The organism is Sporosarcina sp. AD_1 (genome assembly GCF_057373025.1).
This window is the reverse complement of the sequence record NZ_JBPVIR010000004.1, coordinates 230,686-288,356: the sequence shown is the minus strand read 5'-3', so window position 1 is coordinate 288,356 and position 57,671 is coordinate 230,686. Positions and strand designations below refer to the sequence as shown.

Annotated in this window: 60 protein-coding genes and 1 riboswitch (2 of these 61 only partly in view); of the genes, 51 read left to right on the top strand and 9 right to left on the bottom strand. The window is 48.7% G+C overall.

Annotated features, from left to right (window positions below):
• A protein-coding gene (locus tag ACSW3C_RS09915) for an aminopeptidase (RefSeq protein ID WP_486562372.1) crosses the window boundary here: on the top strand, positions 1-251 show its 3' portion. It extends 604 nt beyond the left edge of the window; 251 of the gene's 855 nt are visible here — the last part of the coding sequence; the start codon falls outside the window, past its left edge; the stop codon is at positions 249-251.
• Positions 252-275: 24 nt separating this feature from the next.
• The gene (locus ACSW3C_RS09910) at positions 276-701 is read left to right on the top strand and encodes a GNAT family N-acetyltransferase (RefSeq protein ID WP_486562371.1); all 426 of its coding nucleotides are present in this window, start codon (positions 276-278) and stop codon (positions 699-701) included.
• 50 nt (positions 702-751) lie between these two features.
• On the opposite strand, the gene hemQ is transcribed toward ACSW3C_RS09910, so the two are convergent.
• Entirely contained in the window at positions 752-1,501 is a 750-nt protein-coding gene (gene hemQ / locus ACSW3C_RS09905; RefSeq protein ID WP_238079491.1) for a hydrogen peroxide-dependent heme synthase, read from the bottom strand.
• 178 nt (positions 1,502-1,679) lie between these two features.
• Here hemQ and pta point away from each other — a divergent pair, with 178 nt between their 5' ends.
• Together pta and lipL are read left to right on the top strand one after the other, a co-directional pair.
• Positions 1,680-2,651, top strand: a complete 972-nt coding sequence (pta, locus tag ACSW3C_RS09900; RefSeq protein WP_486562370.1) for a phosphate acetyltransferase — start codon at positions 1,680-1,682, stop codon at positions 2,649-2,651.
• 29 nt (positions 2,652-2,680) lie between these two features.
• Positions 2,681-3,523 carry an octanoyl-[GcvH]:protein N-octanoyltransferase gene (gene lipL, locus ACSW3C_RS09895; RefSeq protein WP_486562369.1) on the top strand — a complete coding sequence of 281 codons (843 nt, stop codon included), beginning with the start codon at positions 2,681-2,683 and terminating at the stop codon, positions 3,521-3,523.
• A 36-nt stretch (positions 3,524-3,559) separates the two neighbouring features.
• Here the strand turns inward: lipL and ACSW3C_RS09890 are convergent, their stop codons facing one another.
• Complete coding sequence (locus tag ACSW3C_RS09890; protein WP_486562368.1) at positions 3,560-4,195, bottom strand: RsfA family transcriptional regulator; 636 nt, start codon at positions 4,193-4,195, stop codon at positions 3,560-3,562.
• Between the two features lie 212 nt (positions 4,196-4,407).
• Between ACSW3C_RS09890 and ACSW3C_RS09885 the strand changes: the two genes are divergently transcribed.
• Complete coding sequence (locus ACSW3C_RS09885; RefSeq protein ID WP_486562367.1) at positions 4,408-5,706, top strand: HD domain-containing protein; 1,299 nt, start codon at positions 4,408-4,410, stop codon at positions 5,704-5,706.
• Positions 5,707-5,722: 16 nt separating this feature from the next.
• The gene (locus ACSW3C_RS09880; RefSeq protein WP_486562366.1) at positions 5,723-6,238 is read left to right on the top strand and encodes a YwgA family protein; all 516 of its coding nucleotides are present in this window, start codon (positions 5,723-5,725) and stop codon (positions 6,236-6,238) included.
• Between the two features lie 491 nt (positions 6,239-6,729).
• Here the strand turns inward: ACSW3C_RS09880 and ACSW3C_RS09875 are convergent, their stop codons facing one another.
• Positions 6,730-6,918, bottom strand: coding sequence for a 2-hydroxymuconate tautomerase (locus ACSW3C_RS09875; protein WP_207960143.1), 189 nt, complete (start codon positions 6,916-6,918; stop codon positions 6,730-6,732).
• A 68-nt stretch (positions 6,919-6,986) separates the two neighbouring features.
• Between ACSW3C_RS09875 and ACSW3C_RS09870 the strand changes: the two genes are divergently transcribed.
• Positions 6,987-7,517 (top strand): YwhD family protein, encoded by a 531-nt coding sequence (locus tag ACSW3C_RS09870; RefSeq protein ID WP_486562365.1) that lies wholly within the window; start codon positions 6,987-6,989, stop codon positions 7,515-7,517.
• 229 nt (positions 7,518-7,746) lie between these two features.
• On the opposite strand, the gene ACSW3C_RS09865 is transcribed toward ACSW3C_RS09870, so the two are convergent.
• A complete protein-coding gene (locus ACSW3C_RS09865; protein ID WP_486562364.1) occupies positions 7,747-9,807 on the bottom strand; it encodes a transglycosylase domain-containing protein in 2,061 nt (686 codons plus the stop codon).
• 147 nt (positions 9,808-9,954) lie between these two features.
• Between ACSW3C_RS09865 and ACSW3C_RS09860 the strand changes: the two genes are divergently transcribed.
• Positions 9,955-10,398 carry a YwiB family protein gene (locus tag ACSW3C_RS09860; protein WP_486562363.1) on the top strand — a complete coding sequence of 148 codons (444 nt, stop codon included), beginning with the start codon at positions 9,955-9,957 and terminating at the stop codon, positions 10,396-10,398.
• On the top strand, positions 10,395-12,062 hold the full coding sequence (gene argS / locus ACSW3C_RS09855; RefSeq protein WP_486562362.1) for an arginine--tRNA ligase: 1,668 nt from the start codon (positions 10,395-10,397) through the stop codon (positions 12,060-12,062). Before ACSW3C_RS09860 ends, argS begins: the two co-directional genes overlap by 4 nt.
• 256 nt (positions 12,063-12,318) lie before the next feature.
• On the opposite strand, the gene ACSW3C_RS09850 is transcribed toward argS, so the two are convergent.
• Positions 12,319-12,492, bottom strand: coding sequence for a hypothetical protein (locus ACSW3C_RS09850; protein WP_486562361.1), 174 nt, complete (start codon positions 12,490-12,492; stop codon positions 12,319-12,321).
• Complete coding sequence (locus ACSW3C_RS09845; protein ID WP_486562360.1) at positions 12,489-12,668, bottom strand: hypothetical protein; 180 nt, start codon at positions 12,666-12,668, stop codon at positions 12,489-12,491. The genes ACSW3C_RS09850 and ACSW3C_RS09845 overlap by 4 nt, the downstream gene beginning before the upstream one ends.
• A gap of 285 nt (positions 12,669-12,953) precedes the next feature.
• A riboswitch (cobalamin riboswitch) is annotated at positions 12,954-13,140 on the top strand.
• Between the two features lie 123 nt (positions 13,141-13,263).
• On the opposite strand from ACSW3C_RS09845, the gene ACSW3C_RS09840 reads away from it, so the two are divergent.
• The 25 genes from ACSW3C_RS09840 (at position 13,264) to ACSW3C_RS09720 (ending at position 38,741) form a co-directional block, all read left to right on the top strand.
• Positions 13,264-14,244, top strand: a complete 981-nt coding sequence (locus ACSW3C_RS09840; RefSeq protein WP_486562359.1) for an ABC transporter substrate-binding protein — start codon at positions 13,264-13,266, stop codon at positions 14,242-14,244.
• A complete protein-coding gene (locus tag ACSW3C_RS09835) occupies positions 14,237-15,229 on the top strand; it encodes a FecCD family ABC transporter permease (RefSeq protein WP_486562358.1) in 993 nt (330 codons plus the stop codon). Before ACSW3C_RS09840 ends, ACSW3C_RS09835 begins: the two co-directional genes overlap by 8 nt.
• Position 15,230: 1 nt before the next feature.
• Positions 15,231-16,703 (top strand): adenosylcobinamide amidohydrolase, encoded by a 1,473-nt coding sequence (locus ACSW3C_RS09830; RefSeq protein ID WP_486562357.1) that lies wholly within the window; start codon positions 15,231-15,233, stop codon positions 16,701-16,703.
• Positions 16,703-17,659: an adenosylcobinamide-phosphate synthase CbiB gene (gene cbiB, locus ACSW3C_RS09825; RefSeq protein WP_486562549.1), complete on the top strand. Its 957-nt coding sequence runs from the start codon at positions 16,703-16,705 to the stop codon at positions 17,657-17,659. Before ACSW3C_RS09830 ends, cbiB begins: the two co-directional genes overlap by 1 nt.
• Complete coding sequence (gene cobD / locus ACSW3C_RS09820; protein ID WP_486562356.1) at positions 17,646-18,725, top strand: threonine-phosphate decarboxylase CobD; 1,080 nt, start codon at positions 17,646-17,648, stop codon at positions 18,723-18,725. The genes cbiB and cobD overlap by 14 nt, the downstream gene beginning before the upstream one ends.
• A complete protein-coding gene (locus ACSW3C_RS09815; RefSeq protein ID WP_486562355.1) occupies positions 18,707-19,327 on the top strand; it encodes a bifunctional adenosylcobinamide kinase/adenosylcobinamide-phosphate guanylyltransferase in 621 nt (206 codons plus the stop codon). Before cobD ends, ACSW3C_RS09815 begins: the two co-directional genes overlap by 19 nt.
• Positions 19,293-20,123, top strand: coding sequence for a cobyric acid synthase (locus ACSW3C_RS09810; RefSeq protein WP_486562354.1), 831 nt, complete (start codon positions 19,293-19,295; stop codon positions 20,121-20,123). The genes ACSW3C_RS09815 and ACSW3C_RS09810 overlap by 35 nt, the downstream gene beginning before the upstream one ends.
• Positions 20,120-20,884, top strand: coding sequence for an adenosylcobinamide-GDP ribazoletransferase (gene cobS, locus ACSW3C_RS09805; RefSeq protein ID WP_486562353.1), 765 nt, complete (start codon positions 20,120-20,122; stop codon positions 20,882-20,884). The genes ACSW3C_RS09810 and cobS overlap by 4 nt, the downstream gene beginning before the upstream one ends.
• Positions 20,857-21,456, top strand: a complete 600-nt coding sequence (locus ACSW3C_RS09800) for a histidine phosphatase family protein (protein ID WP_486562352.1) — start codon at positions 20,857-20,859, stop codon at positions 21,454-21,456. The genes cobS and ACSW3C_RS09800 overlap by 28 nt, the downstream gene beginning before the upstream one ends.
• Positions 21,408-21,821, top strand: coding sequence for a bifunctional adenosylcobinamide kinase/adenosylcobinamide-phosphate guanylyltransferase (locus ACSW3C_RS09795; RefSeq protein ID WP_486562351.1), 414 nt, complete (start codon positions 21,408-21,410; stop codon positions 21,819-21,821). The genes ACSW3C_RS09800 and ACSW3C_RS09795 overlap by 49 nt, the downstream gene beginning before the upstream one ends.
• Positions 21,818-22,399: a cob(I)yrinic acid a,c-diamide adenosyltransferase gene (locus tag ACSW3C_RS09790; RefSeq protein ID WP_248514133.1), complete on the top strand. Its 582-nt coding sequence runs from the start codon at positions 21,818-21,820 to the stop codon at positions 22,397-22,399. The genes ACSW3C_RS09795 and ACSW3C_RS09790 overlap by 4 nt, the downstream gene beginning before the upstream one ends.
• 2 nt (positions 22,400-22,401) lie before the next feature.
• Positions 22,402-22,887 (top strand): ECF transporter S component, encoded by a 486-nt coding sequence (locus tag ACSW3C_RS09785; protein WP_486562350.1) that lies wholly within the window; start codon positions 22,402-22,404, stop codon positions 22,885-22,887.
• 101 nt (positions 22,888-22,988) lie between these two features.
• A complete protein-coding gene (locus tag ACSW3C_RS09780; protein WP_486562349.1) occupies positions 22,989-23,672 on the top strand; it encodes a hypothetical protein in 684 nt (227 codons plus the stop codon).
• Positions 23,673-23,707: 35 nt separating this feature from the next.
• A complete protein-coding gene (locus tag ACSW3C_RS09775) occupies positions 23,708-23,986 on the top strand; it encodes a hypothetical protein (RefSeq protein WP_486562348.1) in 279 nt (92 codons plus the stop codon).
• Between the two features lie 615 nt (positions 23,987-24,601).
• Positions 24,602-26,752, top strand: a complete 2,151-nt coding sequence (locus ACSW3C_RS09770; protein WP_486562347.1) for a heterodisulfide reductase-related iron-sulfur binding cluster — start codon at positions 24,602-24,604, stop codon at positions 26,750-26,752.
• Between the two features lie 187 nt (positions 26,753-26,939).
• Positions 26,940-28,136, top strand: coding sequence for an acetyl-CoA C-acetyltransferase (locus ACSW3C_RS09765; protein WP_486562346.1), 1,197 nt, complete (start codon positions 26,940-26,942; stop codon positions 28,134-28,136).
• A 341-nt stretch (positions 28,137-28,477) separates the two neighbouring features.
• Positions 28,478-29,329 carry a 3-hydroxybutyryl-CoA dehydrogenase gene (locus ACSW3C_RS09760; protein WP_486562345.1) on the top strand — a complete coding sequence of 284 codons (852 nt, stop codon included), beginning with the start codon at positions 28,478-28,480 and terminating at the stop codon, positions 29,327-29,329.
• 73 nt (positions 29,330-29,402) lie between these two features.
• A complete protein-coding gene (locus tag ACSW3C_RS09755; RefSeq protein WP_486562344.1) occupies positions 29,403-30,542 on the top strand; it encodes an acyl-CoA dehydrogenase in 1,140 nt (379 codons plus the stop codon).
• A 29-nt stretch (positions 30,543-30,571) separates the two neighbouring features.
• Positions 30,572-31,711 (top strand): acyl-CoA dehydrogenase, encoded by a 1,140-nt coding sequence (locus tag ACSW3C_RS09750; RefSeq protein WP_486562343.1) that lies wholly within the window; start codon positions 30,572-30,574, stop codon positions 31,709-31,711.
• A 12-nt stretch (positions 31,712-31,723) separates the two neighbouring features.
• Positions 31,724-32,350 carry a TetR/AcrR family transcriptional regulator gene (locus ACSW3C_RS09745; RefSeq protein ID WP_486562342.1) on the top strand — a complete coding sequence of 209 codons (627 nt, stop codon included), beginning with the start codon at positions 31,724-31,726 and terminating at the stop codon, positions 32,348-32,350.
• 25 nt (positions 32,351-32,375) lie between these two features.
• Positions 32,376-35,633 carry a fused isobutyryl-CoA mutase/GTPase IcmF gene (gene icmF / locus ACSW3C_RS09740; protein ID WP_486562341.1) on the top strand — a complete coding sequence of 1,086 codons (3,258 nt, stop codon included), beginning with the start codon at positions 32,376-32,378 and terminating at the stop codon, positions 35,631-35,633.
• Between the two features lie 277 nt (positions 35,634-35,910).
• Positions 35,911-36,075 carry a hypothetical protein gene (locus ACSW3C_RS09735; RefSeq protein ID WP_486562340.1) on the top strand — a complete coding sequence of 55 codons (165 nt, stop codon included), beginning with the start codon at positions 35,911-35,913 and terminating at the stop codon, positions 36,073-36,075.
• Between the two features lie 66 nt (positions 36,076-36,141).
• Entirely contained in the window at positions 36,142-36,729 is a 588-nt protein-coding gene (rpoE, locus tag ACSW3C_RS09730) for a DNA-directed RNA polymerase subunit delta (RefSeq protein ID WP_486562339.1), read from the top strand.
• 175 nt (positions 36,730-36,904) lie between these two features.
• On the top strand, positions 36,905-38,503 hold the full coding sequence (gene pyrG / locus ACSW3C_RS09725; RefSeq protein ID WP_486562338.1) for a CTP synthase: 1,599 nt from the start codon (positions 36,905-36,907) through the stop codon (positions 38,501-38,503).
• Between the two features lie 97 nt (positions 38,504-38,600).
• Positions 38,601-38,741, top strand: a complete 141-nt coding sequence (locus tag ACSW3C_RS09720) for a hypothetical protein (RefSeq protein ID WP_486562337.1) — start codon at positions 38,601-38,603, stop codon at positions 38,739-38,741.
• Positions 38,742-39,614: 873 nt separating this feature from the next.
• Here ACSW3C_RS09720 and ACSW3C_RS09715 read toward each other — a convergent pair.
• Complete coding sequence (locus ACSW3C_RS09715) at positions 39,615-40,190, bottom strand: DUF2529 family protein (protein ID WP_486562336.1); 576 nt, start codon at positions 40,188-40,190, stop codon at positions 39,615-39,617.
• Positions 40,191-40,341: 151 nt separating this feature from the next.
• On the opposite strand from ACSW3C_RS09715, the gene ACSW3C_RS09710 reads away from it, so the two are divergent.
• The 17 genes from ACSW3C_RS09710 (at position 40,342) to ACSW3C_RS09630 (ending at position 56,795) form a co-directional block, all read left to right on the top strand.
• A complete protein-coding gene (locus tag ACSW3C_RS09710; RefSeq protein ID WP_486562335.1) occupies positions 40,342-40,704 on the top strand; it encodes a response regulator in 363 nt (120 codons plus the stop codon).
• 170 nt (positions 40,705-40,874) lie between these two features.
• Entirely contained in the window at positions 40,875-41,732 is an 858-nt protein-coding gene (locus ACSW3C_RS09705; RefSeq protein WP_486562334.1) for a class II fructose-bisphosphate aldolase, read from the top strand.
• Positions 41,733-41,838: 106 nt separating this feature from the next.
• Complete coding sequence (fsa, locus tag ACSW3C_RS09700) at positions 41,839-42,486, top strand: fructose-6-phosphate aldolase (RefSeq protein ID WP_248514228.1); 648 nt, start codon at positions 41,839-41,841, stop codon at positions 42,484-42,486.
• Positions 42,487-42,506: 20 nt separating this feature from the next.
• Positions 42,507-43,784 carry a UDP-N-acetylglucosamine 1-carboxyvinyltransferase gene (gene murA / locus ACSW3C_RS09695; protein ID WP_486562333.1) on the top strand — a complete coding sequence of 426 codons (1,278 nt, stop codon included), beginning with the start codon at positions 42,507-42,509 and terminating at the stop codon, positions 43,782-43,784.
• A 126-nt stretch (positions 43,785-43,910) separates the two neighbouring features.
• Positions 43,911-44,870, top strand: a complete 960-nt coding sequence (gene glpX, locus ACSW3C_RS09690) for a class II fructose-bisphosphatase (protein WP_486562332.1) — start codon at positions 43,911-43,913, stop codon at positions 44,868-44,870.
• Between the two features lie 176 nt (positions 44,871-45,046).
• The gene (rho, locus tag ACSW3C_RS09685) at positions 45,047-46,327 is read left to right on the top strand and encodes a transcription termination factor Rho (protein WP_486562331.1); all 1,281 of its coding nucleotides are present in this window, start codon (positions 45,047-45,049) and stop codon (positions 46,325-46,327) included.
• A 362-nt stretch (positions 46,328-46,689) separates the two neighbouring features.
• Positions 46,690-47,874 (top strand): NupC/NupG family nucleoside CNT transporter, encoded by a 1,185-nt coding sequence (locus ACSW3C_RS09680; RefSeq protein ID WP_486562330.1) that lies wholly within the window; start codon positions 46,690-46,692, stop codon positions 47,872-47,874.
• 206 nt (positions 47,875-48,080) lie between these two features.
• The gene (rpmE, locus tag ACSW3C_RS09675; protein ID WP_184205288.1) at positions 48,081-48,293 is read left to right on the top strand and encodes a 50S ribosomal protein L31; all 213 of its coding nucleotides are present in this window, start codon (positions 48,081-48,083) and stop codon (positions 48,291-48,293) included.
• Between the two features lie 424 nt (positions 48,294-48,717).
• Positions 48,718-49,323, top strand: a complete 606-nt coding sequence (locus ACSW3C_RS09670; protein WP_486562329.1) for a thymidine kinase — start codon at positions 48,718-48,720, stop codon at positions 49,321-49,323.
• 690 nt (positions 49,324-50,013) lie between these two features.
• Entirely contained in the window at positions 50,014-51,087 is a 1,074-nt protein-coding gene (prfA, locus tag ACSW3C_RS09665; RefSeq protein ID WP_486562328.1) for a peptide chain release factor 1, read from the top strand.
• Positions 51,084-51,935, top strand: coding sequence for a peptide chain release factor N(5)-glutamine methyltransferase (prmC, locus tag ACSW3C_RS09660; protein ID WP_486562327.1), 852 nt, complete (start codon positions 51,084-51,086; stop codon positions 51,933-51,935). Before prfA ends, prmC begins: the two co-directional genes overlap by 4 nt.
• 47 nt (positions 51,936-51,982) lie before the next feature.
• Positions 51,983-52,552, top strand: coding sequence for a stage II sporulation protein R (locus tag ACSW3C_RS09655; RefSeq protein ID WP_486562326.1), 570 nt, complete (start codon positions 51,983-51,985; stop codon positions 52,550-52,552).
• 60 nt (positions 52,553-52,612) lie between these two features.
• Positions 52,613-53,641, top strand: a complete 1,029-nt coding sequence (locus ACSW3C_RS09650; RefSeq protein ID WP_486562325.1) for an L-threonylcarbamoyladenylate synthase — start codon at positions 52,613-52,615, stop codon at positions 53,639-53,641.
• A 69-nt stretch (positions 53,642-53,710) separates the two neighbouring features.
• Positions 53,711-54,214 (top strand): manganese efflux pump MntP, encoded by a 504-nt coding sequence (locus tag ACSW3C_RS09645; protein ID WP_238078745.1) that lies wholly within the window; start codon positions 53,711-53,713, stop codon positions 54,212-54,214.
• A gap of 58 nt (positions 54,215-54,272) precedes the next feature.
• Positions 54,273-54,713: a low molecular weight protein arginine phosphatase gene (locus ACSW3C_RS09640; protein ID WP_486562324.1), complete on the top strand. Its 441-nt coding sequence runs from the start codon at positions 54,273-54,275 to the stop codon at positions 54,711-54,713.
• 3 nt (positions 54,714-54,716) lie between these two features.
• Positions 54,717-56,012, top strand: coding sequence for a methyl-accepting chemotaxis protein (locus ACSW3C_RS09635; RefSeq protein ID WP_486562323.1), 1,296 nt, complete (start codon positions 54,717-54,719; stop codon positions 56,010-56,012).
• A gap of 102 nt (positions 56,013-56,114) precedes the next feature.
• A complete protein-coding gene (locus tag ACSW3C_RS09630; RefSeq protein ID WP_486562322.1) occupies positions 56,115-56,795 on the top strand; it encodes a hypothetical protein in 681 nt (226 codons plus the stop codon).
• A 360-nt stretch (positions 56,796-57,155) separates the two neighbouring features.
• Here ACSW3C_RS09630 and ACSW3C_RS09625 read toward each other — a convergent pair whose 3' ends face one another.
• Complete coding sequence (locus ACSW3C_RS09625; RefSeq protein ID WP_486562321.1) at positions 57,156-57,548, bottom strand: hypothetical protein; 393 nt, start codon at positions 57,546-57,548, stop codon at positions 57,156-57,158.
• Positions 57,500-57,671, bottom strand: the 3' portion of a protein-coding gene (locus ACSW3C_RS09620) for a hypothetical protein (RefSeq protein WP_486562320.1). It continues 38 nt past the right edge of the window; the window shows 172 of its 210 coding nt (coding positions 39-210); its start codon lies off the right edge, out of view; it ends in the stop codon at positions 57,500-57,502. Before ACSW3C_RS09620 ends, ACSW3C_RS09625 begins: the two co-directional genes overlap by 49 nt.

Sequence of the window (57,671 nt, the reverse complement as noted above, 5' to 3'; positions counted from 1 at the left end):
TCCATGAAAATAAAGCCGAAATCAAACGGCGTTTCCTCGAGGATGCCATGGCGGGATGGGATATGCCGAAGGAAAAAGAGTGGTTCCGATTGTCAGGGGGCTCCTATTTCGGTTTAAATCGCATCGGCTATTTGCTCGGAACTGCTTATGTCCAGCACCTCGTCGACCGGGTCGGTGAGGAGGACGCCTTGACCTATTGGGTCGGCCATGATGTGAAGGAAGATATATTGGAATGGCTTGGAGAGGAATGATAATGCCCAGTCTTCGAGGACACTATGATGATTAAAGAACTTCTTTCTAAGAATGAAATCCTGGAAGCTTTTCCAATTATGAAGCAGCTGCGGCCTCATTTGAATGAAAGCAGTTATGTTGAATTAGTGATGACTGCTAAAGAGAGTGACGGGTATAGGATGTTTGCTCTCTTCGACAATAATAAAATGGCTGCGGTTATCGGTTTTAAGCCGATGATTACACTTTCAAGCGGCCGGTATGTCTGGATTTGCGATTTGGTTACAGATCAAACGATACGCTCGAAAGGCAATGGAGAAAGGCTGCTGTCATTTGTGGAGGAATGGGCCAACGAAAACAAATTCGGAAGCATTTCTTTGTCTTCAGGTTTGGAACGGACGGGTGCCCATCGTTTTTATGAGGATAAAATGGACTACACCAAAGCCGGTTATGTGTATAAGAAAATTCTATAGGCATTCAGCAGAAAAAAGACCGCCCAACCGGACGGTCTTTTTGTATGAAATTAAATTTGGAAGAATGCAGCCTTTTGATCGCCATCTAAAAGAGTTCCGACGAAGAAGGAGCCGAAAACGCCATAGCGGGCACTCACTTCATCAAAACGCATTTCGTAGACAAGCTTTTTGAACTGTAGAACGTCGTCTGAGAAGAGAGTGACGCCCCATTCAAAATCATCAAATCCGACAGAGCCGGAAATGATTTGCTTCACTTTGCCTGCGTAGCCTCGGCCGATCATTCCGTGGCTGCGCATCAATTCTTTCCGCTTGTCCATGTCGAGCATATACCAGTTGTCATCGCCTTCACGCTTTTTATCCATCGGGTAGAAGCAGACGTACTGGCTGCGTGGAAGTTCTGGATACAAGCGCGAGCGAACGTATGGATTTTGATATGGATCATCGTTTGATTCGCCAGCCAAGTAGTTCGACAATTCTACAACCGATACGTAGGAATACGCCGGCACGGTGTAGTCGGCAATCGTTAGTTTATTGAATTCAGCTTCGAGCTGTTGAAGTTCATCCATCGTCGGACGCAGCATCATGAGCATGAAATCCGCTTTTTGGCCAACGACTGTGTAGAAAGCATGGCTTCCTGTCTTTTCATTGTCCGCTGTTTGCAGTTTATCTAAAAATGCCATGAATTCAGCGACCGCTTCTTGACGCTCCTCTTTCGAGATCAACTTCCAGGAAGCCCAGTCCATCGTGCGGAAATCATGTAATACATACCAACCATCGAGTGTTATTGCAGCTTCGTTCAAGTGGATTCAAACTCCTTTGCGTTTTGAATTTATTCTACCATCAGTGTAGCATATTGAACCCGTGAAAGCGGCAACAGGCGCTTCATGTCATCAATTTGACAAGAAGTAAATGACTGTTCCGAATCCCCTTGGCAGTGGTATGCTAAGAGGACAGAAGAAAAAGAAGGGTGGATGCCGGATGACAGATTTATTCAACCAGCTGCGACAACAACTGGACAACCGCGGAAAGAGGATTGTTTTGCCGGAAGGGACGGATGTCCGGGTTCTGACAGCCGCAGTGCGCTTGCAAGAGGAAGGCATTGTAAAGCCGATTCTGCTCGGAAATGAACAGCAACTACAACAAGCTGCTGCGGATGCATCTATACAGATGGACGGAATCGAGTGGATTGATCCAGAACAAGCACCATATGTCGAAGAGCTGATCGAAATGTTCGTGGAACGCCGAAAAGGAAAGGCTACCGTGGAACAGGCGAGGGAGCTGCTAAAGGACGCGAACGTCTTCGGAACGATGCTTGTCTACTCGGGCCGAGCTGACGGACTTGTCAGTGGAGCGGCGCATTCGACTGCGGATACAGTACGGCCGGCACTCCAGATCATTAAAACAAAGCCTGGCGTATCAAAGACGAGTGGTGCTTTTATTATGATAAAGGGCGAGGAGAAGCTCGTATTTGCAGATTGCGCGATCACCATTGCGCCGGCAGCTCAGGAGCTGGCGGAAATCGCTTTGGAGAGCGCGAAAACAGCGAAGGCATTCGGCATTGAGCCGAAGGTCGCGATGCTGTCATTTTCGACGAAGGGTTCCGCAGTCTCTGAAGAAACGGAGAAAGTAGTAGAGGCTGTCAAAATCGCTAAAACGCTTGATCCGCAATTAGCATTAGATGGCGAATTCCAATTTGATGCGGCTTATGTTCCGGAAGTGGCGGCGAAAAAAGCGCCGGACTCCGAGCTAAAAGGGGATGCGAACGTTTTTGTCTTCCCGTCGCTGGAGGCAGGCAATATCGGCTATAAGCTCGTTCAACGGCTGGGCGGCTATGAAGCAATTGGCCCGATTTTGCAGGGGCTGAACGCGCCGGTCAATGACTTATCCCGCGGTTGTTCTGCGGATGACGTGTACAAGCTGTCGCTGATCACAGCGGCGCAGAGCTTGTAATTTGAAAATGGAAAGAGCAGGAGACATACATGAGGTCACATGAAGAACTAACGCTTCATATGCCGAAATGGCGTTTTATGGATGAATCGTTTTCGGCGAGAGGGCGTTCGGCATTGGAATCATTCGCCGCAGATGATACGCTGTGCCACTTAGTTGGACAGCAGATGAGCAGTCCGGCCGTGCGGACGTGGGTGCATGATCATACAGTGGTTCTCGGCATCCAAGATCATCGGCTGCCTCATATCGAGGAGGCAGTCCCGTTAATTCACGAGGCGGGCTATCAGACCATCGTCCGGAATTCCGGCGGTCTTGCCGTCGTGCTGGACAGTGGGGTGCTGAACATCTCCCTTGTTTTATCGGAACAGCAAGGATCGATTGATATTCCGGAAGGCTACGAAATGATGGTAGCCTTCGTGAAAATGCTTTTCCCGGAAGCGGCAGACCGGATTGAGGCTTACGAGATCGTCGGCTCCTACTGCCCGGGCACATATGATTTAAGCATGGAAGGGCGCAAGTTCGCGGGCATCTCCCAGCGGAGATTGCGGCAAGGTGTGGCTGTTCAGGTTTATTTATGCGTGGAAGGGAGCGGTTCAAAGCGGGCCAAGCTCATCCGCACGCTGTACGAGGCTGGCCTGCAAGGGGAGGAAACAAAGTTCACCTATCCCGTTATCGAGCCGGATGTCATGGCCTCCTTATCCGAGCTTCTGGGGATAGAGCTGACTGTGAGCGATATTGTCATTCGTACGCAGCTGTTGCTGCGGGAATTGAGCGGCGATCTTCAAATGGGCGGATTCACGCCGGAGGAATTGGAGCTGTACGGATTTTATTTAAAACGAGTCGTCGAGCGCAATCAAAAAATGCTGAAGGCTTGAGATTGTCAAGCTGATAGAATAAAAAAAACCGCCGGATCAATTGTTGACCGGCGGTTCTTTTGATACGAGATTCCCGTTTTTCTCCATCGTGAAGACAGGGGCAACCCGATCTTCCGTATCTTCCAGCGTCACGAGACGGCGTGCGCGGTTCATGATTTGCACAAACTGTTCGTAGTCGTTTCGAAGGGTGGCGTTTTCACGTTGTAGCTTTTCGATTTCCTGCTCCAGCATGTGAACTTTATCATTTGCCATCTTGGCTGTATGCTTCCAACGAAGTGATTCCGAATCCCCTCCGCCGTTATGATGCAAGCGGATCAAATACGCAATGACCGTGTCCAAGGAGAGAGCCGAAAGCGGAACAGCCGCTTTTTCTTCGCCTTCCCCGTTCGTTCCTGGTGTGAAAAGCTGCTGGCTGCGTCGTTTGAAATCGGGACCGAGGACGCGCATCGCCTGTTTCCGTTCCTTTTTCGCTTCGGACAGCTCTTTCTCGTAATCTCTCCGCACGACGGCGTTCCATCTAAATCCACAAGCAGCGGCCGTTCTGTTTAGCGCATCTCCGACTTCTTCGAATGCGCTCAATTGTGTGCTGCCTTCGCGGACATGCCGCAATACCGTTTCAGCTAATAAAATATCATCTTGTTCTAACCAAGCATCTTGTCTGACCTTCACCATTTCCATGCCTCCTGCCAAATTCATAGTCTTTCTAACCTAAGGTCAGTGTGTACAACACGGAATACTTTTATTCATTCAAACTCCAACACTTCATGAAAAACATTTGATTCAACCTGTTGTCGATAGTCTGTCCCAAATCACTACATTTGCCATCTTCCGTTAGCAGGACTTTTTGATATACTTAAGAAAATGGATGGACGGAGGTGCGGGAGATGGAATACAAAAACGAAAAGCTTTTGGAAGAGAAAGTTTTCAAAGATCCGGTCCACCGGTATATCCATGTGCGGGACCAAGTGATCTGGGACGTCATCGGCACAAGAGAATTCCAGCGGCTTCGCCGTATCCGGCAGCTTGGGACAACCTATCTCGTCTTTCACGGAGCGGAGCACAGCCGTTTCCAACATTCACTCGGTGTCTACGAAATAGTAAGACGCATCATCGACGACGGATTCAGCGGCCGAGCCGAATGGAACGATGAAGAACGTCTCGTTACGCTTTGTGCTGCACTCCTTCACGATTTGGGCCATGGTCCTTTTTCGCATGCGTTCGAAAAGGTGTTCAGCTTAGATCATGAGCAATTCACGCAGCGGATTTTAGTTGGCGATACGGAAGTAAACGCCGTGCTGCGAAAAGTGTCTCCTGATTTCCCGCAAAAAGTGGCCGATGTCATCGGCAAGACATACCCGGACAAGCTTGTCGTCAGCATGATCTCCAGCCAAATCGATGCGGACCGAATGGATTACCTCCAGCGGGATGCCTACTACACCGGCGTTTCCTACGGACATTTCGATATGGAACGAATCTTGCGCGTCATGCGGCCTGCAGAAGAACAGGTCGTCATCAAGTTTAGCGGCATGCATGCGGTGGAAGATTATATAATGAGCCGATACCAAATGTATTGGCAAGTGTATTTTCACCCGGTTTCGCGTAGTGCCGAAGTCATACTGATGAAAATCTTGCATCGGGCGAGACAGCTGCACAACAGCGGATACCAATTCACCTATGACCCTGTTCATTTCCGCTCTTTTTTCAATCAAACTTTTCAACTGGAAGACTACATATCACTGGATGAAAGTGTCTTATTAGCGTATTTCCAATGGTGGCGCAAAGAGAAAGATGCCATATTGGCAGACTTATGCGACCGTTTTATTAATCGGCGGCTGTTTCAATACGCTGAATTCGATCCGGCGAAGGAATACCGGAAGATCGGCAAGCTGGAGCAACTGTTTAAAGATGCCGGCTTGGATCCGGAATATTACCTCGTTGCCGACTCTTCCTCTGATTTGCCATACGACTTTTACCGTCCTGGCGAAGAGAACGAACGCGTTCCGATCTACTTGCAGATGCCAGGCGGCGAATTGCGGGAGCTGTCCCGATCCTCGGACATCGTGGACGCCATATCAGGCAAACGCCGCACCGACCATAAAATTTATTTCCCCGAAGATTTATTGCTCGAAAAGAAAGACGAAATACCGCTTTACGCGGACATGCTCAAAATGTTGAAAGAATGAGAGAGGAGTGGGCAACTTGTTGCAAGAACATGCCAGAATTGTACAGTTCATTTCACTGGCGCAAGAAGTGAGCGGTCGAAAAAAACTGCAGAAAATGGTATACATCGCAAAAAAAATGAACTTTGCATTCGTTGAAAAATATGAGTTACATATGTATGGACCGTACTCGGAGGAATTGACGCTGCGCGTAGAAGAACTGTGCGCCATGGGATTCCTGTCCGAACAATGCACTGACAAAGGATCCTACGTCCAATATCACTACAATGTCACAGAAGAAGGGGAACGCTTCCTCGAAACAGCCGAAACGCCCCATGAAATGCTCAGCATCTGCATCGGCAAGTTGAACGGAAAAAGCTCCCGTTTTCTGGAACTCGTTTCGACCCTTCTTTACTTCGACCATCTGTCGAAAGAAGAGCAAGTGGCCAAAGTACATATCGTCAAAAGCAAACTCAACTTCACAGAAGACGAAATGTCCGCAGCCTTCGAATTCATCGAAGAACTGCAGCAATGCACAACCATCCCAGCCGGCTAATTTGCCGGCTTTTTGTATGGCTTGAAGAGGGGAGTGTAATCGTCTGAGTGTGAAGAACCAAGTTCAATGTGGCAATAAACCCGGGTTCCTCCGGCAAACTACCGTTTTTGGTGGGTACGCAAACAGCTTGAGCCTATGGTGTTCGGCTGACTATTGGTATAAGAAGAAGTAACACGACAAATCCATCTGAATTGTAGTCAATCGGTGATCAATTTGGTTTAGTCGGTGATAGAAGTGGTTTACCCGGCGATAGAATAGATTCAGGCGGTGATAGAACTCGTTTACCTGGTGATAGAATGGATTTAGGCGGTGATGAGGATTATTATTGGCTGAAGGGGCTGGAATTAGGGGAGCTAACCGATAAACTCCCTCCTGTAGGCACTCCCCTTAGAAAGTTAATATCCGCAACCACAACAACACCGACAAATACCTAAACGTCTCCGTATTTCATTCCAAATAAAAAACCGGCATAGGCCGGTGGACTGTACAACTTATTCTGCGTCGCTCAAACGCTTTCCAGCGACGGCGTAATGGTTTTTGGACATCTCTTCGATGAACACGACAACGTTTTCGACGGGAGCCCCTGTTGTTTCGGAGACAACTGCTGTCACTTTTTCGCAGAGTGCACGTTTTTGTTCTTCTGTGCGGCCTTCGATCATTTTTACGGTTACGTATGGCATACCATTTCCCCCTTCCTGCGATAATTCGGTATAGTGTATATAATAACAGAGTAGGAGAGGATATAAAAATGGCGAATGAAGAGAAACCTAAACAAAAATTGGGATTCACCATTATAAAGAATGATCCGACAGACGGCCATAAGGGCTTTGGCATCGGATCGTTGTCACTTGAAAATATTTCGCCGGTCATTGTGGATATCGAGGCGGAAGAAGCCCGCATCGAGATAGGGGCGATGCATGCCCGCAGTGAGACGGAGCGCGGCGTGAAATTTACGACGAATCGGGAAGACTCAGAGGGCGGAAAGCCGTATTGGCTCGTTTGGGTGACGATCGATTTTAAGGAAGACGGTCCATACTATGCGGGCGTGACCGCCTGTGAAATGGTCGTTAATAAGGAAAAACGGCGCGGTTACAAAATTCTGGCCGATCATGTGAATAAAATGGATAAATCGATGAAGCGGCAAATCATTGTGGATGAGATGGATGAGAAGTCGAAGCGAATCCTTGCCGATTTCCTGCAATCCCATAACCCGGAGATGTGGGAACGGAGCGAGCCGAAACTGCGGATTGACCTGGGTTCAGAGTCGCCGCATTTATGAACAAAATGTGACATTTCCTTAAGACCATTGCATCCGAGGTTGAATGTAAACGAGAAAGGAAGTACACTAAAAATACAGCTTGCCATTGTAAGCTAGGACAACCGGAATAGCGCAGTCTGAGCCTGTATGTTTACAACCCAAGCATAATACGGGCGTGATGCCTAGATCGGTAAAAAAGCTATCCATCCTCTTAGTAGGACGGATAGCTTTTTTGATGGTTCCTCGTCTTTTATTCAAAGAAGGAGAATGGGAACAGTTCGAAGGAACCTTCTTCTTCCTCGTTACCGGATAGCCGGTCCTCCCGTAAGCTGCGATCGGTACAAAGTTTTTGCGGCATATCCTTTTCCTTCACGTAAACCAGACGCTGCTTCGGACATTCATTGACCGCAATTCCGCCGGTTTCCACATCCACGATGACCCCGTTCACACCACTTGGCGGAACGAACGGTTCTTCCGTCTTCCCTTCGTGCACCTTCTCCATGAAGTCGATCCAAATCCGCTTGGAGGCAGCTTTGTCCTCAAACTCAGTCAAATTCTGCCCGACATCAAATCCCGTCCAAATCCCGGCTGTCAGCGACGGAGTAAATCCGATTAAGTATTGGTCTGAAATGGTCGTTCCGGACTTGGCCGCATAAGGTCGCGTCTGCTTCGGCCGCATCGTCAGGCCGGTGGAAATTAAATAATCATTGAACACAGGATCAAACATACCTGTCATCAAATGAGTGAGGACGAATGCATCCTGCTCTGTAATCACCCGTTTTTTTGTCGTTTTCGGCTTTTCATAAACGGTACGGCCTTGCGCATCGGTAATGGATAAAATAGTCGTCGGTTCCACTTTCAATCCGCTGGAGGCGACCCGGTTGTATGCATTGGTCATCTCTTTCAATGTGACAACGGAAGTGCCGAGTGCAACGGCAGGCGACTCTTGAAATTTCACATGCAGGCCGAGCCGCTCCGCCATATTATTGAACTTTTTATAGCCGACTTTTTCTAGCGTCTTAACGGCATAGATATTATCAGACAAAGCGATGGCCTGAGCCAGGGAGATCGGATGGCCGGCAAACTTTCCGTTAATGTTTTTCGGTTCATACGTGGAACGCCCTTCGTCGTATGTGAAAATGGTCCGCTCGGTCGACATGAAAGTCAGGGGGCTAAATCCGTCTTCCAGAGCGGCCGCGTAAAGAATCGGCTTCATGGCCGAGCCCGGCTGCCGCTTTGCCTGCGTAGCTCGGTTAAAAGGACTTACCGCATAATCGGTGCCCCCGACCATGGAGGTAATGGCCCCGGTTTCCGGTTCCATCGATATAAAGGCCACCTGCAATTCGTTCTTCGGCATCCATTTGTCCACCAACTCTTCTGCGGCCTGCTGATGGTGCAAATCGAGCGTCGTGCGAATCGTCCATCCGCCTTCCCCAGGATAGCGGCCTTTTTCGCTTAAAACCTTTTCAGCTTCACGCCACACTTCATCCAAAAAGTAAGGGGCGACCCGTTTCATTTCTGACCATTCATCTGTCTTTAACGCGATTGGCGTATTTTTCGCTCGTTCTTCCTGCGCTTCGGTAATAAACCCTTGCTCCTCCATCAAATGAAGAATCGTCAATTGCCGGTTCCGCGACCGTTCGGGATTATCGATGGGTGAATAGATCGAGGGACCCTTCGCAATGGCTGCAATGACGGCGGCTTCCTCGAGAGTCAGGTCCTTCGCCGGTTTGGCAAAATAAAACTTGCTGGCCGCTTCGACTCCGTACATCCCGTGATCGAAGTAGACCGTATTCATATAGCCTTCCAAAATCTCGTCTTTCTCATAGAAAATCTCTAAGCGATAAGCGTACAGCGCTTCCTTTATTTTGCGGTTCCACGATTTCTCGTGTGTCAAATATAGATTACGGGCATACTGCTGAGTGATCGTGCTGGCGCCTTCCGCCATTCTCATCGTTTTCACATCTTTCAGCACGGCCCCTGCGATCCTTCTGTAATCAAACCCGTTATGGTTGTAAAAATTACGATCCTCCGTTGCAATGAATGCATCCACCAGGAAAGGTGAAATATTATCTAAACCGACCCAATACCTGCGTTCAGCCGAGTATTTATCGCCGATCTGCCGTCCGTTCTTGTCGAGAAAGACAGACGCCTTGGGCACGCTCAGTGAGGGGGCACCCGCAATTTGGGCATAGATCCGAAGACATAACAGGGCTGTGAAAAAGGCGGTAACTCCGGTGATGGCAAGCATAAGGAAAGTGCGCAGCAATCTCCGCTTCTTCTGTTTTTTAATAAAATCAGACCGTTTCATCGCATCGGAACCCCCTTAAATGTTTCATTACCAACAGTATGGACACGCATCAGAGGATTAAACGGGCGGAATTGGGAAAACTTCGTTGGAAAGTTTGCAGCAGAAACGATATAATGAATAGATATTTGAGTAGGAGGATGGTTCTGAATGGAAACTGCGAATATGGAACGTGCCGTGGATGTCAAACTGCGGTCGACGATCATTCATCCAGGCCAGCCGGCAGATAAACATACACTGCAAGCAAAAGGTGTCATCATTGAAAAAGCGGGCAACCTATATTTGCGGTTTGAAGAAAAGCAGAATGGCCAAGTCATCCGGACAACTGTGAAACTTGGCGATGAGGAAGCGCTCATCATGAGGAGCGGTGCGGTGCAAATGCGTTTGCCGTTTTTCATCGGAACCCCGAGACCGGGTACGTACGGAAATGGTCCGGCCATGTTCAATCTGCTAGTAAAGACAAAAGAACTTCAAATTGATACGGATAAAGCAGGCGCAGCAGGGGACTTTCACGTCCATTACGAACTGCATGCGGATGGAGCGCTGCTCGGTACATATAAGCTTCAAATTTCTTTCATGGAGGGACAAAAATGAACGCTGTAGAAAAGATACAACAAGAAATCAAATCGGCTTTCCGGCAAGCTGTCATCGCCGCTGACCTGGTAGCAGAAACAGAGATTCCGGACATTCTACTGGAAACACCGAAAAACAAAGAGAACGGGGATTATGCGACGAATATCGCCATGCAGCTGACGAAGCTGGCGAAAAAGCCACCACGCGTCATTGCGGAAACTATTCTGGAGCACTTGAATACTGCGGATACAGCAATTAAATCAGTAGAAATTGCAGGGCCGGGCTTCATGAATATCCGGTTGAAGACCGATTTCCTTGGCGATGTAGTGAAAGCGGTACTGGCCCAAGGAACAGATTATGGACGTTCTACATTTGGACAACACGAAAAAGTGCAAGTCGAGTTCGTTTCTGCCAACCCGACGGGCGACTTGCATTTAGGACATGCGCGCGGGGCATCCCTCGGCGATTCCCTCTGCAACATTCTTGATTTCGCGGGCTTCGACGTATCCCGTGAATATTACATTAACGATGCCGGCAATCAAGTGAATAATTTGGCTCTCTCGGTGGAAGCACGCTACTTCCAGGCACTCGGCATGGACAAGGAAATGCCGGAAGACGGCTACCACGGCCAGGATATTATTGAAATTGGCAAGAAACTTGCGGAAGAGCACGGAGACCGTTACACACAGATGCCGGAAGCAGAACGTCTTGAATTTTTCCGGAAGTATGGACTTGATTACGAATTGGAAAAATTGAAGAAGGACTTGGAAGACTTCCGAGTGCGCTTCGACAATTGGTTTTCAGAGACATCTTTATATACCGACGGGAAAATCGGCATTGCGCTCGATAAACTACGTAGCAATGGCCACGTCTTTGAAGAAGACGGCGCGACATGGTTCCGTTCCACGACATTCGGCGACGATAAAGACCGCGTGTTGATCAAAAACGACGGCAGCTACACGTACTTGACACCGGATATCGCGTATCATGAAGATAAAATCCGTCGTGGTTTTGACAAGCTCATCAATATTTGGGGAGCCGACCACCACGGCTATATTCCGCGTATGAAAGCAGCCATCGAAGCGCTTGGATACGATCGTGACACGCTCGAAGTCGAAGTGGCCCAAATGGTGCAGCTATATAAAGACGGCGAGAAATTTAAAATGAGCAAACGGACAGGGAAAGCAGTCACGTTGCGCGAACTGGTGGAGGATGTCGGCTTGGATGCCGTCCGTTACTTCTTCGCCATGCGTTCCGGCGATTCCCAAATGGATTTCGACTTGGATCTTGCCATTTCCCAGTCCAACGAAAACCCGGTCTACTATGCCCAATATGCACACGCGCGTATTTCATCCATCTTGCGCCAAGCGGAAGAAAAAGGCATGGTAGCTTCAACCGACCACGTAGACTTGCTGCAGTCGGAAAAAGAAGTTGAACTGCTAAAGAAAATCGGCGACTTCCCGAAAGTCGTCGCGGACGCAGCACGCCTGCGCTCGCCACACCGCATCGCAACATACATCCAGGAGCTGGCGGCTACCTTCCACAGCTTCTACAACGCAGAAAAAGTGCTCGACCCAGACAACCGCGACCTATCCGAAGCCCGTCTGGCCCTCGTCACCGCAACACGCACAACAGTTGCCAACGCCTTGAAACTCATCGGCGTCGCAGCGCCTGAAAGAATGTAAGGAAAACCCCCGTCTTTCCCGGTTCCGCGGGAGAGGCGGGGGTTGTTTTGTTATTCATCTGAACGGGGACCTTTGAATGTAGGACGTAACTGCTTGATATTTGTGTAACCGCTCGTATTTGCTTCCGAACCTCTCGTATATTTCGTTTACCGCTCGAATCACGTTTCGAACCTCTCGTAAAACTTTGTAACCGCTCGAATCTCGTTTTGAACCTCTCGTATAATTTTTTTACCGCTCGTATCCAACTTGCAACCGCTCAAATCACGTTTTGAACCTCTCGTAATAATTTTTTATCGCTCGTATCCGACTTGCGACCGCTCGAATCTTGTCCAGCCAGCTGAGGGGAATTTTGTAACCCGACGTACCACGTTTCGAACCGCTCGTATTTGCTTCCGAACCTCTCGTATGTTTCATTTACCGCTCGAATCACGCTTCCAACCTCTCGAATAACTTTGTAACCGCTCGAATCTCGTTTTGAACCTCTCGTAAAAATTTTTTACCGCTCGTATTCGACTTGCGACCGCTCGTATTTCCTTCCGAACCTCTCCAATAAATTCGTAACCGCTCGTATCCGGTTCCATACAGCTCGTATGTTTTCCTCGCCATATGAAATCCACCCGGCCCCAAATATAAATCGCCCTCACTTCCACACCAGGCATGCTCGCAGTATCAAGTCTACAACCGAAACCCCTTAAATTGTGAAGTGCATTCAGCGCGCCATCAGCTTTCCAATTACGTAATCCTCTTCGCGTACCAGCCGCTCCGTTCTCAGAATGTAAGCCACACCACAAACACAGGAAACTCGTCATTCCTCAACACTTGCAAATCCCTCTCCAACTTTCCGTCTATCGACAAGGAAATGTTTTATAGTATAATGGTTGCGTACACAATTACATATCCGAACATGAAGGTGCCCCGCCATCAACGACGGGGTTAAAAGGGAAGCCGGTTCGAAGCCGGCGCGGTCCCGCCACTGTAAGTGCGAGCTATCCGCCTGATGCCACTGGATCTGATCCGGGAAGGCGCGGTATGCGATTGAAGTACGAGCCAGGAGACCTGCCTTTGTGAATCACCCGCAACCCTACGAGGATAGGTTTGGTGAAGAGTCGGTGCGCTTTGGCGCGGCCGAATTTTTACTAGACGTTGTCCTCCGTTCATATGACGGGGGATTTTTGTTTGGAATCAATAGGAGGAAGACAGAATGAAGAAGTTTTGGCAGCTTTGGTTGACGGCTGTATTTGCCGTATTGCTTTTGACGGCATGTGGCACGTCGGATGAGCCGAAGAAAGAGGATGCAACAGAGCAAACAAGTGGACAGACAGCTGGCGATGCCGAGCAGGCAGCTCCTGCGTTCCCGGTGACATTGACCGATGCGGTTGGCAATGAAATTACATTTGAGGAAGCACCTAAGAAAATTGTTTCCTTGCAAGCGAGCAACACAGAAATCCTTTTCGCTCTTGGTTTGAATGATGAAATTGTCGGAGTTACTGACTTCGATAACTATCCGGAAGAGGCACTGGAAAAGGAAAAAGTCGGCGGCATGCAATTCAATGTCGAGCAGATTATTGCCATGGGCCCAGACGTTGTGTTCGCGAATGAAATGGGACAAAGCTCCGGTGAAGAAGGCTGGCAGCAAATCCGCGACGCGGGCATTCCAGTGTTTGTCGTGAAAAATGCGATGAACTTCGAAGAGACATATGAAACGATCAACACGATCGGAGAAGCAACAGGTAAGACGGAAGAAGCTGAAAAAATCGTAGCGGACATGAAAGCGAAAGTGGACGAAGTCGTTGCGAAAACGAAAGACGTCGAGACAAAGAAGCGTGTCTTCGTTGAAACATCCGATGCACCTGACATTTATGCACCTGGCAAAGGGACATTCATGCAGGAAATGCTTGATATGATCGGTGCTGAAAACGTTGTGACGGCAGATGGCTGGGCATTGATCAGCCCGGAAGAAATCGTGAAGCAAAACCCTGACGTCATCATCGTCATGTACAGCTATGTGCCGGATATCGTGGAGAGCGTGAAAAACCGCGACGGCTTCAGCGATATTACAGCTGTCAAAGAAGACCGCGTCATTCAAGTTGATGAGAATATGACGAGCCGGACAGGTCCTCGCCTGGCGCTTGGCCTGGAAGAAGTGGCTAAAGCCATTTATCCAGAGGCGTTCGGTGAATAAAACAGGCATCGCCTACATCGTGAGTGCCGCCACACTGGCTGTGGCGGTATGGCTCGGTGTATCCATCGGAACCGTGAAAGTGCCACTGAGCACGTTCTGGGATTCGTCGGATACTACAGCAACGAATATCCTATGGAAAATCCGCATGCCGCGTGTCCTATTGGCTGGCCTTGTCGGTGCATCGCTTGCCATTGCGGGCGCTGCGTTCCAAGGATTGCTGAAAAATCCGCTAGCCGATCCATACACCCTCGGAGTGTCATCCGGCGCCTCGGTAGGTGCGGTTGTGACACTCTTTTTTGGCTTATCCATTCCGATGCTGGGCGCGTATACGTTGCCAATCTTTAGCATGGTCGGCGCCGCGGTAACGATGTTCCTTGTTCTCGGATTTGCGAGACTCGTCGACCGTTCCATGAAGATGGAGACGATCATCTTGACGGGCATCATTTTCGGGTCGTTCCTCGGCTCGGTTCTGTCCCTAATGATTGCGCTGACAGGGGAAGAGCTGCGGCAAATTATCGGCTGGCTGTTAGGAAGCGTGTCGATGCGCGGCTGGAAATATATCGTTATGGTGCTGCCGTTCGTTATCATTGGCTCTTTCATCCTCTGGCTCAACCGGCGAGAGCTGAACGCCATGCTGTTCGGCGAAGAGCGGGCGCATCATTTGGGCGTCAACGTTCGTCGCCGCAAATTTATGATTCTCATAGGCGGTTCCATTTTAACGGGTTCTGCTGTGGCGGTGTCCGGAACGATCGGCTTCGTCGGACTCGTTGTCCCTCATATGACAAGGCTGCTATGGGGAGCGGATCACCGTCATTTACTGACGCTTTCCTTCTTGAATGGAGCCACGTTATTAATAATTTGTGATCTAATTGCACGGACGATCATTTCACCTTCAGAACTTCCTGTCGGTGTCATCACTTCTTTCATCGGTGCACCAGTATTCGCATACATCTTTTATCGACAGAGACGGAAAGGGGCCATGTAAGATGCTCAAGGTGCAAAATCTGTCAGGGGGATACGGGAAGGAACCGGTCGTCCAGCATATCTCATTTGAAGTGAATAAAGGAGAAATTCTCGGCATCTTAGGCCCGAACGGAAGCGGGAAATCAACCTTGCTGAAAATCATCTCTGGTATTTTGCCGAAACAGGAAGGCACTGTTGAAATCGACGGGCAGGATGCGAGTGTTTATTCACAGAAACAATTCGCGCAAAAAGTCGCGGTGCTGCCGCAGCTTCATGCCCATGCTTTTTCGCATTCCGTCAAAGAAACCGTATCGCTCGGCAGATATCCGCACCAGTCCGGGCTATTCTCAACTTGGTCCAAAGAGGATGAACGAGCGGTGCAGGAAGCGATGGCGTATACCGGCGTAACCAAATACGAACATACACCGATTGAAATTTTGTCAGGCGGGGAGCAGCAGCGAGTCTTCGTGGCCCAGGCGCTGGCCCAGGAAGCACCGATTTTATTGCTGGATGAACCGACAAACCATCTCGATATTGCACACCAGCAACAACTGCTTGATACCGTGCGCAGCCATGCGGTTGAAAAAGGCGTCACGGTCGTCTCGGTTTTCCATGATATCAACCTGGCTTCTCTCTATTGCGATCGGCTTCTGCTGATGGAGAAGGGACGCATCGCCATGATCGGCAGCCCGCTTGATGTAGTTAAAGATTCTATGATCAGCAGTGTTTATGAAGCGCGGGTCAAAACCCAGCCGCATCCTGAATTGCCAAAACCGCAGATGACGCTCCTTCCTGATACAATGGATGAAATGAAGCCATTCATCGTCACGAAAGAGCAGTTTGAGGTCTCCTCAAAACATGTTTCGCTAACAGCCGATCAGCCGCTAAAAACACTATCTTCCGCTGTGCACAATGCTGGAATGGGCTGGTATCGGGCTTTCGTCAACCGCCATGTCGATGCGAATTACAATTGTGATGATGTTCAAGCGGAAAATGCGGCCTATCTGGAACGGGAAGGCTTCCATCTGACGGAAACGGTCGGCATGATGACGGCTGTCACGACGGAGCATGTAGAAATCGAAGAATTTAGTGGAGAGTTTGGTTCCATTATTATTGCTGTCACGGCCGGTGTCGGCAATGCGGTCGATGTGTCGAAGACGCTAACCCGTGATCAGGAGCAGCGCATCGGGACGATCAACACATGGGTAATCGTCAATGGACATTTACCGGATGAGGCATTTATCCAAGCGATGATTACTGCGACCGAAGCGAAGACCAAGGCACTTCAGGATGAGCAAATTTTGGATCCACTCACCGGGACAATTGCGACAGGCACGTCGACGGATAGCTTGTTAGTGGCAGCAACCCAAAGGGGAGAAAGGCTACCGTACGCGGGTCCCATTACGCCTTTAGGCAAACTGGTTGGTCACGGCGTGTATGAGTGCACAATCCGCGCCATTCGCGCGTACAAGAAAGCGAAGGGATGGACGGTATGATTCCCGCACATTTTATTGCCATCACCATCGGGTTTGTTCTCGATCGCATCATCGGGGATCCACCGAGCTGGCCCCATCCTATCAGATGGATCGGCACGTCTATTTCAAAATTGACTAGTTTGCTGAATCAAGGACGATACCGCTTGGCGAAAGGGGCAGTCCTGTTACTCGTCATGATTGTCATTGTAACAGCTGTCGTCCTAGCTATTGTCGGCATCGCGTATCAAGTCAACCTATACATAGGCATCTTGGTCGAAGCTCTTCTGATCGCCATCGGCTTAGCACAGAAAAGCTTGAAGGACGCCGCGATGGATGTTTACGAACCTCTTGCTGCGGGAGATATGGGGAAGGCGCGCGAAAAGTTGTCCTGGATTGTTGGAAGGGATACGGAGCATTTGCAAGAAGGGGAAATTGCACGCGGCGCCATCGAGACGGTTTCCGAAAATACGGCGGACGGCGTGACATCCCCCTTATTTTGGGCGTTTCTCTTCGGGGCACCCGGATTATGGCTCTATAAAACCGTGAATACGCTCGATTCCATGGTCGGCTACCGGGATGAACGGTATGAGCAATTCGGCAAATGTTCGGCGCGTGCGGATGATGTATTGAATTTCATTCCCGCACGGATCACCGGTTTCCTCATGATGCTGGTGACCCGGAATGAATCCGGTACGCCTTTCTCCAAGCGGCTTACAGGGTGGCTCCGGGATGCTGGCAGGCATCCGAGCCCGAACAGCGGGTATTTGGAAGCGGCGACTGCATGGCAGCTTGGCGTTAAACTTGGTGGAACCAATACATACAGAGGCGTTGTGTCGAACCGTCCGGAAATTGGGCCGGACACGACACCGCTTCGCGCGATGCATATTCAAAAGGCCATCCGTCAAATGCATACAGTGGCGTTTGTTTTTTGGCTTGTGATGACCGGAGTAGGAGTGTTGATTTATGCGATTGCCTGATCATGGGGCGAACCCCCGTCAGCTCTATAAGCGATTCGGACTGGAGGCGCCGGAGCAAATACTAGATTTTAGTGAGAACTGCAATCCGGAAGGTCCACCGCAAGCTGTGCTGGATGTATGGCCGGATCTGATGTGTAAGTTATCTTCCTACCCGCATCCAGACGGTGAGCCCTTTAAGCAAGCAGTGGCTGCTTTTCACGAAGTGGATGCATCGAGATTGCTCGCAGGAAATGGAGCGGCGGAATTGTTGGCGCTTTTAGCGGCACGGTATCGCGACAAACGGGCGATCGTCGTCCATCCGACGTTTTCAGAATATGAAGCGACTTTGCGGGCAAACGGAGTGAACATCCAGCCAATTGTGGCATCGGAGGAAAACGGTTTTCAATTGCCGCTTCAACCGATATTGGACGCTTTGGAGCAGGCGGATGTCATCTACCTTTGTACACCGAACAATCCGACGGGCATCCTGCCGACTCGGGAAGAATTGAAGGCTATCATCTTGCGGGCAGGAGAAGTCGGGACTGAGGTCGTTCTCGATGAAGCGTTCATTGATTTTGTGGATGAATCCTTGTCCTTCATCCCCGAACTGGATGCATTCACGCACGTGATCGTCGTACGTTCGATGACGAAAATGTATGCGATTCCCGGTATTCGCCTAGGGTATATCGCGGCGGATCCATTCATTATCGGAGAAATGAAGAAGACAGCTCCCCACTGGAACGTGAACGGCATTGCAGCTGAAATTGGCGCGATCTGCCTAGGTGAACAGGAGTACCGGGAGCGGGCGATCGGACATGCGAAAGTAGAGCGTGAAAAAATGGCCGCCTTTTTAAGGACGGAAGGATGCACGGTAACCGATTCGGTCTCCAATTTCTTGTCGTTCTCCTTGGAAGAGGGCCGGGACGCACGCAAATTGTATTCGGATATGCTCGCGCGAGGCATTGTTTTGCGCCATTCAGAGAATTTTCAAGGGATGGACGGCCGCTGGCTGCGAGTCGGCATGAAAAGCGAAACGGAGTTGAATCTGTTGAAAGAGGAGCTGTATCGATGGTTCGCAGCCAACTGACGTTCATCAGCGGCGGGGTCCGCTCGGGAAAGAGTTCGTTCGCGGAAGCGTTACTTGTGAAAGAAGCGGAAGAAGCGCACGGCCGCCTCATCTATATCGCTTCGGGAACAGCAACTGATGAGGAAATGGAGAGCCGGATCCGCAAGCACCAGTTGGACCGTGTTGGACAAAATTGGTTGACGATCGAGCAGCCGACCCGCTTGGAAGAGGCACTCAGCGAAATCCAGGAAGGTGATTTCGTCCTATGGGACTGCCTGACGACGTGGCTCGCGAATGAAATGTACGATGGATGGGAAACCGGAGCGCCTTGCATCGGACAACCGGGGTGCATGGAACGAAAAGCGGATGAAGTGATCCGGACGATTCAGGCGATTGCGAAGCGGGCGTCCCGTTTCATCATCGTGTCCAATGAAGTATTGGATGAACCGGCCTCCATCTATGAAGAAACAAGAATCTACTCCGAATGGATTGGGCGGCTGCACCAAAAAATTGTCCAGCTTTCGAGTACGGCAATCGAAATGGATCATGGCGTTGCGGTTTATTGGAAAAGGGAGGAGGCAAGCAAGGATGAACGGTCTAATGGTTATGGGAACGGCATCTGATGTCGGAAAAACGATGCTCTGCACAGCGTTTTGCAGATCGCTCGCAAATGAAGGAATCAAAGTTGCTCCCTTTAAATCACAAAATATGTCCCGGTTTGCGGCGGCTCTCCCGGATGGGAAAACGATGAGCCGGGCGCAATATTTACAGGCGGAAGCCGCCAAGACGACGCCAATGATCGAGATGAATCCGATTTTATTGCAGCCTTGCGGCAATCAAACATCGAATGTCTTCATGAACGGAGAGAAATTCGGACCTGTAGAAGGAATGGCCTATCGCGATCAATTTTTCGAACGGGGCATTGAAGCGATCCGTTCCTCTCTCGATACGCTGGCCGGCCTTTACGACACGGTCATTATCGAAGGAGCGGGCAGTCCGGCGGAAGTGAACTTGAATGATCGGGAACTGGTTAATATGCGCGTTGCAGACATGGCGGACGTTCCGGTCTTGCTCGTTGCGGACATCGAACGCGGCGGCGCGATTGCATCCATCGTGGGAACGCTTCAATTGCTGGCGCCCGAACACCGAGCCCGAGTAAAAGCGATTATTATTAATAAATTCCATGGAGACATCGGACTATTTCAGGATGGCATTGAATTCATCGAATCCTATACAGGAATCCGTGTGGCAGGCGTCATCCCTTTTAAAGCAGACCATGGCATCGAAGAAGAGGACATGGAACGCGTGGTGCAGGACGCCCCGCAAGGAATCGATCGCTATGACGAATGGGCGAAGCATATCCAGGCACATATCGATTGGCCATACATCAAATCGCTGCTCACAGGTGAAGCGGAATGACCGGACTGCTGTTGGCGTTGCAGTTTTTCACGTCTATCCCTGTGCAGAAAGAGCTGCCACTCGGCAAAAAGGAAGTGACGGACATGTACATGGCGCTCCCGTTCATCGGCGCGCTCATTGGCGCCGCCATGTTCGGCGCGGCGTGGCTCTGTACAGAAATGCTCGGTATGGGATCCTTCCTGACAGCGGTAATCGTCGTAGTGGTTGGTATCGGACTCACCGGTGGCCTGCACGTCGATGGATTTGCGGACACGGGAGATGCTTTTTTCTCCTATCGGGACCAAAAAAAACGGCTCGAAATATTAGAGGACCCGCGCATCGGCGCTTTTGGCACGATGGCAATCGTCTTATTGATTGCCGGCAAGATCGCTTTATTTCAGGAATTAATTGCCGAAGGGAAAGGAAACATAGTGCTTTATGTGGCGGTCCCTTTCCTCGCAAGGGCAGGGATGAATGTATACTTCGCATCCATCCGTACAGCGAAAGAGGAAGGGCTGGCGCACTTCTTCCAAGGGAAACTGAAGAAGGGCATCCTTTTCGGCTGGTCGATTGGGATAGGAATAGCCGTTTTGATTTTGTTGGGCTACTACTTTGGAAACATCGTGTTTCCTGTCATTTTATTTGCCGTAATAGCACTCGGCTTGCTGATTTACCAGCGATGGTCGGTCCGTAACTTCGGCGGCGTAACCGGAGATTTGGCCGGTGCGTTTGTGGAAGGGATGGAGGCGCTATTATGGTTGACGATCATCATGTGTATTTGATTCGCCATTTGCCGACTGAAGGGAATGGGAAGCGCCAATATATAGGCTGGACCGATGAATCGATTTCAAGTGGCCACGGCAGGTCCCAGCTTGATTTATTCGGTGAGGTCAAGACAGTATACGGAAGCGATTTGCTCCGAGCGAAGGAAAGTGCGGCTGTTTATTTCCCCGAAGCGGGCTACGTGGCAGATAGCAGGTGGCGGGAATGCCATTTTGGCGATTTTGAAGGGAAAACATATGCGGAGCTGGAAATGGATGAGGAGTACCGCATGTGGATAGACGATCCAAAGGGAACTGCTCCTAGAGGCGGAGAATGTTTGGCGGAGGTGGAAGCGAGAGTGCGGTCAGCGCTTTTGGATGTGCCGCCCGGAAGCGTCGTTGTCACACACGGCGGGCCGATCCGGTCGTTGCTTGCACTTTTTTCACCGGATGGTCCGGCAGATTTTTGGTCGTGGTCGGTTCCGCACGGATCGGTTTGGAAGCTGGCTTGGCGCCATTATGACGACTTGAAGGAGGGGTTGCCATGCATATCTTTATCGGAGGTGCCCATAACGGAAAGCGGGAGTTTGTAAGAAACTGGCTGGAGGAGCCGTCCCAATGGGTGTGGGTCGGTGAGGGGCATGCATGGGACTTGGACCGTTTGGCGGAAGTGGATTCGGAATTTATTGTGCTGGACCGCATCGAGGAGTGGCTGGAGCGTTCTCCAATGGACGAAGCCGATGCATGGAATCATATAATAAAAGGAATAGAAGGCAAGGAAACCGTAGTCATTCTGACAGATTTAGGCCGGGGCATCGTGCCGGTCGATCCGGAACAACGGAAACTTCGAGACCAATGCGGCCGCTTGTACCAATGGCTGATGGCGGAAGCGGATGAAGTGACCCGGATCTGGTACGGTCTTGCACAAACATTAAAGAAAAGGGGAGAGACAGGATGAAAATTTATACACGGACTGGGGATAAGGGGAAAACAAGTTTAATTGGCGGGCGCGTCGATAAGGATAGCTTGCGCGTTGAAGCATACGGAACAATTGATGAGCTGAATTCATTTATCGGAAAAGCGATGACGGAGCTGGACGCTGATAAATTCAAGGATTTATTGGAAGACCTCGAAGCCATTCAGAACGAATTGTTCGATGGCGGCGGGGACTTGGCCAATGTGATGAAGGAGCGCCATTATAAATTATCCGAGGAGCCGATTGAAGTACTCGAACAGCGGATCGATGCCTTGATGGAAGAAGCCCCGCCACTCGAGAAATTCATTTTGCCAGGAGGATCGCCTGCAGCAGCAACGCTTCACATCGCGAGAACCGTGACAAGACGGGCAGAGCGTCTGACTGTGACATTAATGAAAGCGGAAGAAGATGTACCGCCGACTGTGCAGAAATATTTAAACCGGCTTTCCGATTATTTATTCGTTGCCGCTCGTATTGTTAACGCGCGAATTGGCGTGCCGGATAATGAATATGTCCGCAGCGCCAAAGTGTTTCGGACAGGAAAAAAGAAAGAGGATTGAACATGCAACTGAAGAGACTGACGTTAACCGCGATTTTTGCAGCATTATGCGCCATCGGAGGATTTATCAAAATCCCTTCCGGCATCGGCTCGCTCGCACTGGACACGGTGCCGGCATTATTGGCGGCGGCATTTTTACCACCGGTTTTTACCGGACTCGCATCTTCGATTGGCCATTTGTCGTCTGCCATGTATTCTGGATTTCCGCTTGGGCCGTTTCATCTGCTAATCGCCATCGAAATGTTTGTCATTTTGTATGTGTTTGCGAGACTTCATAAAAGCGGCCGACATGTATGGAAATGGTTATTTTTCATTGTAGCAAACGGGCTGCTGGCCCCTTTGCCATTCTATTTCCTCGTGTCTCCGGCATTTTTCGTCGGTGCCGTTCCGGCAATTTTCCTCGCCACTGTATTAAATGCCGCAGTTGCAGGTATCGTCATGCCGGCGGTAGAGAAGGCGATGAGCCGGAGGACAGGTTTGATTCAATAAGGGTTGCAGTGAATTTGTAAGGCAGGATGAGTCAAAGAAAACGGACTGGAATGCGTTTGGTTTTATGGGAAAGTAATGGCGGTGGAAGGTGGTTGGAACGAATGAGAAATGCAGTCCAATTGGAAGGCGGTTTGATTCTTACGACCGACAATTCCGGAGGTATAGGAATGAAGGCGGCGGATGTCGTCAGCGTTCCCGATCGGACCACCGCACGCTTTGCCGCGCGGGTAGCACTGCTCGAGCAATGGGCAGCAGGAGCTGATCCGATCGCCGTGCTCATCCATAACTTCAGCGGTCCGGAAAGCTGGCAAGCCTACGAAGCCGGCGTTCGGGATATATTTGAAGAAGCCGGCATAGCACCACCGTCAATTACTGGAAGCACGGAGACAAACATGACTCTTCTGCAATCGGCAGTTGCGGTTACGATGATCGGCAAACAGAAAAGGCCCATGGAAGAAGGGGAAGTCGTCTGGTTCACTTATGGCGTTCCGCTCGTCGGAAACGCCGTACTTGAACAGGAACAGCACGTCGCCTCGCTTCGGTCCATTCGAGAAGCACTTCAATTCGGGCTGATCAAGCGACTATGGCCCGTCGGTTCAGGCGGTTTGCTGAAAGAAGTGCGGGATTTATTCGAGAATGCTGATGTCACAATCCAATCCACTCTCGATCCGGCAGCCTCCGCGGGACCGTCCACCTGCGTACTCGTCGCTGTCCCTGTAGGTGGCGTGGACGAAGCGAAATCACATTTTGGAGAAAACTTGCATGAGCTGGTTGTGGTGCGTTGAGTAGATGAACCTGTAGATCCTTTAGGGAAAGGGATTTGCAGGTTTTTTGTTTTTGGCCGTGGGAGTTTGTTGGATTATCTGGCTTTTGCTTTGTTTATCTGGCGTTCGTTTTGATTTACTGGCGTTCAGGCGGTTTATCTGGCGTTCGTTTTGATTTACTGGCGTTCAGGCGGTTTATCTGGCGTTCGTTTTGTTTTACTGGCGTTCAGGCGGTTTATCTGGCGTTCGTTTTGTTTTACTGGCGTTCGGCCGGGTTATCTGGCGTTCATTTTGATTTTCTGGCGTTCAGGCGGTTTATCTGGCGTTCGATTTGATTTACTGGCGTTCAGGTGGGTTATCTGGCGTTCGTTTTGATTTACTGGCGTTCGGCCGGGTTATCTGGCGTTCATTTTGATTTACTGGCGTTCAGGTGGGTTATCTGGCGTTCGTTTTGATTTTCTGGCGTTCAGGCGGGTTATCTCGCGTTCGTTTTGTTTTACTGGCGTTCGGGCGGGTTATCTGGCGTTCATTTTGAAATAATGGCGTTCAGCTGGAGTTAGTGGCGTTCCTACTTTAATTGGCGTTTACCTCAGTAATTTGGCGTGCTCCCAGGTTAATATGGTATTTCCCTAAAAGTTTGACGCAAGCCCCAAGTCTATTTCCCATTCCTATTACAATCGCTAGGCAATCAACCAACTAACTTTACGCACCAAATCAATCCACCAGTCATTTAAATCCCTAACCTAATCTCTGCAAATCCCCATTAACCGCCCCTCACAAAAATCAAATTCCCTACACATCAAAAAACTCCAACTTTCCTGAATGATTGAAAATAAACGTTGACTGAATGCTCATTCATATTCTAAACTAGAATCAGAATATCGACATCTGTATAATTTTCTACTACACTATTCGTAACGTTCATATGATTGGGAAAGGGGAGAACATGGATGAAACCGTTATTGATTGCCAACTTGGTTTTGTTCCTTGCGGTTACGGCGTATGCTTTGGCGTTGTTCACATATTTGATTCGCACGCGTGTTGAGTATATTAAGCTTGGCCGGAAAGAGGAGTTTGATAGCCGGGTTTCGGAGCGTTTGCGGGAAGTTTGGGTCAATGTGTTTGGCCAGAAGAAGTTATTGAAGGATAAGAAAAGTGGTTCGATCCACGTCATGTTTTTCTACGGGTTCCTGCTTGTGCAGTTTGGGGCGATTGATCTCATTTGGAAAGGGCTGAAACCGGGGTCGCATTTGCCGTTTGGCCCGATTTATGGTGCGTTCACTTTCTTCCAGGAAATCGTAGTTTTCATGATTTTAGTGGCGGTTGTATGGGCTTTCCATCGCCGTTATGTTGAAAAGCTTGTCCGTTTGAAACGCGGATGGAAGTCGGGGCTTGTTCTTATTTTTATCGGAACGCTCATGTTGTCTACATTGGTTGCGAATGGCATGAACATGATTTGGCAGGGGCATGAAACAACTTGGACGGAGCCTATGGCGTCCGCAATTGCAAGCGCTTTCGCATTTCTATCGCCAACAGCAGCGGCGGCTATTTTCTTCGTTGCCTGGTGGGTTCACTTGCTAACATTGCTGACGTTCCTCGTTTATGTGCCGCAATCGAAGCACGCGCATTTGATTGCTGGACCGGTTAATACGTATATGATGCGCTTCGACCGTCGCGGGAAATTGGCGCCTATCGATTTTGAAGCGTTGGAGGAAGCGGAAGACGAAGACGATATGCCTGCTCTTGGGGTTGGCAAAATCACCGATTTTACGCAGAAGCAAATGATCGACTTCTACGCGTGCGTGGAATGCGGCCGCTGTACGAATATGTGTCCGGCAACAGGGACGGGTAAAATGCTGTCGCCGATGGATTTGATTACAAAGCTTCGCGATAATTTGACGAATACCGGCGCGCTTGTAACAAAGAAGCAGCCATGGGTGCCGACTTTCGCCTTCAAACAGACAAAGGGGAATCAAATCGCACTTGCGGCAGGCATGGAAGGCGCGACGATTGACGATATTTACAGCCCGTCACTAATCGGAGATGTCATTACCGAAGAGGAAATTTGGGCTTGTACGACTTGCCGGAACTGTGAAGATCAATGCCCTGTTATGAATGAGCACGTGGATAAAATCATCGACTTGCGCCGTTATCTTGTTATGACGGAAGGGAAGATGGATGCGGATGCTCAGCGGGCGATGACGAATATCGAACGCCAAGGAAATCCGTGGGGCTTGAACCGGAAGGAGAAGGAGAATTGGCGGGATGCCCGTCCGGACCTTCATATTCCGACGGTTAAGGAATTGAAAAAATCGGGTGAGGAATTCGAGTATTTGTTCTGGGTCGGTGCCATGGGTGCGTTCGACAACCGTTCACAGAAAATCGCGCTTGCGTTTGCGCATCTGATGAATGAAGCAGGCGTGAAGTTCGCAATTCTTGGCAATAAAGAAAAGAACTCTGGAGACACGCCGCGGCGCCTGGGGAACGAGTTTTTATTCCAGGAACTTGCGACAGCGAACATTGAAGAATTCGAGAAAAACGGCGTTACGAAAATCGTGACAATCGATCCTCACGCTTACAATATTTTCAAAAATGAATATCCGGATTTCGGATTCAAAGCGGAAGTGATCCACCATACGGAGCTTCTCGATCAGCTTGTGAAAGCCGGCAAGCTGGAACCGAAGCATGCGATTAATGAAACAATTACGTTCCATGATTCCTGTTACCTCGGCCGTTACAATGACGTGTATGATCCACCGCGTGAAATCTTGAAAGCCATTCCGGGCGTCAATCTCGTCGAAATGAAGCGGAACCGCAATGACGCAATGTGCTGCGGAGCAGGCGGCGGTCTCATGTGGATGGAAGAAGACGCAGGGCACCGTGTCAATGTTGCTCGTACGGAACAGGCGCTTGAAGTGAGTCCGGGAATTATTTCATCGGGTTGTCCGTTCTGCTTGACGATGCTTTCCGATGGAACGAAAGCGGTCGAAGTAGAAGATAAAGTCGGCACATACGATATTGCAGAGTTGCTGGAGCGTTCCGTTTTTGGTGAAGGCTGGCAGCCGGTAACCGAGGAAGAGGAAGAACCGGTCTTGCAATAAGATGATTGCAGATAGAACTGAACAGCGATATAATTAAGAAAATATGAAATACCAAGAAGACTGGTAGTTTCCAAAACCGAAGAGGGGGTGCGCAACACTCCCTCTTTTTCTAAATGAGTACCGAGCGAGCGTTCAGTCGTCGGTGGTAATTAAAAATGTAAACGCTATCAAAACAGGAGGGGTTGGAATGGCGAAGACAGTTATTCTCGAAGGGGCACGCACACCATTTGCGAAGTTGGGAGGCGCTCTTTCCAAAAAAACGGCAAGTGATTTGGGGGGCATCGCGATCAAAGGGGCATTGGATCGCGCAGGCGTTCAGCCGGATGAAGTCGATGAGGTGATTATCGGTACTGTATTGCAGGCAGGCCAAGGCCAAATTCCATCGAGGCAAGCCGCGGCCAAAGCAGGCATTCCGTGGAACGTCAAAACAGAGACAATCAATAAAGTGTGTGCTTCGGGCATGCGAAGCGTCACACTCGCCGATCAGCTCATTCGGCTCGGTGAGGAGGAAGTGATCGTGGCGGGCGGCATGGAGTCAATGTCGAATGCACCGTATTATGCTCCTGGCGTCCGGTTCGGATTGAAGATGGGGGACGCGTCCCTTGTTGACGGCATGATCTATGATGGTTTGTCTTGTTCATTTTCACCGGAACGTGTCCATATGGGGACGTATGGCAACAGCACAGCAGAAGAGTTTTCCATTAGTCGCGCGCAGCAGGACGAATGGTCGCTGCGCAGCCATGAGCGTGCTTTGAATGCTATTGATGAAGGCTTCTTCGCGGAAGAAATCATTCCAGTCGAAATCCCTCAACGAAAAGGCGATCCGGTTTTGGTAGCGCTTGACGAAGCGCCGCGTCGCGATACTTCGCTTGAATCATTGGCGAAATTACGTCCGGCTTTCGGAAAAGACGGCACCATCACGGCAGGGAACGCTCCGGGAGTCAATGATGGGGCATGCGCGCTCGTGTTAATGAATGAGGAGCGTGCGCTGAAAGAAGGAAAGACTCCGCTTGCCACTATTATAGGGCATGCAGAAGTGGCAGTTGAACCACAAAACTTCCCGCAGACGCCTGGTTTAGTTATTAACGAGTTATTGAAAAAGACAGGAAAAACGCTGGAAGACATTGACTTGTTTGAAATAAACGAAGCATTTGCAGCTGTGGCGCTTGCCAGTTCACAAATTGCAGGACTTGATTCGGAAAAGGTGAATGTCAACGGAGGAGCGGTAGCACTTGGCCACCCGATCGGTGCAAGCGGCACGCGGATCATTTTGACACTTGCGTATGAATTGAAACGCCGCGGCGGCGGAATCGGCATCGCATCGATCTGTTCGGGTGGCGGGCAAGGCGACGCCATCATGATTGAAGTGGCTAAGGGGCAATGAATGGTTTGCTGAAGCTCGTTTGAGTCTTCTAAGACTGCAGTAATGCAATCGAATCATGCCATAAGCGGATTTATGCTCGGTATAGAGCCGTTTTTGCGCGTCTGGCCATGGGTTATGCGCGGATGAGCTCGCGTTATGCGCGCGTTCCGCGAACTTATGCGCGGCTACACGGCTTTATGCTCGGTTACATCCCATTTATGCGCGCCATGCCGCCGGTTACACGTGGGCATTCAGCGTGCAGAAGGATCCAAGAACAACACAGATTTCATCTCAAAACTTCTCGAATATAGCGCAATTAAAATAGATATGCAATTCAAGTAAGGGGAACGGAGGAAATGGACATGGAAATTAAAAAAGTGATGGTAATCGGTGCAGGACAAATGGGGGGCGGCATCGCTCAAGTATGTGCACAGGCCGGTTACGATGTGAAGTTAAACGACATTAAAGAAGAATCGTATGCTAAAGGGTTTGCCGTTATTGAAAAGAACCTATCCCGCAATGTGGAAAAAGGTCGCCTGACAGAGGAAGAAAAGGGCGAGGTGCTGGCTCGTATTACGAAGTCGCTCGATTTGCAGGATGCTTCGGATGTGGATCTTGTCATCGAAGCTGCGGTGGAGAATATGGATATTAAGAAATCCATTTTCAAGCAGCTGGATGGCATCGCTCCTGCGCATGCCATTCTTGCGACAAACACGTCGTCCTTGCCGATTACAGAAATCGCAGCGGTGACGAATCGTCCGGGCAAGGTGATTGGCATGCATTATATGAACCCGGTGCCGGTCATGAAACTCGTGGAGATCATTCGTGGATTGGCAACAGAAGATGCGGTGTACGATGCGGTGGAAGAGATGACACGCAAACTGTCCAAGACACCGGTTGAAGTGAATGACTTCCCGGGATTTGTTGCAAATCGTGTTTTGATGCCGATGATCAATGAAGCGATTTTTACGCTATATGAAGGCGTTGCGTCCAAGGAAGCGATTGATGAAGTGATGAAGCTGGGCATGAACCATCCGATGGGTCCGCTTCAGCTCGCTGATTTTATTGGCCTCGACACATGCCTATACATTATGGAAACGTTGTACGAAGGATTCGGCGACTCCAAATACCGTCCGTGTCCGCTACTTCGGAAATATGTGAATGCTGGCTGGCTCGGCAAGAAATCGGGTCGCGGCTTTTATGAATATACCTGATGAACACCACGTCAGGATCTGAAAAACCAGGTCACTATGAGACCTCAAGTAAACGGCAAAGGAGATCAATCAAATGGATTTACGATTCACCGAAGAACAGCAGATGATGCGGACCATGGTGAGGGATTTTGCTAAATCAGAAATCGAACCGTTCATTCCGAATATGGAGGCGGGGGAATTTCCACGGGAGATCCTGAAGAAAATGGGAGAGCTCGGTTTGATGGGCATTACGGTGCCTGAAAAATATGGCGGTTCGGAAATGGACTTCGTTTCCTATATCATCGCCATCCATGAGCTGTCGAAAGTGAGTGCCGTTGTCGGCGTCATTCTCTCCGTTCATACGTCTGTCGGGACGAATCCGATTCTTTATTTCGGTACTGAGAAACAGAAGGAGACGTATGTTCCGAAGATGGCATCCGGTGAATACTTGGGGGCGTTCTGCCTGACAGAGCCACAATCAGGCTCTGACGCAGGGTCATTAAAGACACGGGCCGTGCGGCAGGATGATCACTACATAGTAAACGGCTCCAAAGTATTTATTACGAACGGCGGGGAGGCGGATGTGTATATCGTATTCGCTTCCACCGAGCCGAAACTTGGAACAAAGGGCATTACCGCCTTTATTGTCGATAAAGGTACGCCGGGTCTCGTGATTGGCAAGGACGAGGAGAAGATGGGCTTGCACGGTTCCCGGACCGTCCAACTGACCTTCGAAGACATGAAAGTGCCGGCTACAAACCGGCTTGGCGAAGAAGGCGAAGGGTTCAAAATTGCCATGGCAAATCTGGACGTCGGACGGATCGGCATTGCCGCCCAGTCCCTTGGCATAGCGGAAGCGGCTTTGGAAGCGGCGTCCGGATACGCGAAGGAACGCGTTCAGTTCGGCAAGCCGATTGCCGCCAATCAAGGTGTCGGCTTCAAACTCGCTGATATGGCGACGGCAGCCGAGGCAGCAAGGCTACTTGTCTATCGGGCCGCTCAGCTGAGAGCGGAAGGGAAATCATGCGGCAAGGAAGCTTCCATGGCGAAATTATTCGCTTCGCAAGCAGCGATGGACAATGCGATCGAGGCGGTACAGGTTTTCGGCGGCTACGGCTACACGGAAGACTACCCGGTTGAACGGTATTTCCGTGATGCGAAAGTGACACAGATCTATGAAGGCACGAGCGAAATTCAGCGCCTCGTTATTACAAAAAATCTAATCAACTATTAACATAGACAGCTCAATAGGAGGAAAATGAGATGGACTTTAAATTATCAGAAGAACATGAAATGATCCGGAAAATGGTTCGTGATTTTGCAATGAAAGACGTTGCGCCAACAGCGGCGGAACGTGATGAAGAAGAGCGGTTCGATATGGATATCTTCAAGAAAATGGCGGAGCTCGGCTTAACGGGTATTCCTTGGCCGGAAGAGTACGGCGGTATCGGAAGCGATTATCTTGCGTATGTCATCGCGGTCGAAGAGCTTTCCCGCGTCTGTGCTTCCACGGGCGTTACACTTTCCGCCCATACTTCACTTGCTGGGTGGCCGGTATACAAATTCGGCACGGAGGAACAAAAACAGAAGTACCTTCGTCCGATGGCGGAAGGAACAAAAATCGGTGCATACGGTTTGACAGAGCCGGGCTCCGGGTCTGATGCGGGCGGCATGCGCACAACGGCGAAGCTGGATGGCGATCATTATGTATTGAATGGCTCGAAGATCTTCATTACTAACGGCGGCATCGCGGATATTTATATCGTCTTTGCTGTAACGGATCCGGAATCAAAGCATAAAGGAACGAGCGCTTTCATCGTTGAGAAAGATTTCGCTGGCTTCTCAGTTGGCAAGAAGGAGAAAAAGCTTGGAATTCGTTCCTCGCCTACAACTGAGATCATGTTTGATAATTGCCGGGTGCCGAAGGAGAATTTGCTTGGCGAAGAAGGAGAAGGTTTCATTATCGCCATGAAAACACTCGATGGCGGACGGAACGGAATTGCGGCTCAAGCAGTCGGCATCGCGCAAGGCGCACTCGACGCAGCGGTCGATTATGCGAAAGAGCGTGTTCAATTCGGAAAACCGATTGCGGCAAATCAAGGCGTGGGATTCAAGCTCGCTGATATGGCGACGGCGACGGAAGCGTCCCGCTTGCTTACGTACCAGGCTGCATGGCTGGAATCGAACGATCTTCCATACGGAAAAGCGTCTGCAATGGCTAAATTAATGGCTGGTGATACAGCGATGAAAGTGACGACGGAAGCGGTTCAAGTGTTTGGTGGCTACGGCTATACGAAGGATTATCCGGTGGAACGCTTCATGCGCGACGCGAAAATCACGCAAATTTATGAAGGAACGCAGGAAATCCAGCGACTTGTCATCTCCCGCATGCTGACAAAGTAACGGAGGTGCGTGATGCAATTGAAACGGGAAGTGAAATCATCTGTCAAAGATGAAGGATTGATTGAAAAAAGGCGCGAGCAGATTATTGACGGTGCGGTGAAGCTTTTCAAGGAGAAGGGGTTCCACCGCGCGACGACCCGCGAAATCGCAAAAGCGGCCGGGTTCAGCATCGGCACGTTATATGAATATATCCGGACAAAGGAAGATGTCCTTTATTTAGTCTGTGACAACATCTACCACGAAGTGCAATCCCGTCTTTCCTCCGTTATGCAGCAGGAAGGGACGCTGGAGGGACTGCGGGCTGCGATCGGCGAATACTTCAGCTTAATCGATGATATGGCGGATGAATTTGTCGTCATGTATCAGGAATCGAAGTCCTTGCCGAAGGATGCGCTGCAATATGTCCTGAAAAAAGAGCTGGAGATGGTCGGCTTATTTGAAAACTTGCTGGCATCATGTGTGGAATCAGGTGAATTGCGGTTGGCTAACAAGGAAAGCAACCTGGCTGCCCACCACATTGTCGTTCAAGGGCAAATGTGGGCATTCCGCAGATGGACCTTGCACAGCCGCTATTCAATAGATGAATTTATTGAAATGCAAACTGAGCAATTATTCAAAGGGATCACATCACGTTCGTGAAATGAAGCAGAAGGGGTGTTCACTCATGGCAACAGTAGATATTTACAAACCAAAGCATCATGTCCGCTTCGTGACGGCATCCAGCCTGTTCGACGGACACGACGCTTCTATTAACATCATGCGCCGCATTTTGCAGTCGACGGGGGCGGAAGTTATCCATCTCGGCCATAACCGTTCGGTCGAGGAAGTCGTCAATGCGGCAATTCAGGAGGATGTTCAAGGCATCGCCATTTCCTCTTATCAAGGCGGGCATGTCGAATATTTCAAGTACATGCATGATCTTCTTCAGGAAAAAGGAGCTCCGCACATCCGCATCTATGGCGGAGGCGGCGGTGTCATTTTGCCGAAGGAAATTAAAGAATTGCATGATTACGGCATCGCGTGGATTTTCTCTCCGGAAGACGGCCGCAAGCTAGGTCTCCAAGGGATGATCAACCGGATGATGGAAGAATGTGATTTTCTGACGGAGAAGGCGGATGAACTGGCGAATCTTGACCGTGTCAGCACGGAGGCGCCTGAAGTGCTTGCCAACTTGATCACGTATGCGGAAGAAATGCATGACAAAGGAAACGAGAATGCGAAAGCGTTCATCGAAAAGGCAAGAAGCATGTCGAAGCAGACGCCTGTTCTTGGAATTACAGGGACAGGGGGAGCTGGGAAAAGTTCATTGACCGACGAACTGATCCGCCGCTTCCTCCGCGAGCTGCCAGAGAAGAAAGTCGCTATCCTATCGGTCGATCCGACGAAGCAGAAGACGGGAGGCGCACTTCTCGGTGACCGAATCCGGATGAACGCCATCTTCAACAAGCGTGTCTTCATGCGCAGCTTGGCAACACGCGGTTCGAGAACTGAACTGTCCGGTGCCATCCAAGATGTGCTCGATGTCGTGAAAACGGCCGGCTACGATTTGATTATCGTCGAGACGAGTGGGATCGGGCAAGGGGATGCGGAAATTACGGAAATCTCCGATGTGTCGATGTATGTCATGACGAGCGAGTTCGGCGCTCCGACGCAGCTGGAGAAAATCGACATGATCGACTATGCGGATTTGATTGTCATTAATAAATTCGAACGGAAAGGATCCGAAGATGCGTTGAGCCAAGTGCAAAAACAGTATCAGCGGAGCCATATGCTGTTCGATAAGGACTTGGATACGATGCCGGTATACGGCACGATTGCGAGCCAATTCAACGATAAGGGAACGAATTCTCTCTTTGCAGCCCTTGTAGCGAAGCTGAATGAAAAGTGCTCCCTCGACTGGGAAACGTCCTACACGGAATTCGTCAAGACACAAAAGCAGAACGTCATCATTCCGAACGACCGGACGCATTACTTGCGTGAAATTTCCGGGGCGATCCGGGACTATCATAAAAAATCAGCCCAGCAGGTGGAGCTTGCAAGACGACTCTTCCAATTGGAAGGTGCACTTCAGGCGGTTAAAGAGTCCGCGCCTGAGGATGCGCTCATTGCCTCCCTGGAATCACTGGCAGAAGGAGTGCGTGAAGAGCTGACAGGCGAATCAAAACGGATTCTTCAAAACTGGGAAGCGTTGAAGCAGGCATATGCAGGCGATGAATTTGTCACGAAAATCCGGGATAAGGAAATCCGCACCATCCTGAGGACAACAAGCTTAGCAGGACTCAAGATTCCGAAAATCGCACTTCCGAAATATGAAGACTATGGCGAAATCCTGCGTTGGGTGTACAAAGAAAACGTACCGGGTTCCTTCCCATACACAGCGGGCGTGTTTCCGTTCAAGCGCGAAGGAGAAGATCCGAAACGTCAATTTGCAGGAGAAGGGACGCCGGAACGGACGAACCGCCGTTTCCATTACTTGTCGAAAGACGACGACGCAAAACGCTTATCGACAGCCTTCGACTCCGTAACGTTATACGGGGAAGATCCTGACGAACGGCCGGATATTTACGGGAAAGTCGGGGAGTCAGGCGTCAGCATTTGTACATTGGAAGACATGAAGAAGCTGTATGCCGGCTTCGACCTTTGTGCGCCATCGACATCCGTTTCCATGACCATCAACGGACCAGCTCCGATCATCTTGGCGATGTTCATGAATACGGCGATTGATCAGCAGGTGAGAAAGCTGGAAGAGGAGCTCGGCCGGACATTGACTGTGGAGGAATTCACGGACATCCGGGAGAAAACGCTCCAAGTCGTTCGGGGTACCGTGCAGGCGGATATTCTGAAAGAGGACCAAGGACAGAATACATGTATCTTCTCGACGGAATTTGCGCTCCGGATGATGGGGGATATCCAGCAGTATTTCATTGATCATAAGGTGAGGAACTACTACTCTGTCTCCATTTCGGGCTATCATATCGCGGAAGCCGGGGCCAACCCGATTTCCCAGCTTGCGTTTACGCTCGCAAACGGTTTTACGTATGTGGAATATTATTTGAGCCGCGGAATGAAAATCGATGATTTCGCGCCGAACTTATCGTTCTTCTTCTCAAACGGCCTTGACCCGGAATATACGGTCATCGGCCGGGTGGCGCGCCGCATTTGGGCAGTAGCTATGCGGGAGAAATACGGCGCCAACGAGCGGAGCCAAAAACTGAAATACCACGTCCAAACATCAGGCCGAAGTCTGCATGCGCAGGAAATTGATTTCAATGACATCCGGACAACGCTGCAAGCTCTAATGGCGCTGCAAGATAACTGCAACTCACTTCATACGAATGCATATGATGAAGCGATTACGACACCGACCGAAGAATCAGTGCGCCGGGCAATGGCGATCCAAATGATCATTACGAAGGAACATGGCTTGTCTAAAAACGAGAACCCGCTCCAGGGGGCTTTCATTATCGAAGAGCTGACAGACCTCGTGGAAGAAGCGGTCCTTCAGGAATTTGACCGGCTGAATGACCGGGGCGGAGTGCTGGGTTCTATGGAGACACAGTACCAGCGCGGCAAAATCCAAGAGGAATCGATGCATTATGAGATGAAGAAGCATTCGGGCGAGCTGCCGATTATCGGCGTCAATACGTACCTGAACCCGAATCCGCCGTCTGAAGAAGACATCGATAACATGGAAATCGCAAGGGCGACGAAAGAAGAAAAAGAAACGCAGATTGCCAATTTGCGTTCGTTCCAAAAGCAGCATGAAGATAAAGCCGCGCAGGCACTTCGTCATCTTCAGGAAGTGGCGACAACGGGCGGCAACATTTTTGCTGAACTGATGGAAACTGTTAAAGTGGCAAGTCTTGGCCAAATCACTAACGCGTTATACGAAGTGGGCGGCCAATATAGACGGAATATGTAAGGGAAGCTCGACAACCATTTGAAGGACGATCCACCAGCGGATCGTCCTTTCTTCCATGCCAAGTGACTAACTGATGAATAAATAGGGTACACATAACATATGTAAATACTTGGGCGTTTTTAATGCGGTTTTATAGAATGCTGAAAAACCGTAATTCCAAATCATTGGATTCATGGGACGTCAAGACTAAAACATTTTCAATTTGTTGGATTCTTAGTGGATTTTGGATGTTCATCATCCGTATAATAAGGATACAAGCGAAGGGGGATTGGCCGGCATGAAAACGTACCATCACGCAATCATCATTTTGATCATTATTGTCCTGATTTATTTCATGTACGGTGCCGGTCTGGGCGCGATCCCATTCCTGCTTGCAGCCACGTATCTTTCGTGCCTGAGCATCAAAGAGTTCAGACGATTCAAGAAGAGTAAAAGATGGTAGCATAATAGGGACAGCTTTGTATATAATGATAAGTATGCTTATGTTCAGGGAAAGGACGTGCGTCTATTGAATCTTAAAGAAATGACAAAAGAAGAACTAGCTGAAGAATCCATGATTGACATTGCGTTTGCCATTTTAACAGACCGGCGCGAGCCATTGACCCTTCAGCAGTTGATGGATGAAATCCGCGAATTGACGGGTATGAATGAAACTCAAATGCAAGACAAGCTCCTGCAATTTTATACGGATATGAACATTGACGGTAGATTCCTTGCTATCCACGATAATCGTTGGGGCCTCCGCGAGTGGTATCCAGTCGATCAAATCGAAGAGGAAACGGCTCCAGTCGTTAAAGTACGCAAGAAGAAAAAGAAGAAGGCGTATGACGATGAGGACGAGGAAGAAGAGGAAGATCTCGTAGAAGACGAGGATGAAGAATTGTTCGATGAGGAATATGATGAACTCGACGAAGAAGATGATGAAGACCTTGATGAGGAAGAAGAAGAGGAAGACATTATCGAAATCGAAGAAGATCTAATTGATGCGGACGATGAGCTGGAAATCATTCCGGACGAGGAACTCGACATTGACGAGGAAGAACTCGATGAGGAAGAAGAAGAGGAAGAGTTAGAAGAGGACGAGGAAGATCTCTAATAATTATTGCTTGACTTCGAGCTCCTGAAGAATTAAGATTTAATTGGGCTCCTTGAAAAAGGACACATGAATTCATGTATATGCGCTCCTCTTGTAGATAGACTACAACGAGGAGCTTTTTTGTTGTTTCATATGCATCCGGTCACACCCCGAAAAAAGAATGGAGGAGTTATTCATGACAAAATACGTATTTATTACCGGCGGTGTCGTATCTTCGCTAGGTAAAGGAATCAACGCAGCATCTCTCGGACGGCTTCTCAAAAACCGCGGATTACAAGTGACAATGCAAAAGTTCGATCCATACATTAACATAGACCCGACGATGATGAGCCCGTTACAGCATGGTGAAGTGTTCGTCACCCAAGACGGCGCAGAAACGGATCTCGACATCGGCCATTATGAGCGCTTCATCGATATCGATTTGAATAAGTACTCCAACATCACAATGGGGAAAGTGTACTCGAACGTTCTTCAAAAAGAGCGGAATGGTGAATATAACGGAGCGACTGTCCAAGTCATTCCGCATATCACGAATGAAATCAAAACATTGATCAAACGTGCAGGCCAGGAAATGAAAGCAGATGTTGTCATTACGGAAATCGGGGGCAGCGTCGGCGATTTCGAATCCCTTCCATACCTTGAAGCCATCCGCCAAATGAAAACAGACCTTGGCAAAGATGATGTTATGTATATCCACAACACGCTTATTCCTTATTTGAAGGCAGCAGGCGAAATGAAAACAAAGCCGACGCAGCATAGCGTTAAAGAACTTCGCAGCCTGGGCATCCAGCCAAACATGATCGTCGTGCGCAGCGAATACCCGGTACCGCAGGAAATGAAAGATAAGATCGCTCTTTTCTGTAACATCAAACCGGAAGAAGTCATCGAGGCACGTGACGCAGAAACATTGTACGAAGTGCCGCTCCGTTTGCACGAGCAGCGCATGGATGACATCGTTGTCGAGTTCCTTGGCCTTGAAACAAAAGCGCCTGAAATGGGCAGCATCGAAGAAATCGTCAGCCTCGTGAAAAACTTGAAAAACAAAGTACGCGTGGCCCTCGTAGGAAAATACGTGGAGTTGCAAGATGCTTATATCTCCCTCGTGGAAGCATTGCGTCACGCGGGCTATGCGTTTGATGCCGATATCGACATTAAATGGATTAACTCGGAAGAAGTGACAGAAGGCAATGTAGCGGAGATGCTAAAAGATGTAGAAGGCCTCATCGTTCCTGCCGGCTTCGGCGAACGTGGCGTAGATGGTATGATTCATGCAGTTGCTTATGCGCGTAAGCATAATTTGCCATTCCTCGGCATCGGCCTTGGTATGCAGTTGGCTGCAGTCGAATATGCACGCGATGTCATGGGACTTGGCAATGCGCACTCGGTTGAATTTGACGCGCATACAAAAGATCCAATTTTCGTCATCCACCCGGATTTCCGCGGCAGAGAAGACGAAAGTGCACTTCGCCTGGGCAATTATCCATGTGAAATCAAACAAGGCACAAAAACATACGAAGCATACGGCAAAGACTTCGTGGAAGAGCGTCATCGCCACCGGTACGAATTCAACACGGCATATAAAGAGCAGTTTGAAAAAGCGGGCATGGTCGTAGCCGGCATTAGCCCGGATCAGCGGCTCGTTGAAATCATGGAACTGCCAAGCCACCCATTCTTCATCGGCTGCCAATTCCATCCGGAATACGCATCACGTCCTACGCGTCCGCAGCCGCTCATTCGTGAATTCGTCAACGCTGCGCTTCAACATAATAAATAAAATGAATCCTGGCCGCACGCGGCAAACAGGTTGATAGTTTGAACGATGAAAACCACCCTCTGCAGTTGAAGATAGCTGCAAGAGGGTGGTTTTTATTTTGGAAAAGCCGCCGAGTTATTGGCGTTCATCCCGTTATATTGGCGTTCAAATTGAGTTAATGGCGTTCATCCCGTTAAATTGGCGTTCAAACGGAGTTAATGGCGTTCATCCCGTTAAATTGGCGTTCAAACGGAGTTAATGGCGTTCATCTCGTTATATTGGCGTTCAAACAAAGTTAATGGCGTTCATCTCGTTAAATTGGCGTTCAAACGGAGTTAATGGCGTTCATCTCGTTAAATTGGCGTTCAAACTGAGTTAATGGCGTTCATCCCATTATATTGGCGTTCAAACGGAGTTAATGGCGTTCATCCCGTTATATTGGCGTTCAAACTGAGTTAATGGCGTTCATGCCATTATATTGGCGTTCGAACTGAGTTAATGGCGTTCATCCCATTATATTGGCGTTCAAACTGAGTTATTGTCGTTCATCCTGTTATATTGGCGTTCAAACGGAGTTAATGGCGTTCATCTCGTTAAATTGGCGTTCGAACTGAGTTATTGTCGTTCATCCCGTTATATTGGCGTTCGAACTGAGTTAATGGCGTTCATCCAGTTATATTGCTTTTCTTGCTAGGGCTTGCATATTAAATAAGTGATGGAGCCTCGTACCCGTTGATTTCTGTTACAGGCGGACGCTTTCGCGGGACCGGCTTCAGCCTCCTCGTAGCTTCGCTCCTTTGGGGCTTCAGCTCGTGCTGTACTGGTCGCCATTCACTATAATCAACTATGTGAGTGCTTTTGCTTTTACACGGCAAACGCCTTCGATTGATGCAGATTACTATAAGGGCTTGTCTTTATACAAATGAAACTACTAAGGTGTCCTAATGTAAATGGCCTTTGTTTTTTAGCAGATAAATACTGCGTCGACCACAATTCGTTTCTCCTATGTTTCAGAACCCGTGAATCATATAAAACAGCGGAGATTGCAGGGGAATTTCCGTCTGCGGCAAGTCTTTCATTACAAAATAAAACCCCACACCGCTACATCACGATGTGGAGTCTTCTGCTATCTTTAATCCTCGTCTGATACCATTTCGTCATAGGCCATTTTCACGGCTTCATAAATGAACAACGCAGCCAAAGCATGCGGCTGGACAATCCGTTCGCCAGTCGGGCCGGGCAACAGGCCCTTTGTTACACCAGTTGAAATATACGTGTATGCCAAATCGGAAAGCTCGTTTTGCTCATCTGCTTTTTCGCCTGCCGTCACCGCAAAAGGAATGAACTGGTCTGCCAGTTGCCGGGCCAATGCCAAAGCGCGTTCATCTTGTGCGGATCTCGTCAGGATCCAAACTCGGTCGGCTGAACGGATTTCCATATTCTCCTCGTAGCGGACTGCCCCCTGGAACGGTTCTGCTCCAAATTGGGCAGAAAGCAAGACCGCTTCCATTTCGTCAAAAGCGGCGAAAATGACACGTCCTTCTCCGATGGAAGCTTGAGCGAGAAGACGTGCAGTCTCTTCAATGGATTCCTCGCTAGCTGTTCCGATGCGCTGCAATAAACCGCCGATTTGGGTCGTTAATATTTTCACAAATACCACCTCGCGTTTTATTATAAGATGTCCGCTCCAAGAACCATAGTAATACATCCCGCTGTAAGTGTTATGATGAGTGGATAGAGATGGTTCTCACACCAGATTGTCTCAAAGCCAAGATAATTTGCAAGAGAAAGAAGGATTTACTCATATCATGTCAAATAAGTACTATGGGGGAGTAATAGTATAAAAAGGGGTGCTTCATGTGAGAAGTTTGTTAATCGTCGATGACCAAACCGGAATCAGACTATTACTCGAAGAGGTCTTTAAGCGGGAGGGGTTTGATACGCGGCTTGCAGCAAACGGGCCAGAGGCACTTCAATCCGTAGAAGAGAAAAAACCGGATTGTGTATTGTTGGACATGAAAATGCCTGGCATGGACGGAATTGAAGTGTTGAAGCGGATCAAAAAGGGATGGCCGGACGTTCCGGTGATTATGATGACAGCCTATGGGGAAATTGAACTGACGGAAAATGCCATCGATATGGGGGCAGTAAAGTATTTTACAAAGCCCTTTAATATTTACGAAGTACGCGATGCCGTTCTCGGAATATTTGAGCAGGATTGATCGGCCTCAAATGGGCGTTCAGTCTTTTTATTGAAAAGGACAAATAGACATGAAACCAATGCAAACACGGACAGTAGTAAATACTGTCTGTTTTTGTTATGATTAATGAGGTAAATAACGTGAATGATACACTTTATAACAAAGTTCATTTATCCAAAGGAGGAAATTCCATGGCACTCGTTTCAATGAAGGAAATGATGATCAAAGGAAAAAAAGAAGGGTACGCAATCGGTCAGTTCAATTTGAACAACCTTGAATATGCACAGGCGATTCTTCAAGCTGCGGAAGAAGAAAAATCTCCTGTCATCCTGGGAGTTTCAGAAGGGGCCGGTCGTTACATGGGAGGCTTCACAACTGTCGTCAACATGGTGAAAGGCTTGATGCATGATTATAACATCACGGTTCCAGTCGCTATCCATCTTGACCATGGTTCCAGCTTTGAAAAATGCAAAGAGGCGATCGATGCAGGATTCACTTCCGTCATGATCGATGCTTCCTCGAAACCTTTGGAAGAAAATATAGCAATTACGAAGCAAGTTGTGGAATACGCACATGCGAAAGGCGTGTCCGTCGAAGCAGAATTGGGCGTCGTGGGCGGCCAGGAAGATGATGTGGTAGCAGACGGCGTCATCTACGCAGACCCTGCAGAATGCAAGCAGCTTGTGGACGAGACAGGCATCGACTGCCTGGCTCCGGCACTTGGTTCAGTACATGGACCGTATAAAGGCGAACCGAATCTCGGCTTCAAAGAGATGGAAGAAATTTCAGGACAATCCGATTTGCCACTTGTTTTGCACGGCGGTACAGGCATCCCGACAAAAGATATCCAGCGCGCCATTTCGCTTGGAACAGCAAAGATTAATGTCAACACGGAAAATCAGATCGAGGGTACGAAAGTGGTCCGCGAAGTGTTGAACTCGGATCAGGAAGTATATGATCCGCGTAAATATTTGGCGCCAATGCGGGATGCCATCAAAAAGACCGTTATCGGCAAAATGCGTGAATTCGGTAGCTCGCAAAAAGCATAAGCGAATCTAAAATAGGAGGAGAAGCATCATGGGGTGCATTCTCCTTCTTTACCATCGGGATTCATTTTCAGAACAATCAAGAGAATTCAACAAGGAGGATTATGGAATGAAGTTTTTTATCGATACAGCGAATTTTGAAGAGATTAAGGAAGCACACAGTTGGGGCATTCTATCGGGAGTGACGACAAACCCTTCACTCGTTGCGAAGGAGAATGTTTCATTCCATGACCGCTTACGTGAAATCACAGCGCTTGTGCCTGGGTCTGTCAGTGCGGAAGTAATCGCGCTTGATGCGGAAGGCATGATCAAGGAAGGCCGCGAACTTGCGAAAATTGCACCGAATATTACAGTGAAATTGCCAATGACGCCTGAAGGACTGAAAGCATGTTCCGTGTTCTCCCAGGAAGGCATCAAAACAAATGTCACACTTATTTTTAGTGCCAACCAAGCGCTTTTGGCTGCGCGTGCAGGAGCTACATACGTATCGCCATTCCTTGGCAGACTCGATGATATCGGCCAGGAAGGGATTCAGCTGATTAGTACGATTGCGGACATCTTCACGATCCATGACATTGATACGGAAATTATTGCAGCATCTATCCGTGGGCCTCAGCATATTACCGACGCAGCACTTGCGGGTGCACATATTGCAACGACTCCATTCAAGGTGCTGCAGCAATTATTCCATCATCCGCTGACGGATAAAGGAATCGAACAGTTTCTTAAGGATTGGGAAGCAAGAGGACATAAGTGATTCACCAAAAGGAGACAGTAATGGACGTTTACAAAATCAAAGGCGGGAAGCCTTTACGCGGTAAGATAAAGGTCAGTGGAGCTAAAAATAGCGCGGTCGCCCTGATTCCGGCTTCCATCCTGGCATCTTCTCCTGTAACGATTGAAGGACTCCCTGAAATCTCGGATGTGTTTACATTGCAGACACTCCTGGAGGATATTGGTGGACAGGTTGAATTCAGCGGCGGCAAAATGGTCATCGATCCACGGGAAATGGTGGCCATGCCGATGCCGAACGGGAACGTCAAAAAACTTCGTGCTTCCTATTATTTGATGGGCGCGATGCTTGGCCGTTTCAAGCATGCTGCCATCGGCCTGCCGGGCGGCTGCCATTTAGGCCCGCGTCCGATCGATCAGCATATAAAAGGATTTGAAGCACTCGGTGCGAAAGTGACAAATGAACACGGGGCCATCTACTTACGGGCAGATGAACTGCGCGGTGCCAAGATTTATCTGGATGTTGTCAGCGTTGGAGCCACGATCAATATCATGCTGGCAGCTGTGCTTGCAAAAGGGCGCACCGTCATTGAAAACGCGGCAAAGGAACCGGAAATCATTGATGTGGCCACACTGCTGTCCAATATGGGAGCCAAGATCAAAGGCGCGGGCACCAATGTCATCCGAATCGATGGCGTGGAAAAACTGAATGGAACGAAGCATACGATCATTCCAGACCGGATTGAGGCAGGGACGTTCATGATTATGGCAGCCGCTGCGGGTGACGGGATTACCATTGATAATGTAATTCCGCTGCATGTGGAAGCGTTGACGGCAAAATTGCGTGAAATGGGTGTCGAAGTTGAGGAAGGGGAAGAGCAGATTTTCATTCCGAAAACAGAGAAACTCCAAGCAGTAGACGTCAAAACGCTTGTCTATCCAGGTTTCCCGACGGATCTTCAGCAACCGTTTTCCGTTTTGCTCACCCAGGCGGCCGGCTCATCCGTCGTGACGGACACAATTTACTCTGCCCGCTTTAAGCAGATCGATGAATTGCGCCGCATGAATGCAGACAGCCGGGTGGAAGGACAATCGGTCATTTTGTCCGGACCGACTAAGCTGGAAGCAGCAACAGTCCGGGCGTCCGATTTGCGCGCAGGTGCTGCCCTCGTCATTGCAGGGCTTGTGGCAAACGGAGAAACCGAAATCCAGGAAATCCAGCATATTGAACGCGGTTATGGCTCGTTAATTGAAAAGCTCCAGGGCATTGGGGCGGACATTTGGAAGGAGACGGTTCCTGAAGAAGCCGTCGTGAAGGAATAAATAGCATAGCATCATGAGAAATGGTGTAACGCAATTGATTCAGGAAGACCGTATTGTGCTATACTATTAGATGACAAAACTTACGGATTGGATCAATAGACCGTAAACCCGGGAGGAACACTTACAATGGAACGCAGTTTATCGATGGAATTAGTACGTGTAACAGAGGCGGCGGCAGTATCAGCTTCCCGCTGGATGGGACGCGGGTTAAAAAATGAAGCGGATGATGCCGCAACAACCGCGATGCGCACTGTGTTCGATACGATACCGATGCAAGGAGTCGTAGTGATCGGTGAAGGGGAAATGGATGAAGCACCGATGCTTTATATCGGTGAAGAACTAGGGATGGGTCACGGACCGGCAGTGGATGTCGCAGTCGACCCGCTCGAAGGAACGAACATTGTCGCATCAGGCGGATGGAATGCCTTGGCGGTTATTGCAATTGCAGACCGAGGCAATCTATTGCATGCGCCGGATATGTATATGAATAAAATCGCAGTCGGCCCGGAATCGGTCGGCAAGATAGATATCGACGCATCTGTCACAGACAACTTGCGTGCAGTCGCAAAGGCGAAAAACAAAGATATCGAAGACGTAGTAGCTACTATTCTTCATCGGGACCGCCACTCAAAAATCGTGGAAGAAATCCGCGCTGCGGGTGCCAGAATCAAACTCATCAACGATGGGGATGTGGCAGCTGCCATTAACACGGCATTTGATGACACGGGCGTCGACATACTGTTTGGTTTAGGCGGAGCACCGGAAGGCGTTATCGCAGCAGTCGGCTTGAAGTGTCTCGGAGGAGAAATTCAAGGACGTCTCGTGCCAACGAGCGATGCAGAAGTAGAACGATGCAAGAAAATGGGCATCGACATTAACCAGGTGCTTCGCATGGAAGACCTCGTCAAAGGGGATGACGCCATTTTCGCAGCAACGGGTGTCACAGATGGCGAATTGCTTCGCGGAGTTCGCTTCACAGGCGGCTACAGTGAAACACATTCACTCGTCATGCGTTCCAAATCAGGAACGATCCGCTTCGTCGAAGGACGTCACAGCATGCAGAAGAAACCGAAACTGGTGCTTTGATTAAGCGAAAAAGACATAAGGTACGAGTTATCCACGGTAGTCTCTTAGGAATTTCCTAGATAACAACCTCAACTGCCCGGCTTCCTGGCCGGGCAAACTTCTATGAAAAGGATCACCTACCCAACTGCAACAACCTCACATAACCTATCAATTAAAAAAAGAGTGGTGCCAAACTTATGACAGTAATGACAATCGCTGAACTGGAGAATATGACGCTGAAAGAGTTGTATTCATTGGCCAGGCAGTACAAGATCACGTATTATGGCAAGCTGACGAAAAAAGAGCTCATTTTTGCTATTTTGAAAACAAGAGCCGAACAAGAAGGCTTTTTCTTCATGGAAGGGGTTCTGGAAATCATCCAATCGGAAGGATACGGATTCTTACGTCCAATCAACTATTCTCCGAGTTCGGAAGATATCTATATTTCAGCTTCCCAAATTCGTAGATTTGACCTTCGGAATGGAGATAAAGTAACAGGGAAAGTCCGTCCTCCAAAAGAAAATGAGCGGTATTATGGATTGCTCCAAGTCGAAGCGGTAAACGGGGAAGACCCGGAAGTTGCACGGGAACGCGTTCATTTCCCGGCGCTTACGCCTTTATATCCAGACCGTCATATTAAACTGGAAACAACGCCAAACAAATTATCCACACGGATTATGGATCTTGTTTCTCCTGTTGGTTTCGGCCAGCGGGGATTGATTGTGGCACCGCCAAAAGCCGGTAAGACGATGCTGTTGAAGGAGATTGCCAACGCTATCACGACCAACCACCCGGACGCGGAATTGATTGTGCTGTTAATTGATGAACGTCCGGAAGAGGTAACGGACATCGAACGTTCCGTGAAAGCGGATGTCGTCAGCTCGACGTTTGACGAAGTACCGGAAAACCACGTAAAAGTGGCGGAGCTTGTACTTGAACGGGCGATGCGACTCGTCGAACATAAACGGGACGTTGTCATTTTGATGGATTCTATTACACGTCTTGCAAGAGCGTACAACCTTGTTATTCCGCCAAGCGGACGTACACTTTCCGGGGGGATCGACCCGGCGGCATTCCACCGTCCGAAACGGTTCTTCGGGGCGGCGCGTAACTTGGAGGAAGGCGGTAGCTTGACTATTTTGGCTACAGCTTTGATTGATACAGGTTCTCGGATGGACGAAGTCATTTACGAGGAATTCAAAGGGACGGGCAACATGGAGTTGCATCTCGACAGAAGCCTTGCCGAACGCCGTATTTTCCCTGCGCTCGATATCCGCAGATCCGGAACGCGGAAAGAAGAATTGCTTATTCCTTCCGAACAGCTGGAGAAGCTATGGGCAATCCGGAAGACATTCTCCGACGCACCAGATTTTGCAGAACGCTTCATGAAGAAACTTCGCCATACAAATTCAAATGGGGAATTCTTCGACAAGCTCAACGACGAAATGAAAGCCCGAGGCGGCAAAGGACTAATATAGTTATTTACCAGAACCAGGTCTATCAGGCCTGGTTTTTTGTATTTACCGGATAAAGATGCCTATCTTGGGCACTATACTCTTTCTTAGAACTTTTGGTGAGCTTAGCAAAGTGAAGTATCCATGTAATTGCAGAAAGTGATTCAAGGCTGGGTTTATTGACACTAATTTAGGACAGTTATAATAAAGGGAAGCGAACTTAATACAAATATTTAGTTTTAAATTTACCGTGGCTAAGCATCTCCCTTAGGTTTCAATGGTGGTTATAGATTGTCTTCGAATCGGCTAAGTTGGGAAAGATAGAAACAGCTAGAAGGTTTGTGTTAATAGAACATACGCAGACAACAAGAGAGGGGTTCCTAGCTTTGAAACTAATCCTGTTTATAGCGGCTCTCATAATAATTTTCTTCCTTGCGTATATCGTAAGCAATCAACGAAGCAAGATTAATTTGAAGCCGATTTTTATCATGGTTGCCTTGCAGCTTATCTTTGCTTTCCTTCTGCTAAATACGGGATTCGGGCTCGTTATTATTAAAGGGATATCGGGACTATTTGATCATCTTCTTTCCTACGCGGCGGAGGGCGTCAATTTTGTATTTGGCGGGATGGCGAACGTAGATGAGAGCCCATTCTTCATGAATGTTCTGCTGCCAATCGTTTTCGTCTCTGTTTTGATTGGGATTGCTCAGTATTTGCGGATTTTACCGTTTATTATTCGGTACCTCGGCCTGGCATTAAGTAAAGTAAACGGGTTAGGAAAACTGGAATCGTTCAATGCGGTCGCGTCTGCAGTATTCGGACAGTCGGAAGTGTTCATTTCCATAAAAAAGCAGCTCCCACACATTCCCGAACATCGTCTGTATACATTGTGCACTTCTGCCATGTCAACCGTCTCAGCGTCCATATTAGGCGCGTATATGACGATAATAGAACCGAAATATGTCGTAACAGCACTCGTTTTGAATTTGTTCGGTGGATTTATTATTGCAAATATCATCAATCCATATGAAGTAAGGGACGAAGACGATCTGATAGAAAACCAAGAAGAAAAGAAACAGTCGTTTTTTGAGATGCTTGGGGAATATATAATGGATGGCTTTAAAGTTGCGATTGTTGTAGGAGCCATGCTGATTGGATTCGTCGCTTTGATTGCAATGATAAACAATATTTTTGAGATTGCATTTGGCATCAGTTTTCAAGTTGCCCTTGGTTATGTGTTTGCGCCGTTTGCATTCATGGTGGGAATACCGGCTGCTGATATAGTCCAAGCGGGCACAATTATGGCGACGAAGCTGTTGACAAATGAATTTGTAGCAATGACAGATCTCGGCAATCTGACATCTTCCTTGTCGGGCCGGACTGTCGGCATCATATCGGTCTTCCTCGTATCTTTTGCGAATTTCTCTTCAATCGGCATCATTTCCGGTGCGGTCAAAGGGCTGAATGAAGAGAAGGGGAATACGGTAGCAAAATTTGGACTCAAATTGCTGTATGGGGCAACGTTGGTCAGCCTGTTAACCGCCACCATAACGGGGATGATGTTACGCTAATGATGTAAACAAAAATGTTGCATGTGATGGGATGATTTGTTATACTTTTTTAGTGTGGTTGTTATAACCACCTGCTGCATATACGGCTGGCATATCGGGCCGTGTAAGGCATCAGTCTTATAAATTTGTTGCCAATCTTAATGGATTGGACAACCCCTACAATAATACTCTGTTCCAGATGGTTCAGGGCGAGAGGAGAGAGACCGATGAGAGCAGGAATTCATCCAAATTACAAACTTTCAAAAGTAACTTGTTCATGTGGTAACACATTCGAAACAGGTTCTGTAAAAGAAGACATCCGTGTCGAAGTTTGTTCAGAATGCCACCCATTCTACACTGGACGCCAAAAATTCGCTGCAGCGGACGGCCGTGTCGACCGCTTCAACAAAAAATATGGCATCAAAGAAGAAGGCCAATAATAAGCTCGACATTACAAAATCCGTCGTGTGCCAACGCACATGGCGGATTTTTGATTTTGTCTGGAGGCTGAAAAAATTGGAAGCGAAAGAAAACACGAATATGACAAAATAAATGCAGGTATTGAGGGAAAATAAGTTCGTTTATCCACAAACTATGCACAGAAATATGCACATTTTTTAAAACCATACCAACAATTTATTCACAATTGGAAGTATGTTACTCACAATGTTATCCACATTACCGGTATTAACGTAAAGTTATCCACAAACAACGGAAGAATCGGTCGGGATAACAGGCTTATCCACATAACATATTCCTCAGGCAAAGAAAAGACGTCAATTCAAAATGATTTTCGGGTATGATATACATTCGACAACTAATGACAGACAACGATACATATTAAGCGACTGGAAGGGGAACGACATGTACGTAACAATGCAAGGCGGATGGATAGAAGTGATTTGTGGCAGCATGTTCTCGGGGAAATCAGAAGAATTGATCCGGCGCGTGCGGCGGGCTCAATTTGCAAAGCAGAAAATTGCAGTCTTCAAACCGGCCATCGATGATCGGTATAGTGAAGAAGCCGTCGTCAGCCATAACGGATCAACTGTGATTGCGACACCGGTCGCCCATTCATGTGATATAAAAGAATACATTTCAGAAGACTTAGACGTCATTGCGATTGACGAAGCCCAATTTTTCGATGAAGCCATCGTTGACATTGTCACGGAACTGGCAGACGAAGGATTCCGCGTCATCGTAGCCGGTCTGGACCAAGACTTCCGCGGCGAACCATTCGGCCCGATGCCCCGTCTCATGGCCATCGCCGAAAACGTCACCAAACTGCAAGCCGTCTGCACCGTCTGCGGATCTCCCGCAAGCCGGACCCAGCGTCTTATCAACGGCAAACCGGCAGGCTACGACGACCCGATCATCCTCGTCGGCGCCTCCGAAGCGTACGAGGCCCGGTGCCGCAAACACCATGAAGTCCCAAGCGGCGTCACCGCAGCCAAGCAGCTGATTGAATAGAATGAAAAAGCAACTTAATCCATGGGGTTGAGTTGCTTTTTTTTATGGGATTTTGGGGAGGGTGAGATGGAGTGGTGGCTTGTCAATGCAGGCCTGCGTCATAGGAGAAGTGCTCCCGCGCATAAGCAATGCACTCTCGCTTCGTGTAAACAAACCTTTGATTTGTGAAGGGCATTCAGCGCGAAATGGAAAGTTTCATACTTATTATTCTGCCGCGAATTTTTTATTTCCCCCCTATTACACCGCCCCTGGAGAATATGTAAACACAAGTCTATCCGCAGAGATACTAATCGAGTGGTTCGGAAAGATATACGAGCTGTTAGCAGTGAGAAACGAGCGGTTGCCGAATTATACGAGAGGTTAGGGAGATAAACGAGCGGTTGCCGGATAATATGAGAGGTTCAACGGGATATACGAGCGTTCACTGGATTATACGAGCGGTACGAAAAAGACGGGCATGCAACGAGCGGTTCAAAAGAAGCTTTAATTGTTCCCAGGAGCACAGAGAAGACGGCGATGTCCATATTTCATATACCAAAAGCTCGCACAAACATAAAATATCCTCGAACAGCTCCAAAATCCCTTCCTTCCTCCTTGAAAAACGAGGAAAGGCGAATAAATCACTGTATTTACGCCGTTTTATCCCGTACAATAAACGTACAAAACAGTCCTGAATAATGAGGTGTCAATATGTTTGAAAGGCTTCAAGCAGTGGAAGACCGGTATGAGCGATTGAATGAATTGCTGAGCGATCCGGAAATTGTTAGTGATATGGAAAATTTAAGGAAGTATTCGAAGGAACAGTCCGACTTGCAGGATACAGTCGATGCGTACCGTGAATATAAAGAAGCGACCGCGCAGCTGAAGAGTGCGAAAGGCATGCTGGACGAGCCGCTCGACGATGACATGAAAGAGCTTGTGAAAATGGAAGTCGGCGAGCTGGAGGATTCAATTGAGGAGCTGGAGGCACGCCTGAAGCTATTATTGGTTCCAAAAGATCCGAATGATGATAAAAACGTTATTATGGAAATCCGCGGCGCTGCAGGCGGAGACGAAGCCGCTCTATTTGCAGGCAATTTGTACCGCATGTATAGTCGCTTCGCGGAAATGAACCATTGGAAAGTAGAAGTAATGGATTCCTCGCCGACCGAGCTTGGCGGCTTCAAGGAGATCATTTTTATGATCAACGGCTCTGGTGCGTATTCTAAATTGAAATATGAAAACGGCGCGCATCGTGTTCAGCGGGTGCCGGAAACGGAATCAGGCGGACGGATTCATACGTCGACCGCCACTGTGGCAGTACTTCCTGAAGCAGAGGAAGTAGAGATTGAAATCCACGACAAAGACATTCGTACCGATACCTTTGCCTCTTCCGGACCGGGGGGACAGTCGGTCAATACGACGATGTCTGCCGTCCGGCTCACGCATTTGCCTACGGGCATCACGGTTTCATGCCAAGACGAAAAATCGCAGATCAAGAACAAGGAGAAGGCGATGAAAGTCCTGCGGGCCCGTGTCTATGATAAATTCATGCAGGAAGCGCAGGCAGAGTACGATGAAAAGCGTAAATCCGCTGTAGGTACAGGAGATCGGTCGGAGCGGATTCGTACGTACAATTTCCCGCAAAACCGCGTCACGGATCACCGAATTGGCTTGACGATTCAAAAACTAGACCAAATTATCGAGGGGAAAATGGACGAAGTGATCGACGCATTGATTATGGAAGATCAAGCCCGCCGATTGGAAAGTTTGGATCAGGCATGACCGAAAAAATTTTCGAGGCGTTAAAAAAAGCGGAGTCCTTATTGGAATCTAAGAAACTCGATGCACATGCGGCCCAATGGCTCATGCGGTTTATTACGGAGAAATCAAGTGCTGCCCTGCTTGCGGACATGCAAGAACCGTTAACGCCTAAACAGCAAAATGATTTTTGGAACGGATTGAATGAAATGCTGGAAGGAAAGCCGGTCCAGCATATTATTGGCGAGGAACAGTTTTACGGGTATCCTTTTGAAGTGAATGAACATGTATTGATTCCAAGACCGGAAACCGAAGAGCTTGTTCATGGTGCGCTGCTTCGTGCAAAAAAACTGTTTGGGTCAGGACCGATCCGGGTGGCGGACATAGGAACAGGGAGCGGAGCGATTGCTGTTTCATTCAAAAAAGAGCGGCCGGATGCAGAGGTAACAGCGGTCGATATTAGTCAAGAGGCGCTGGCGGTTGCCCAAAGGAACGCCGTTCGGAATCAAGTGGAAATTGCCTTTATTCAAGGAGATCTAACGGAGCCACTGGCAGGGAAGGCATGGGACGTGATCTTATCCAATCCGCCTTACATCGCAATGGACGAAGCGCAAACGATGTCCAAAACCGTTCTCGACTTTGAACCGCACCATGCGTTATTCGCGGAAGAGAACGGTCTTTACTTCTATAGAAGACTGGCGAAGGAGCTGCCGGGTCTTATGGGCAGGCGAGCGCTGATCGGCGTAGAAATCGGACATCAGCAAGGGGAATCCGTGCATGCGTTATTCTCGCAAGCATTCCCGGATTCATTTGTTGAAACAGTAAAAGACATCAACGGAAAAGACCGAATGATATTTTGTGAGATTGTGTGAATAAACTCTCCTGACCCTGGCAACAATGAGGTCAGGAGGGGATTGACATGTTGCAAGACTATAACATTATTAATTCGGAAAACAAGAAAAATAAATGGGTTTCTATTATTGAATTTATTCTTATCTTATTTATGATCCAGTCGGCAATTCTGTTTTTAACCGGAGAAGATATGCCGAAAGATGCGCTGCGCGTCAGAATTTTGGCGAATTCCAACACACCGGCGGACCAGCAAGTGAAGGAATCCATCAGGTTGGAAATCGAGCCGCTCATTAAGGAAGCTTTTACACAAGCCTCTTCACAGGCCGATTTTATAGAGCGCATGGACAGTTTGGAAGATGAGATTACTAGAATCGCGGAATGGAAAGCGGAAGGCAAAGCGATTACATTCGAAAAGACAGCCGCTCTTTTTCCGGCAAAGCGGTCGGGATTTTATATTACTCCGCAAGCCCCCTATGAAGCATACATTTTAACGATTGGCAGCGGCCGTGGGGATAACTGGTGGTGCGCATTATTCCAAAATGTTTGCTTTCCGGATGAAAAGGCGAAAGAAGAACAACAGGAAGAAGAAAAGGTCACATTCTTCCTCTGGGAGTGGATAAAAGGATTATTTTCATGAAGTTATCCACTGGAAATGTGGATAACTAGTATGAAATGTGTATAAACGGGGGTTCGAACAATGGAGACTTTAATCATCACAGTGGATAACTTGTTGGATAACGAAAAAAGTTATCAACAGGCAGTGGATATTTTGAATGAAGGTGGAGTTGTCGCATTTCCGACAGAGACGGTTTATGGTCTCGGGGCGCTTGCAACAGATGAGCAGGCCGTACGGAAGATCTTTGAAGCGAAAGGCCGCCCTTCTGATAATCCGCTTATTGTACATATTGGCAATCGGGAAGCAGTGGAACAATACGCCATCCAAATTCCTGACGATGCATACAAGCTCATGGAGAAATTCTGGCCAGGCCCATTGACGCTTGTTTTCCATAAACGGCCGGGAGTCATTGCGCCGAGCGTGACGCCCGGTTTTGAAACGGTCGGATTGCGCATGCCGGATCATCCGGTTGCACTTGAATTGCTTCAAACATTGAACGGCCCGCTCGCCGCGCCGAGCGCGAACCGGAGCGGCAAGCCTTCTCCAACCGAAGCGGGTCATGTGTTAAAGGATTTACACGGCCGTATTCCACTCATTTTAGATGGTGGGGAGACGGGGGTCGGCGTTGAGTCGACTGTCCTGGATATGACTGTATCGCCTCCGGCCATTCTTCGACCGGGCGGCGTCACAAAAGAGATGATCGAGTCTGTCATTGGCCCGATCCATACGGAAAGCGGTGTGGCGGATGATCAAGCCCCGCGTGCTCCCGGTATGAAGTACATGCACTATGCACCGGAATCCCCGTTATTTGTCATTGCACCGGATGAAGCAAAAATAGCGGAAGCGGTCCGATTATTGCATGCAGACGGAAAGAAAGTGGCTGTCATCGGTCCGGATGAATTTACTATCCCTGAAGCGGATTGGTACTTCGCGGTTGGCCCGCTCCATAAGCCGGAAGCGATGGCCTCTAATTTGTACCGGGCGATCCGCCAATGTGATGTAACGGAGGCCGATATTATTCTTGCGGCCGAGACCGAAATGTCTGGCGTCGGCGCTGCTGTCATGAACCGTTTGACAAAAGCTGCGGACGGAAAACGATTCCCCCTGTAATGAAAGATGAATGACCTCACTGGCAGTCGCATAGTATGGACAGATGCGACAGGCAGGGGGGTCTTTTCTTTGGTCGAATTAATCGCGGCATGTATTACAACAATTGACGTCATCGTTATTTACTCTTTATTGCAATTGCGCAAGGGAAGGCTTATGCTCGCTCTATGGACAGCCGTCCTAAATATGGCATTCCCGTTTATGGGTTTTTTCATGGGTCATTTGACGCTTAATCTATTTTCGGTCTGGAGCAATCTGCTTTCGGGTGTCTTGCTCGCTTTGATTGGAATACAAATGATTTTGCAAAATGATGACAGTGAGTTGCTGAAACGGCAGCTTCATCCGTTCTTCATTGCACTGGCGGTCAGTTTGGACACGTTCTCGGTGAGTGTTTCGTTTGGAATGCTTCAACTGAACAAATTGTTATTTATTATTGCCTCTGGTTCCATGTCATTTTTCTTCGCGTGCTTAGCACTTTTGATCCGTGGAAATTTTGGGACACGCTATCGCAATATATTGAGGAAATTGGCGGGTGCTGCGTTATTGATTATGGGAATATTGTCATGTATTCGTTAAATTTTTTGTTTCTTTCTACATGGTTTTCGGTTATTCTAAATATAAGCAGGTGATGTACATGAATATTTATTTGATTTGTACGGGTAATACGTGCCGCAGCCCAATGGCGGAAGCAATTTTGCGTTCCAAAAATATTTCAGGCATCTCGGTTCGATCAGCCGGGCTGCATGCGGCAGACGGTTTTCCGATTTCGATTCATTCGGAAACACTTATCCAAGAGATGGACATGCCCTATACCGCTGAATCTCGTGCGATTTCACGCGAGGACGTGGAATGGGCCGACCTCATTTTGACGATGACGGAAGGCCATAAACAGGCCGTGCTGCATCGGTTCCCTGAGGCGGAAGGAAAGCTGTTTACGCTGAAGGAGTATACAAAGCCGGATGGGGATTTGGACGTACAAGATCCTTTCGGCGGCAATTTGCTGATCTATCGGGAAACATTTGAGGAACTGACTGTGTATATGGATTTATTAGAGAAGAAATTAACGGAGGAGTAAGGCATGAGCAGACAGAAGGGGAAAAAATTTGGATTGCGGAAGAAACTCGTACTGTTCGTTACGATTTTGGCGATCGTCACCTATTCAACGAGTGCTGTGTTCATTAATTTTATCGGCCCGCAATTCTTTCCAAACATCAAGCCATTTTGGTTTGACATCATTACATATGCTTTAGGAATTATGTGGTCCGGTATTTTAGCTGGATTATTCAGCACGATCCTGACAAAGCCGCTGCAGAGACTAGAGAAGGCGGCCATTCAAGTGGCGGATGGCAAAATTGGCACAGATATCGAGTTGCCGCGCTCTTCAGATGAAATCCGCTCAGTGGCGGAAGCATTTCAACAATTGGTCCTTAATCTCCGGACGATTGTCGGACAAATTGAAACGAATTTTGAAAAAACAGCCCATACGGTTGATCGGTTAACAACAGAAACGGGCGCTGCCGCAACACAAGCCGATGCGGTCGCGACGACTATCGCTGAAATTTCAGCCGGAGCGGAATCCTCCGCAGTCGCTATCCAGGAAACAGCGGAAGCAATCGAGGACGTTCGGATGTTGGCAGCAGAAGTAAGCAGCCGTGCGGAAGATTCATCCGTCCGCTCTGCTGAAATGCTCAAAGAATTGGAACGGACAACCGATGTATTCCGCATTTTAGTGGAAGGCATCCGGAACATGTCCGTGCAGAGCGAACACTCTTTGACAACCATTCGTCAATTGGATCAAAACGCGCAAAAGATTGGTGAAATTGTTCAATTGGTTGGCAGCATTGCCGGACAGACGAACTTGCTCGCCTTAAACGCATCCATCGAAGCGGCCCGTGCCGGTGAACATGGAAAAGGCTTCGCGGTCGTAGCGGAAGAAGTACGCGTACTCGCAGATGAAAGTGCTAAATCCGTCCACATGATATCTGAACTGGTGCAAACTATCCAGTCCGACGTATCTAAAGTGGTGAAGGAAATCGAACAGCAAGTAAAAACGGCTGCAGCGGAAGCGAACCGTGCGAACGAAACGAGCGGCAATGTGGAATCCATGGCGGACAAGGTCAATGGAATGGCCGGCGCCGTCGTCGAAATCACCAAGCTCGTCGAAAACCAGCTCGCCAACATCGAAATGACGGCCATCCAATCACAGGAAGTCGCTGCCATCGCCGAAGAAACATCGGCAGGCGCCGAAGAAGTCCAAGCCGCCACGGACGAACAGGTCAAATCGATCGAACAAACCGATCACATGGCCATCGAGTTGAAAAAACAATCCGAAGACCTCTACGAAGTCATCAAGCAGTTCGACCTTACCCGTTAACTTAAATAGACTATACTAATAAGAGGATACTATGTTCAGCAGACGAGCATAGATCCTCTTTTCTTATGCATGAAGTAGCTTGAAACGTAGGAGGAAGAACTGATGCAGGGGTATGAGTGGTTACAAGGCGGTCCGTTTCTTGAAGTCAGTTTCTTGGTGCAACTGAAAGAAGAGAAAAAGGAAGCGCTACAGGATATTATTATGAATTTGTCTAAGGTCAGAAGTAGAATTGAAGTTTATGACAAAAACGTTAATGAAATTATTCAGTTGTTTGATAAAGGCTATCCCTATGACGAAGAAAATCCCCAAACAACTTACATGCATTCGGTAAGCTTGAGATTATACGTCCATTTATCAAGAAAACGAAAAGCGACACTCCAAATTGAAAGGGTCTCTTCAAATGCAGTACTGGTTAATTTTTTGTTTTTTGGTTCGACCTTCGATGCCTTGGAGTTTGACCAAATCGGAATAAAAAAAGAGGAAATGGAAGACTTTACAATCTTCCTTAAAGAGTTATATTCCGTGTATGAGTTTAAAATCGGTGGAATGGCAATCGAACAAGATGTTCTTGCCTTATTTGGGGTAGATGAAACATACCCCAACGAGTGTTATCGATACGAGAACGTGTCTCCTGACCATTTTCTTCAAGAACCATCGCATTTCATAGATGTCATTTGGAATGAAAAGTACAAGAAATTGAACTATGTTCCTTATAATCACACAAGGCTTGATAAAGAAGGGATTCTTATTAAAACCGGTAGCTTTCATGACTGGTCTTGTTAAACGGATTTGGAAAAACAAGGTATTACCAGTCGGAGTGAAACGTACCCAATTTAAAAATTTGTTCAAACAAAATTAGTAGCAACCAGGGCAGATCCTAATTACAAGCAATCCAATTAGTTTCGCTTCAAACCAACCCCTCGAATGGTCAAAAGCATTCAGCGCGATGTTGAATGTACAATTATTGGGAAATCCCCGCGGTTCAAGTGCCCATTTCCAATTTGAGAAACGAGCAACCGTCAAAAACAGAGGAGCAATTATGCATACGGCTCCCGTCATGCTGTTCGAGCTTCACGCTTCATTGTCCGCAGTTTTTGCATATGTTAGAGTGCTCGTATCGGTGCCCGAACCTCTCGAATAACTCTAGAACCGCTCGTATCGGGGGCGAACCACTCGTATAATCCTGGAACCGCTCGTATCCGTGCTCGAACCACTCGTATAATTTCCGAACCGCTCGTATGCGCCACCGAACCACTCGTATAATCTCCTTACCGCTCGTATCTGCTCCCGAACCACTCGTATAATCTCCGAACCGCTCGTATCCGCGCGCGAACCACTCGTATAATTCCCGAACCGCTCGTATGCGCCACCGAACCTCTCGTATAATCTCCTTACCGCTCGTATCTGCTCCCGAAGCACTCGTATCCTGGAACTGCTCGAACCCGCGCCCGAACCACTCGTATCCTGGAACCGCTCGAATCCGCGCTCTAACCTCTCGTATAATCCTGGAACCGCTCGAATCCACGCCCGAACCACTCGTATAATCTCCGGACCGCTCGAATCCGCGCCGGAACCTCTCGTATAATCTCCGAACCGCTCGTATCTGCACGCGAACCGCTCGTATCTGCTCCCGAACCACTCGTATCCTGGAACTGCTCG

Coding starts and splice junctions, on each gene's coding strand:
- ACSW3C_RS09755 (WP_486562344.1), top strand. CDS start 29,403: ATGGATTTACGATTCACCGAAGAACAGCAGATGATGCGGACCATGGTG.
- ACSW3C_RS09790 (WP_248514133.1), top strand. CDS start 21,818: ATGAAAATTTATACACGGACTGGGGATAAGGGGAAAACAAGTTTAATT.
- ACSW3C_RS09860 (WP_486562363.1), top strand. CDS start 9,955: ATGGAAACTGCGAATATGGAACGTGCCGTGGATGTCAAACTGCGGTCG.
- ACSW3C_RS09770 (WP_486562347.1), top strand. CDS start 24,602: ATGAAACCGTTATTGATTGCCAACTTGGTTTTGTTCCTTGCGGTTACG.
- ACSW3C_RS09640 (WP_486562324.1), top strand. CDS start 54,273: ATGAATATTTATTTGATTTGTACGGGTAATACGTGCCGCAGCCCAATG.
- ACSW3C_RS09815 (WP_486562355.1), top strand. CDS start 18,707: ATGGTTCGCAGCCAACTGACGTTCATCAGCGGCGGGGTCCGCTCGGGA.
- murA (WP_486562333.1), top strand. CDS start 42,507: ATGGACGTTTACAAAATCAAAGGCGGGAAGCCTTTACGCGGTAAGATA.
- ACSW3C_RS09865 (WP_486562364.1), bottom strand. CDS start 9,807: ATGAAACGGTCTGATTTTATTAAAAAACAGAAGAAGCGGAGATTGCTG.
- ACSW3C_RS09715 (WP_486562336.1), bottom strand. CDS start 40,190: ATGTATTACTATGGTTCTTGGAGCGGACATCTTATAATAAAACGCGAG.
- ACSW3C_RS09875 (WP_207960143.1), bottom strand. CDS start 6,918: ATGCCATACGTAACCGTAAAAATGATCGAAGGCCGCACAGAAGAACAA.
- ACSW3C_RS09885 (WP_486562367.1), top strand. CDS start 4,408: ATGGAATACAAAAACGAAAAGCTTTTGGAAGAGAAAGTTTTCAAAGAT.
- ACSW3C_RS09845 (WP_486562360.1), bottom strand. CDS start 12,668: ATGGCGAGGAAAACATACGAGCTGTATGGAACCGGATACGAGCGGTTA.
- ACSW3C_RS09735 (WP_486562340.1), top strand. CDS start 35,911: ATGAAAACGTACCATCACGCAATCATCATTTTGATCATTATTGTCCTG.
- ACSW3C_RS09810 (WP_486562354.1), top strand. CDS start 19,293: ATGAACGGTCTAATGGTTATGGGAACGGCATCTGATGTCGGAAAAACG.
- rpmE (WP_184205288.1), top strand. CDS start 48,081: ATGAGAGCAGGAATTCATCCAAATTACAAACTTTCAAAAGTAACTTGT.
- lipL (WP_486562369.1), top strand. CDS start 2,681: ATGAGGTCACATGAAGAACTAACGCTTCATATGCCGAAATGGCGTTTT.
- ACSW3C_RS09785 (WP_486562350.1), top strand. CDS start 22,402: ATGCAACTGAAGAGACTGACGTTAACCGCGATTTTTGCAGCATTATGC.
- fsa (WP_248514228.1), top strand. CDS start 41,839: ATGAAGTTTTTTATCGATACAGCGAATTTTGAAGAGATTAAGGAAGCA.
- ACSW3C_RS09870 (WP_486562365.1), top strand. CDS start 6,987: ATGGCGAATGAAGAGAAACCTAAACAAAAATTGGGATTCACCATTATA.
- ACSW3C_RS09840 (WP_486562359.1), top strand. CDS start 13,264: ATGAAGAAGTTTTGGCAGCTTTGGTTGACGGCTGTATTTGCCGTATTG.
- ACSW3C_RS09780 (WP_486562349.1), top strand. CDS start 22,989: ATGAGAAATGCAGTCCAATTGGAAGGCGGTTTGATTCTTACGACCGAC.
- argS (WP_486562362.1), top strand. CDS start 10,395: ATGAACGCTGTAGAAAAGATACAACAAGAAATCAAATCGGCTTTCCGG.
- ACSW3C_RS09635 (WP_486562323.1), top strand. CDS start 54,717: ATGAGCAGACAGAAGGGGAAAAAATTTGGATTGCGGAAGAAACTCGTA.
- pta (WP_486562370.1), top strand. CDS start 1,680: ATGACAGATTTATTCAACCAGCTGCGACAACAACTGGACAACCGCGGA.
- ACSW3C_RS09745 (WP_486562342.1), top strand. CDS start 31,724: ATGCAATTGAAACGGGAAGTGAAATCATCTGTCAAAGATGAAGGATTG.
- prmC (WP_486562327.1), top strand. CDS start 51,084: ATGACCGAAAAAATTTTCGAGGCGTTAAAAAAAGCGGAGTCCTTATTG.
- icmF (WP_486562341.1), top strand. CDS start 32,376: ATGGCAACAGTAGATATTTACAAACCAAAGCATCATGTCCGCTTCGTG.
- ACSW3C_RS09910 (WP_486562371.1), top strand. CDS start 276: ATGATGATTAAAGAACTTCTTTCTAAGAATGAAATCCTGGAAGCTTTT.
- rho (WP_486562331.1), top strand. CDS start 45,047: ATGACAGTAATGACAATCGCTGAACTGGAGAATATGACGCTGAAAGAG.
- ACSW3C_RS09890 (WP_486562368.1), bottom strand. CDS start 4,195: ATGGTGAAGGTCAGACAAGATGCTTGGTTAGAACAAGATGATATTTTA.
- cobS (WP_486562353.1), top strand. CDS start 20,120: ATGACCGGACTGCTGTTGGCGTTGCAGTTTTTCACGTCTATCCCTGTG.
- ACSW3C_RS09795 (WP_486562351.1), top strand. CDS start 21,408: ATGCATATCTTTATCGGAGGTGCCCATAACGGAAAGCGGGAGTTTGTA.
- ACSW3C_RS09800 (WP_486562352.1), top strand. CDS start 20,857: ATGGTTGACGATCATCATGTGTATTTGATTCGCCATTTGCCGACTGAA.
- ACSW3C_RS09765 (WP_486562346.1), top strand. CDS start 26,940: ATGGCGAAGACAGTTATTCTCGAAGGGGCACGCACACCATTTGCGAAG.
- ACSW3C_RS09750 (WP_486562343.1), top strand. CDS start 30,572: ATGGACTTTAAATTATCAGAAGAACATGAAATGATCCGGAAAATGGTT.
- cobD (WP_486562356.1), top strand. CDS start 17,646: ATGCGATTGCCTGATCATGGGGCGAACCCCCGTCAGCTCTATAAGCGA.
- pyrG (WP_486562338.1), top strand. CDS start 36,905: ATGACAAAATACGTATTTATTACCGGCGGTGTCGTATCTTCGCTAGGT.
- ACSW3C_RS09655 (WP_486562326.1), top strand. CDS start 51,983: ATGTTGCAAGACTATAACATTATTAATTCGGAAAACAAGAAAAATAAA.
- ACSW3C_RS09650 (WP_486562325.1), top strand. CDS start 52,613: ATGGAGACTTTAATCATCACAGTGGATAACTTGTTGGATAACGAAAAA.
- ACSW3C_RS09830 (WP_486562357.1), top strand. CDS start 15,231: ATGCTCAAGGTGCAAAATCTGTCAGGGGGATACGGGAAGGAACCGGTC.
- glpX (WP_486562332.1), top strand. CDS start 43,911: ATGGAACGCAGTTTATCGATGGAATTAGTACGTGTAACAGAGGCGGCG.
- ACSW3C_RS09630 (WP_486562322.1), top strand. CDS start 56,115: ATGCAGGGGTATGAGTGGTTACAAGGCGGTCCGTTTCTTGAAGTCAGT.
- ACSW3C_RS09760 (WP_486562345.1), top strand. CDS start 28,478: ATGGAAATTAAAAAAGTGATGGTAATCGGTGCAGGACAAATGGGGGGC.
- prfA (WP_486562328.1), top strand. CDS start 50,014: ATGTTTGAAAGGCTTCAAGCAGTGGAAGACCGGTATGAGCGATTGAAT.
- ACSW3C_RS09670 (WP_486562329.1), top strand. CDS start 48,718: ATGTACGTAACAATGCAAGGCGGATGGATAGAAGTGATTTGTGGCAGC.
- ACSW3C_RS09705 (WP_486562334.1), top strand. CDS start 40,875: ATGGCACTCGTTTCAATGAAGGAAATGATGATCAAAGGAAAAAAAGAA.